Annotated in this window: 63 protein-coding genes (2 of these 63 only partly in view); 48 read left to right on the top strand and 15 right to left on the bottom strand. The window is 70.5% G+C overall.

The genetic code is table 11. The features are described 5' to 3' along the window. The 6 genes from argS to rho all read left to right on the top strand — a co-directional run. Nucleotides 1-890 carry the 3' portion of an arginine--tRNA ligase gene (argS, locus tag OHS58_RS29085; protein ID WP_328644671.1) on the top strand. Its footprint begins 766 nt before the window's first position, so 890 of the gene's 1,656 nt are visible here — the last part of the coding sequence; the start codon falls outside the window, past its left edge; its stop codon occupies nt 888-890. A gap of 3 nt (nt 891-893) precedes the next feature. Beyond that, on the top strand, nt 894-2,324 hold the full coding sequence (gene lysA, locus OHS58_RS29080) for a diaminopimelate decarboxylase (RefSeq protein WP_247057159.1): 1,431 nt from the start codon (nt 894-896) through the stop codon (nt 2,322-2,324). 6 nt (nt 2,325-2,330) lie between these two features. Then, entirely contained in the window at nt 2,331-3,650 is a 1,320-nt protein-coding gene (locus tag OHS58_RS29075) for a homoserine dehydrogenase (protein WP_326944154.1), read from the top strand. After that, the gene (gene thrC / locus OHS58_RS29070; RefSeq protein WP_328644670.1) at nt 3,647-4,708 is read left to right on the top strand and encodes a threonine synthase; all 1,062 of its coding nucleotides are present in this window, start codon (nt 3,647-3,649) and stop codon (nt 4,706-4,708) included. Before OHS58_RS29075 ends, thrC begins: the two co-directional genes overlap by 4 nt. Beyond that, entirely contained in the window at nt 4,705-5,592 is an 888-nt protein-coding gene (gene thrB / locus OHS58_RS29065) for a homoserine kinase (RefSeq protein WP_326944152.1), read from the top strand. Before thrC ends, thrB begins: the two co-directional genes overlap by 4 nt. A 410-nt stretch (nt 5,593-6,002) precedes the next feature. Beyond that, nucleotides 6,003-8,075: a transcription termination factor Rho gene (gene rho, locus OHS58_RS29060; RefSeq protein ID WP_328644669.1), complete on the top strand. Its 2,073-nt coding sequence runs from the start codon at nt 6,003-6,005 to the stop codon at nt 8,073-8,075. Between the two features lie 69 nt (nt 8,076-8,144). On the opposite strand, the gene OHS58_RS29055 is transcribed toward rho, so the two are convergent. Next, nucleotides 8,145-9,707, bottom strand: coding sequence for a toll/interleukin-1 receptor domain-containing protein (locus tag OHS58_RS29055; RefSeq protein ID WP_328644668.1), 1,563 nt, complete (start codon nt 9,705-9,707; stop codon nt 8,145-8,147). Beyond that, nucleotides 9,704-10,570 carry a hypothetical protein gene (locus tag OHS58_RS29050; RefSeq protein ID WP_328644667.1) on the bottom strand — a complete coding sequence of 289 codons (867 nt, stop codon included), beginning with the start codon at nt 10,568-10,570 and terminating at the stop codon, nt 9,704-9,706. Before OHS58_RS29050 ends, OHS58_RS29055 begins: the two co-directional genes overlap by 4 nt. Before the next feature lie 251 nt (nt 10,571-10,821). Here OHS58_RS29050 and rpmE point away from each other — a divergent pair, with 251 nt between their 5' ends. Both rpmE and prfA read left to right on the top strand, forming a co-directional pair. Continuing rightward, nucleotides 10,822-11,052, top strand: coding sequence for a 50S ribosomal protein L31 (gene rpmE / locus OHS58_RS29045; RefSeq protein ID WP_247057148.1), 231 nt, complete (start codon nt 10,822-10,824; stop codon nt 11,050-11,052). A gap of 80 nt (nt 11,053-11,132) precedes the next feature. Next, on the top strand, nt 11,133-12,203 hold the full coding sequence (gene prfA, locus OHS58_RS29040) for a peptide chain release factor 1 (RefSeq protein WP_326944150.1): 1,071 nt from the start codon (nt 11,133-11,135) through the stop codon (nt 12,201-12,203). A gap of 226 nt (nt 12,204-12,429) precedes the next feature. Here the strand turns inward: prfA and OHS58_RS29035 are convergent, their stop codons facing one another. The 6 genes from OHS58_RS29035 to OHS58_RS29010 form a co-directional block, all read right to left on the bottom strand. After that, nucleotides 12,430-12,870, bottom strand: coding sequence for a hypothetical protein (locus OHS58_RS29035; RefSeq protein ID WP_326944149.1), 441 nt, complete (start codon nt 12,868-12,870; stop codon nt 12,430-12,432). A 78-nt stretch (nt 12,871-12,948) separates the two neighbouring features. After that, the gene (gene wsfD, locus OHS58_RS29030) at nt 12,949-14,415 is read right to left on the bottom strand and encodes a glycan biosynthesis hexose transferase WsfD (RefSeq protein WP_328644666.1); all 1,467 of its coding nucleotides are present in this window, start codon (nt 14,413-14,415) and stop codon (nt 12,949-12,951) included. A gap of 18 nt (nt 14,416-14,433) precedes the next feature. Beyond that, nucleotides 14,434-14,865, bottom strand: coding sequence for a GtrA family protein (locus OHS58_RS29025; protein WP_326944147.1), 432 nt, complete (start codon nt 14,863-14,865; stop codon nt 14,434-14,436). Further along, entirely contained in the window at nt 14,862-15,854 is a 993-nt protein-coding gene (locus OHS58_RS29020; protein WP_326944146.1) for a glycosyltransferase family 2 protein, read from the bottom strand. The genes OHS58_RS29025 and OHS58_RS29020 overlap by 4 nt, the downstream gene beginning before the upstream one ends. A 32-nt stretch (nt 15,855-15,886) precedes the next feature. Continuing rightward, entirely contained in the window at nt 15,887-16,675 is a 789-nt protein-coding gene (locus OHS58_RS29015) for a TIGR03619 family F420-dependent LLM class oxidoreductase (protein WP_328644665.1), read from the bottom strand. Beyond that, nucleotides 16,672-17,193 carry an alpha/beta fold hydrolase gene (locus OHS58_RS29010; protein ID WP_328649874.1) on the bottom strand — a complete coding sequence of 174 codons (522 nt, stop codon included), beginning with the start codon at nt 17,191-17,193 and terminating at the stop codon, nt 16,672-16,674. Before OHS58_RS29010 ends, OHS58_RS29015 begins: the two co-directional genes overlap by 4 nt. Nucleotides 17,194-17,348: 155 nt before the next feature. On the opposite strand from OHS58_RS29010, the gene OHS58_RS29005 reads away from it, so the two are divergent. From OHS58_RS29005 to aroA, 17 genes are all read left to right on the top strand, one after another. Further along, nucleotides 17,349-17,699 carry a MerR family transcriptional regulator gene (locus tag OHS58_RS29005; RefSeq protein ID WP_328644664.1) on the top strand — a complete coding sequence of 117 codons (351 nt, stop codon included), beginning with the start codon at nt 17,349-17,351 and terminating at the stop codon, nt 17,697-17,699. A 97-nt stretch (nt 17,700-17,796) separates the two neighbouring features. Further along, a complete protein-coding gene (prmC, locus tag OHS58_RS29000) occupies nt 17,797-18,663 on the top strand; it encodes a peptide chain release factor N(5)-glutamine methyltransferase (protein ID WP_326944143.1) in 867 nt (288 codons plus the stop codon). Nucleotides 18,664-18,899: 236 nt separating this feature from the next. Next, nucleotides 18,900-20,870 carry a M6 family metalloprotease domain-containing protein gene (locus OHS58_RS28995; protein ID WP_328644663.1) on the top strand — a complete coding sequence of 657 codons (1,971 nt, stop codon included), beginning with the start codon at nt 18,900-18,902 and terminating at the stop codon, nt 20,868-20,870. Between the two features lie 76 nt (nt 20,871-20,946). After that, entirely contained in the window at nt 20,947-21,597 is a 651-nt protein-coding gene (locus OHS58_RS28990) for an L-threonylcarbamoyladenylate synthase (protein ID WP_326944141.1), read from the top strand. Between the two features lie 74 nt (nt 21,598-21,671). Beyond that, nucleotides 21,672-22,829: a glycosyltransferase family 4 protein gene (locus tag OHS58_RS28985; protein ID WP_328644662.1), complete on the top strand. Its 1,158-nt coding sequence runs from the start codon at nt 21,672-21,674 to the stop codon at nt 22,827-22,829. Between the two features lie 48 nt (nt 22,830-22,877). Continuing rightward, complete coding sequence (locus tag OHS58_RS28980; RefSeq protein WP_328644661.1) at nt 22,878-23,327, top strand: hypothetical protein; 450 nt, start codon at nt 22,878-22,880, stop codon at nt 23,325-23,327. Nucleotides 23,328-23,858: 531 nt separating this feature from the next. Further along, nucleotides 23,859-24,644: a F0F1 ATP synthase subunit A gene (gene atpB, locus OHS58_RS28975; RefSeq protein ID WP_326958183.1), complete on the top strand. Its 786-nt coding sequence runs from the start codon at nt 23,859-23,861 to the stop codon at nt 24,642-24,644. A 55-nt stretch (nt 24,645-24,699) separates the two neighbouring features. After that, nucleotides 24,700-24,954, top strand: coding sequence for an ATP F0F1 synthase subunit C (locus tag OHS58_RS28970; protein WP_326958185.1), 255 nt, complete (start codon nt 24,700-24,702; stop codon nt 24,952-24,954). Between the two features lie 29 nt (nt 24,955-24,983). Beyond that, nucleotides 24,984-25,538, top strand: a complete 555-nt coding sequence (locus OHS58_RS28965) for a F0F1 ATP synthase subunit B (RefSeq protein WP_326958187.1) — start codon at nt 24,984-24,986, stop codon at nt 25,536-25,538. A gap of 6 nt (nt 25,539-25,544) precedes the next feature. After that, nucleotides 25,545-26,369, top strand: a complete 825-nt coding sequence (locus OHS58_RS28960) for a F0F1 ATP synthase subunit delta (RefSeq protein ID WP_328644660.1) — start codon at nt 25,545-25,547, stop codon at nt 26,367-26,369. Nucleotides 26,370-26,426: 57 nt separating this feature from the next. After that, complete coding sequence (gene atpA / locus OHS58_RS28955) at nt 26,427-28,067, top strand: F0F1 ATP synthase subunit alpha (RefSeq protein WP_326944136.1); 1,641 nt, start codon at nt 26,427-26,429, stop codon at nt 28,065-28,067. A gap of 11 nt (nt 28,068-28,078) precedes the next feature. After that, nucleotides 28,079-29,023: a F0F1 ATP synthase subunit gamma gene (locus tag OHS58_RS28950; RefSeq protein ID WP_326944135.1), complete on the top strand. Its 945-nt coding sequence runs from the start codon at nt 28,079-28,081 to the stop codon at nt 29,021-29,023. Continuing rightward, nucleotides 29,023-30,450: a F0F1 ATP synthase subunit beta gene (gene atpD, locus OHS58_RS28945; protein ID WP_247057108.1), complete on the top strand. Its 1,428-nt coding sequence runs from the start codon at nt 29,023-29,025 to the stop codon at nt 30,448-30,450. Before OHS58_RS28950 ends, atpD begins: the two co-directional genes overlap by 1 nt. 113 nt (nt 30,451-30,563) lie before the next feature. Next, entirely contained in the window at nt 30,564-30,929 is a 366-nt protein-coding gene (locus OHS58_RS28940) for a F0F1 ATP synthase subunit epsilon (protein WP_247057106.1), read from the top strand. A 25-nt stretch (nt 30,930-30,954) separates the two neighbouring features. After that, nucleotides 30,955-31,389, top strand: coding sequence for a DUF2550 domain-containing protein (locus OHS58_RS28935; protein ID WP_247057104.1), 435 nt, complete (start codon nt 30,955-30,957; stop codon nt 31,387-31,389). Between the two features lie 69 nt (nt 31,390-31,458). Further along, a complete protein-coding gene (locus OHS58_RS28930) occupies nt 31,459-31,779 on the top strand; it encodes a putative quinol monooxygenase (protein WP_326944133.1) in 321 nt (106 codons plus the stop codon). 10 nt (nt 31,780-31,789) lie between these two features. Next, on the top strand, nt 31,790-33,028 hold the full coding sequence (gene aroA / locus OHS58_RS28925; protein WP_328644659.1) for a 3-phosphoshikimate 1-carboxyvinyltransferase: 1,239 nt from the start codon (nt 31,790-31,792) through the stop codon (nt 33,026-33,028). On the opposite strand, the gene OHS58_RS28920 is transcribed toward aroA, so the two are convergent. Beyond that, on the bottom strand, nt 33,025-33,600 hold the full coding sequence (locus OHS58_RS28920; protein ID WP_326944131.1) for a cob(I)yrinic acid a,c-diamide adenosyltransferase: 576 nt from the start codon (nt 33,598-33,600) through the stop codon (nt 33,025-33,027). The genes aroA and OHS58_RS28920 overlap by 4 nt on opposite strands. A gap of 61 nt (nt 33,601-33,661) precedes the next feature. Here OHS58_RS28920 and murA point away from each other — a divergent pair, with 61 nt between their 5' ends. After that, entirely contained in the window at nt 33,662-34,936 is a 1,275-nt protein-coding gene (gene murA / locus OHS58_RS28915) for a UDP-N-acetylglucosamine 1-carboxyvinyltransferase (RefSeq protein WP_326944130.1), read from the top strand. 4 nt (nt 34,937-34,940) lie between these two features. Here murA and OHS58_RS28910 read toward each other — a convergent pair whose 3' ends face one another. Next, nucleotides 34,941-35,534 (bottom strand): TetR/AcrR family transcriptional regulator, encoded by a 594-nt coding sequence (locus tag OHS58_RS28910; RefSeq protein WP_328644658.1) that lies wholly within the window; start codon nt 35,532-35,534, stop codon nt 34,941-34,943. 94 nt (nt 35,535-35,628) lie between these two features. Here OHS58_RS28910 and OHS58_RS28905 point away from each other — a divergent pair, with 94 nt between their 5' ends. Genes OHS58_RS28905 through OHS58_RS28895 form a run of 3 tightly spaced genes read left to right on the top strand, consistent with a single transcriptional unit; the run spans nt 35,629 to nt 38,064 of the window. Continuing rightward, a complete protein-coding gene (locus tag OHS58_RS28905; protein WP_328644657.1) occupies nt 35,629-36,066 on the top strand; it encodes a nuclear transport factor 2 family protein in 438 nt (145 codons plus the stop codon). Then, nucleotides 36,059-36,877 (top strand): NmrA family NAD(P)-binding protein, encoded by an 819-nt coding sequence (locus OHS58_RS28900; RefSeq protein WP_328644656.1) that lies wholly within the window; start codon nt 36,059-36,061, stop codon nt 36,875-36,877. The genes OHS58_RS28905 and OHS58_RS28900 overlap by 8 nt, the downstream gene beginning before the upstream one ends. Beyond that, a complete protein-coding gene (locus tag OHS58_RS28895; RefSeq protein ID WP_328644655.1) occupies nt 36,874-38,064 on the top strand; it encodes an alpha/beta hydrolase family protein in 1,191 nt (396 codons plus the stop codon). The genes OHS58_RS28900 and OHS58_RS28895 overlap by 4 nt, the downstream gene beginning before the upstream one ends. On the opposite strand, the gene OHS58_RS28890 is transcribed toward OHS58_RS28895, so the two are convergent. From OHS58_RS28890 to OHS58_RS28880, 3 genes are all read right to left on the bottom strand, one after another. Next, nucleotides 38,061-38,675, bottom strand: coding sequence for a LysE family translocator (locus tag OHS58_RS28890; protein WP_326944125.1), 615 nt, complete (start codon nt 38,673-38,675; stop codon nt 38,061-38,063). The genes OHS58_RS28895 and OHS58_RS28890 overlap by 4 nt on opposite strands. 402 nt (nt 38,676-39,077) lie before the next feature. Beyond that, the gene (locus OHS58_RS28885; RefSeq protein WP_328644654.1) at nt 39,078-39,704 is read right to left on the bottom strand and encodes a LysE family translocator; all 627 of its coding nucleotides are present in this window, start codon (nt 39,702-39,704) and stop codon (nt 39,078-39,080) included. After that, entirely contained in the window at nt 39,704-40,333 is a 630-nt protein-coding gene (locus OHS58_RS28880; protein WP_328644653.1) for a LysE family translocator, read from the bottom strand. Before OHS58_RS28880 ends, OHS58_RS28885 begins: the two co-directional genes overlap by 1 nt. Before the next feature lie 127 nt (nt 40,334-40,460). Between OHS58_RS28880 and OHS58_RS28875 the strand changes: the two genes are divergently transcribed. The 6 genes from OHS58_RS28875 to OHS58_RS28850 all read left to right on the top strand — a co-directional run bounded on the left by OHS58_RS28875 (nt 40,461) and on the right by OHS58_RS28850 (nt 44,704). Beyond that, nucleotides 40,461-40,865, top strand: coding sequence for a hypothetical protein (locus OHS58_RS28875; protein WP_328644652.1), 405 nt, complete (start codon nt 40,461-40,463; stop codon nt 40,863-40,865). 9 nt (nt 40,866-40,874) lie between these two features. Then, entirely contained in the window at nt 40,875-41,396 is a 522-nt protein-coding gene (locus OHS58_RS28870) for a PH domain-containing protein (RefSeq protein WP_328644651.1), read from the top strand. A gap of 61 nt (nt 41,397-41,457) precedes the next feature. Next, the gene (locus OHS58_RS28865) at nt 41,458-41,670 is read left to right on the top strand and encodes a hypothetical protein (protein WP_328644650.1); all 213 of its coding nucleotides are present in this window, start codon (nt 41,458-41,460) and stop codon (nt 41,668-41,670) included. Continuing rightward, on the top strand, nt 41,652-41,990 hold the full coding sequence (locus tag OHS58_RS28860; protein WP_328644649.1) for a hypothetical protein: 339 nt from the start codon (nt 41,652-41,654) through the stop codon (nt 41,988-41,990). Before OHS58_RS28865 ends, OHS58_RS28860 begins: the two co-directional genes overlap by 19 nt. A 68-nt stretch (nt 41,991-42,058) precedes the next feature. Beyond that, nucleotides 42,059-42,595 carry a hypothetical protein gene (locus OHS58_RS28855; RefSeq protein ID WP_328644648.1) on the top strand — a complete coding sequence of 179 codons (537 nt, stop codon included), beginning with the start codon at nt 42,059-42,061 and terminating at the stop codon, nt 42,593-42,595. A gap of 93 nt (nt 42,596-42,688) precedes the next feature. Next, a complete protein-coding gene (locus OHS58_RS28850; protein WP_328644647.1) occupies nt 42,689-44,704 on the top strand; it encodes a protein meaA in 2,016 nt (671 codons plus the stop codon). Here OHS58_RS28850 and OHS58_RS28845 read toward each other — a convergent pair. Beyond that, nucleotides 44,697-45,251, bottom strand: coding sequence for a cysteine hydrolase family protein (locus tag OHS58_RS28845; RefSeq protein ID WP_326944118.1), 555 nt, complete (start codon nt 45,249-45,251; stop codon nt 44,697-44,699). The genes OHS58_RS28850 and OHS58_RS28845 overlap by 8 nt on opposite strands. A 71-nt stretch (nt 45,252-45,322) precedes the next feature. Here OHS58_RS28845 and OHS58_RS28840 point away from each other — a divergent pair, with 71 nt between their 5' ends. Both OHS58_RS28840 and OHS58_RS28835 read left to right on the top strand, forming a co-directional pair. After that, on the top strand, nt 45,323-46,285 hold the full coding sequence (locus tag OHS58_RS28840) for a GlxA family transcriptional regulator (RefSeq protein WP_328644646.1): 963 nt from the start codon (nt 45,323-45,325) through the stop codon (nt 46,283-46,285). Beyond that, a complete protein-coding gene (locus OHS58_RS28835; protein WP_328644645.1) occupies nt 46,282-47,055 on the top strand; it encodes an enoyl-CoA hydratase-related protein in 774 nt (257 codons plus the stop codon). The genes OHS58_RS28840 and OHS58_RS28835 overlap by 4 nt, the downstream gene beginning before the upstream one ends. Nucleotides 47,056-47,075: 20 nt before the next feature. Here the strand turns inward: OHS58_RS28835 and OHS58_RS28830 are convergent, their stop codons facing one another. Next, nucleotides 47,076-47,624, bottom strand: a complete 549-nt coding sequence (locus OHS58_RS28830) for an NUDIX hydrolase (protein ID WP_328644644.1) — start codon at nt 47,622-47,624, stop codon at nt 47,076-47,078. Nucleotides 47,625-47,660: 36 nt separating this feature from the next. Between OHS58_RS28830 and nucS the strand changes: the two genes are divergently transcribed. The 11 genes from nucS to OHS58_RS28775 form a co-directional block, all read left to right on the top strand. After that, nucleotides 47,661-48,320 (top strand): endonuclease NucS, encoded by a 660-nt coding sequence (nucS, locus tag OHS58_RS28825; protein ID WP_247057078.1) that lies wholly within the window; start codon nt 47,661-47,663, stop codon nt 48,318-48,320. Continuing rightward, nucleotides 48,321-48,530 carry a DUF1653 domain-containing protein gene (locus OHS58_RS28820; protein WP_328644643.1) on the top strand — a complete coding sequence of 70 codons (210 nt, stop codon included), beginning with the start codon at nt 48,321-48,323 and terminating at the stop codon, nt 48,528-48,530. It abuts the gene before it with no gap. A 99-nt stretch (nt 48,531-48,629) separates the two neighbouring features. After that, nucleotides 48,630-48,776: a hypothetical protein gene (locus OHS58_RS28815; RefSeq protein WP_328644642.1), complete on the top strand. Its 147-nt coding sequence runs from the start codon at nt 48,630-48,632 to the stop codon at nt 48,774-48,776. 541 nt (nt 48,777-49,317) lie between these two features. Further along, nucleotides 49,318-50,094 carry a hypothetical protein gene (locus OHS58_RS28810; protein WP_326944113.1) on the top strand — a complete coding sequence of 259 codons (777 nt, stop codon included), beginning with the start codon at nt 49,318-49,320 and terminating at the stop codon, nt 50,092-50,094. Nucleotides 50,095-50,290: 196 nt separating this feature from the next. Then, on the top strand, nt 50,291-51,985 hold the full coding sequence (locus OHS58_RS28805) for a sodium:solute symporter family protein (RefSeq protein WP_326944112.1): 1,695 nt from the start codon (nt 50,291-50,293) through the stop codon (nt 51,983-51,985). Between the two features lie 12 nt (nt 51,986-51,997). Beyond that, nucleotides 51,998-52,291, top strand: a complete 294-nt coding sequence (locus tag OHS58_RS28800; protein ID WP_326944111.1) for a hypothetical protein — start codon at nt 51,998-52,000, stop codon at nt 52,289-52,291. A 47-nt stretch (nt 52,292-52,338) separates the two neighbouring features. Beyond that, complete coding sequence (locus OHS58_RS28795) at nt 52,339-53,343, top strand: DUF3558 domain-containing protein (protein WP_328644641.1); 1,005 nt, start codon at nt 52,339-52,341, stop codon at nt 53,341-53,343. A 66-nt stretch (nt 53,344-53,409) separates the two neighbouring features. Continuing rightward, nucleotides 53,410-54,411, top strand: coding sequence for a dihydroxyacetone kinase subunit DhaK (dhaK, locus tag OHS58_RS28790; RefSeq protein ID WP_328644640.1), 1,002 nt, complete (start codon nt 53,410-53,412; stop codon nt 54,409-54,411). After that, nucleotides 54,411-55,040 (top strand): dihydroxyacetone kinase subunit DhaL, encoded by a 630-nt coding sequence (dhaL, locus tag OHS58_RS28785; protein ID WP_328644639.1) that lies wholly within the window; start codon nt 54,411-54,413, stop codon nt 55,038-55,040. Before dhaK ends, dhaL begins: the two co-directional genes overlap by 1 nt. Then, nucleotides 55,037-55,729: a dihydroxyacetone kinase phosphoryl donor subunit DhaM gene (dhaM, locus tag OHS58_RS28780; protein WP_328644638.1), complete on the top strand. Its 693-nt coding sequence runs from the start codon at nt 55,037-55,039 to the stop codon at nt 55,727-55,729. The genes dhaL and dhaM overlap by 4 nt, the downstream gene beginning before the upstream one ends. A gap of 118 nt (nt 55,730-55,847) precedes the next feature. Further along, nucleotides 55,848-56,103, top strand: the 5' end (the start) of a protein-coding gene (locus OHS58_RS28775; RefSeq protein ID WP_328644637.1) for a 3-hydroxyacyl-CoA dehydrogenase family protein. Its footprint extends 1,514 nt past the window's final position; the window shows 256 of its 1,770 coding nt (coding positions 1-256); it begins with the start codon at nt 55,848-55,850; its stop codon lies off the right edge, out of view.

Raw genomic sequence — 56,103 nt, 5'->3', positions numbered from 1 at the left:
ACTCGCTGCACGAGTCGGGCGCGGTCGACGCCGCCGTCCAGCAGCTGAAGGACTCCGGGAACCTCTACTTCGCGGACGGCGCCTGGTGGCTCAAGTCGTCCGAGTACGGCGACGACAAGGACCGCGTCGTCATCAAGCAGGACGGCAACCCGGCCTACATCGCCGGCGACCTGGCCTACTTCAAGGACAAGCGCAACCGCGGCTTCGACCTCTGCATCTACATGCTCGGCGCGGACCACCACGGCTACATCGCCCGGCTCAAGGCGGCCGCGGCGGCGTTCGGCGACGACCCGGCCACGGTCGAGGTGCTGATCGGCCAGATGGTGAACCTGGTCAGCGACGGCAAGCCGGTGCGGATGTCCAAGCGCGCCGGTACCGTGATCACGATGGAGGACCTGGTCGAGGCGGTCGGCGTCGACCCGGCCCGCTACGAGCTGATCCGCTACTCCGTCGACTCCACTTTGGACGTCGACCTGGACCTGCTGCGCAAGCACTCCAACGACAACCCGGTCTACTACGTCCAGTACGCCCACGCGCGGCTGGCGTCCCTGCAGCGCAATGCGGCCGATCTCGGCATCAAATCCTCTTCGGACGTCGACTTCGGACTCCTGACGCTGCCCGCCGAGGGCGACCTGATCCGCACCATCGGCGAGTTCCCGGAAATGGTGCGTCGGGCCGCCGACATGCGGGAGCCGCACCGGATCGCGCGCTACCTCGAAGAACTCGCGGGCGCTTACCACAAGTTCTACACCGTGGGCCGCGTGCTGCCCCAGGGCGACGAAGAGGTGACCCCGCTGACCCACGCGCGGCTCGCGCTGTGCGAAGCGGCCCGCCAGGTCCTGGCCAACGGCCTCGCCCTGCTCGGTGTTTCTGCTCCGGAACGGATGTAATCGATGGCGCACCCCGCGGGCCCACGGCACGCCGACGTCTACCCCCACGCCGACTCCTCCGGGTTCCCGCCCGCGAGCGGCGACGAGCTCGACCGGCTCTACCCGAAGGTCTGGCCCCGCAACACCTTCCGCGGCGCGGACGGCGTCGTGCGGATCGCCGGCGTCGACGTGCGCGAGCTGGCCGAGCAGCACGGCACGCCGCTGTTCGTCGTCGACGAGGCCGACTTCAAGTCCCGCTGCGCGGACTACGCCGAGGCGTTCGACGACCCGGCGCTCGTGCACTACGCGTCCAAGGCGTTCCTCTCCATCGAGATCGCCCGCTGGGTGGCCGAGCAGGGGCTGAGCCTGGACGTCTGCAGCGGTGGCGAGCTCGCCGTGGCGCAGCGCGCGAGCTTCCCGGCCGAGCGGATCACCTTCCACGGCAACAACAAGTCGCCGGCGGAGCTCGAAGCCGCGGTCGTCGCGGGCGTCGGCACGATCGTGCTCGACTCCTACTACGAGATCGCCCGGCTGGCCGACACCGCCGCGCGCCACGACGTCGTGCAGCCGGTGCTGATCCGGGTGACCGTCGGCGTCGAGGCGCACACCCACGAGTTCATCGCGACGGCCCACGAGGACCAGAAGTTCGGCTTCTCGCTGGCCGCCGGGGACGCCGCGGAGGCGGTGCGGCGGGTGCTCAACGCGCCGTCGCTGAAGCTGACCGGCCTGCACAGCCACATCGGCTCGCAGATCTTCGACGCCGACGGCTTCGAGGTCGCCGCCCGCCGTGTCGTCGGGCTGCTCGCCGACCTGGCCAAGGAACACGGCCCCGAGCTGCTCGACCAGCTGAACCTGGTCGACCTCGGTGGCGGCTTCGGCATCGCCTACACCGACAAGGACAACCCGCCGCCGCCGGCGCAGATGATCACGCAGATCCGCGAGATCGTCCGCAAGGAGTGCGCCTACGCCGGGCTCCCGGTGCCGCGCATCGCCGGCGAGCCGGGCCGCGCGATCGCCGGGCCCGGCACGATCACGCTCTACGAGGTCGGCACCATCAAGGACGTCGCGCTCGGCGACAACGCCGTGCGCCGGTACGTGAGCGTCGACGGCGGGATGAGCGACAACATCCGCACCGCGCTCTACGACGCGGTGTACGACGTCCGGCTGGTTTCCCGCTCCGCGAGCGACAACGAAGAGCCGGTGCACGCCGTGTTGTCCCGGGTCGTGGGAAAACACTGTGAGTCCGGCGACATCGTCGTACGAGACTGCTGGCTGCCCGACACGCTGGCTCCGGGCGACCTGGTGGCCGTCGCGGCGACCGGTGCCTACTGCTACTCGATGGCGAGCACGTACAACCGGCAGCCGCGCCCGGCCGTGGTCGCCGTGCGCAACGGCGGCGCCCGGCTGCTGCTGCGGCGTGAGACGACCGACGACATGCTGCGCCTGGAGGTCTGAGAAACCGTGTCCGAACGCAGTGACACTCCAAAACGTGCGATCAGGGTCGCCCTGCTCGGCTGCGGGACCGTGGGCGGCGAGGTCGCCCGGTTGCTCACCGAGCAGGCCGGCGAGCTGGCCGCCCGGGCGGGCGCGCCGGTCGAGCTGGCCGGCATCGCGGTCCGCCGCCCGGACAAGCACCCCGAGCTGCCACCGGAGCTGCTGACCGCCGACGCCGAGAAGCTCGTGACCTCGGACGACGTCGATGTCGTGGTCGAGCTCGTCGGCGGGATCGAGCCGGTGCGCAGCTGGCTGCTGGCCGCGCTGAAGGCCGGGAAGTCCGTGGTCACCGCGAACAAGGCGCTGCTCGCCGAGCACTCCGCCGACCTGTTCGAGGCGGCCGACGCCGCCGGCGTCGACCTCTACTTCGAGGCCGCCGTGGCCGGGGCGATCCCGCTGCTGCGGCCGCTGCGCGAGTCCCTGGCGGGTGACCGGATCACCCGCGTGATGGGCATCGTCAACGGCACCACGAACTACATCCTGTCCGCGATGGACTCGACCGGCGCCGGTTACGCCGAGACGCTCGACGAGGCCAGCCGGCTCGGGTACGCCGAGGCCGACCCGACCGCCGACGTCGACGGCTACGACGCCGCGTCCAAGGCCGCGATCCTCGCCTCGCTCGCCTTCCACACCCGGGTGACGGCCTCGGACGTGCACCGCGAGGGCATCGCCGACGTCACCGCCGCCGACCTCGGCGCGGCGCGCGTGCTCGGCCGCACGGTCAAGCTCCTCGCCATCTGCGAGCGGGTGACCGACGACGACGGCGTCGAGTCGGTGTCCGCCCGCGTGCACCCGGTGATGATCCCGCGCAGCCACCAGCTGGCCGGCGTGAGCGGCGCGTTCAACGCCGTCTACGTCGAGGCCGACGCCGCCGGCGAGCTGATGTTCTACGGCCAGGGCGCGGGCGGCGCGCCGACGGCGAGCGCGGTGCTCGGCGACCTGGTCGCGGTGGCCCGCAACCAGGTGGCCGGCGGCCGCGGCCCGCGCGAGTCGGCGCACGCGGCGCTGCCGGTGCGGCCGATGGGCCAGACCCCGACCCGGTACCACGTAAGCCTTTCCGTGGCCGACCGCGCCGGGGTGCTCGCCCAGGTGGCACAGGCGTTCGCCGCCCACGGCGTGAGCATCGCGGCGGTCCGCCAGCTCCACGTCGACGACCGCGCGAGCCTGGTCGTCGTCACGCACCAGGCCCCCGACGCGGCCCTGCGGTCCACTGTGGACGAGATCGGACGGCTCGATGTCGTCCACCATGTTGTCAGTGTGATGCGGGTGGAAGGCGAAGACGCATGAGTATCAAGGCCTGGCCCGGGATCATCGAGGCGTACCGGGACCGCGTTCCGGTCCCCGACGGCGCGCGCGTGATCACGCTCGGGGAGGGCAACACCCCGCTGCTGCCCGCCCGCTACCTGTCCGAGCTGACCGGCTGCGACGTCCACCTCAAGGTCGAGGGCGTCAACCCGACCGGCTCGTTCAAGGACCGCGGCATGACCGTGGCCATCACGCACGCGCTCGCCAGCGGGCTCAAGGCGGTGATCTGCGCGTCGACCGGCAACACCTCGGCCTCGGCCGCCGCCTACGCCGTGCGCGCCGGGCTCACCTGCGCCGTGCTGGTGCCCCAGGGCAAGATCGCGATGGGCAAGCTCGCCCAGGCCGTGCTGCACGGCGCGCGGATCCTGCAGGTCGACGGCAACTTCGACGACTGCCTCGAGCTCGCCCGCAAGACCGCGGCCGACTACCCGGTCACGCTCGTCAACTCGGTCAACCCGGTGCGCATCGCCGGCCAGAAGACCGCCGCGTTCGAGGTCTGCGACGCGCTCGGCCGGGCGCCGGACGTCCACTGCCTGCCGGTCGGCAACGCGGGCAACATCACCGCCTACTGGGCGGGCTATTCGGAGTACGCGGCCGATGGTGTGGTGAAGAACACCCCGCGGATGTTCGGCTTCCAGGCGGCCGGCGCGGCGCCGCTGGTGCTGGGCGAACCGGTGCGCGACCCGGACACGATCGCCACCGCGATCCGGATCGGCAGCCCGGCGTCGTGGACCGCCGCGGTCAAGGCGAAGAACGAGTCCCACGGGCTCTTCGAAGCCGTCACCGACGAGAAGATCCTCGAGGCGTACCGGCTGCTCGCCGGGCGTGAGGGCGTGTTCGTCGAGCCGGCGTCGGCCACCAGCGTGGCCGGCCTGCTCGCGACGGCCGCCGACGGCCGGCTGCCGAAGGGCGCCACGGTCGTCTGCACCGTCACCGGCCACGGCCTGAAGGACCCGCAGACGGCGCTGGCGGGCAACGTCGAGGTCGAGCCGCTGGCCGTGGACCCCTCGGCGGTCGCGGCGGCCCTGGACCTGCGGTGAGCGGCGCCTTCCGCGTCACGGTCCCGGCGTCGACGGCGAACCTCGGGCCGGGCTTCGACGCGTTCGGGATGGCGCTCGCGCTCTACGACGTCGTCGAGGTGCAGGTCACCGACGAAGGCCTCAAGGTCGAGGTGATCGACGCGGGCGCGGGCGGCGTCGCCGACGTGCCCACCGACGAGTCTCACCTCGTGGTGCGGGCGATCCGGCGGACCTGCGCGCACCTCGGCGTCGACCCGCCCGGCCTGCACCTGCGCTGCTACAACGCGATCCCGCACGCGCGCGGGCTCGGCTCGTCGGCGGCCGCGGTGGTCTCCGGCGTCGCCGCCGGGTACGCGCTGGCGGGCCGGGAAATCGACGAATTCGACGCGCTGCAGCTGGCCGCAGGCTTCGAGGGTCACGCCGACAACGCGGCCGCGAGCCTGTTCGGCGGGCTCGTGCTGGCCTGGTGCGAGGGCACGGTGTTCCACGCCGAGCGGCTGACCCCGCACGCCGGGATCCGGCCGGTCGTCGCGGTCCCGGCCGTCCGCTCGGCCACCGCGACCACGCGCGGCCTGCTGCCGGCGACGGTGCCGCACCGCGACGCCGCGCACAACGCCGGCCGCGCCGCCCTCGCCGTGCACGCGCTCACGGCGAAACCGGAGCTGCTGCTGGCGGCCACCGAAGACCGCCTGCACCAGCTCTACCGCGCGCCCGCTTACCCGGCGAGCACCGCGCTGGTGGACACGCTCCGTGCACAAGGCGTGGCCGCGGCGATCTCCGGCGCGGGCCCCACGGTGCTCGCGCTGACCACGACGGGAATATTGCCGCCAGGGGCCGGTGTTGAGGGTTTCGACGTCTACGAGCTGCCCGCGGATCTCGCGGGTGTGCAGGTTGCGGCTCAGTAAAGGCTGGGTCACGTGCCTGCGGTGGGGGCCGCCACGCGGGGGGTGGTTGTTGCACCCGGCACCGGTGCGGTCTACCCTCGGGGGCGTTCGATCACCGTGCGTTTCCGCACCCGATGCCGGTCCAGGGGAGTTTCCCGGATCGCATCCTTCGTCGATCCGCCAGATCCGCACCGCCTGGCAAGCGGGGTAACGCGGAGGGACGCAGGCGGGTTTCCGGTCTCGGCGGTGTCGGATTCCGCATCCTCCGAATGGAGGACGCAAACCCCTGTGGTGGAGGCGCTCCAGCTGTGTTTCGCACGGCCGAAGAGCTCATCTCCCGTATCGGGGGGCAGTTACGCCGGTTCGCGATCAGAAGCGAGCGGCAGTCCGCTGATCCGCCTGGAGGCGTGGATCGGTCAGGAAGGACATGTGTGAGCAACACCGATCTTTTGAGCGACGTGGGTAACGGCGCCGCAGAGTCGAACGGCACGGCCCCCGCTCCCAAGAAGACGGTCGGCGGGTTGACCGGCAAGACTGTGGCCGAACTGCGTTCGCTGGCTGGGGAGCTCGGCGTCGGCGAGACGACGGGTATGCGCAAGGGCGACCTGATCGCCGCGATCCGTGAGCGTCAGGGCAAGTCTCGCAAGCGTGCGGCGAACGAGACCCTGCCTCTGGAAGGCGTCGGCGAACCGCCCAAGGCGGCCCCGAAGAGCGAGGCCAAGGCCGCGGCCCCGGCGACCAAGCCGGAGCCGAAGAAGGCCGTGGTCCCGGAGGCGTCCGTCGAGGCGCCGGCTGCGCCCGTCGCGGACACCCAGCCGCAGGCCGAGCGCCCGCAGCAGGACAAGCAGGACGGCCAGCAGGGCCAGGACGGTGCGCCCGAGGAGGGCGGCCGCAGCCGACGTCGCCGCGGTTCCAACCGCGCCGCCGGTGCGCCCGAGAGCCAGAACGGCGCCGACCGCCAGAACGACCGCCAGCAGGGTGGTGACCGCCAGAACGGCGGCGACCGCCAGCAGGGTGGCGACCGCCAGCAGGGTGGCGAGCGTCAGGGCAGCGGCGAGCGTCAGCAGGGCGGTGACCGCCAGCAGAGCGGCGACCGTCAGCAGCGCGACCAGCGTCAGGGCAACCGGAACGACAACCGGCAGGGCCAGGACGGCAACCGTCAGCGCAACCAGCAGGACGGTGGCAGCCGCGGGCAGGACAACAACCGCGACCGCGACCGCGACAACCGCGCCCAGCAGCAGCAGGACGACGACGAGGAAGGCGGCCGTCGCGGCCGTCGCTTCCGCGACCGTCGTCGCCGGGGCACCGGCGGTGGCCAGCGCGAGGTCGGCGGTTCGCCGGACACCGAGATCCGCGAGGACGACGTCCTGCTGCCCGTCGCGGGCATCCTGGACGTGCTCGACAACTACGCGTTCGTCCGGACGTCGGGTTACCTCGCCGGCCCGAACGACGTGTACGTCTCGCTTTCGCTGGTCCGCAAGTACGGCCTGCGCCGTGGTGACGCCATCACCGGCGTCGTGCGTCAGCCGCGGGACGGCGAGCAGCAGCGGCAGAAGTTCAACCCGCTGGTGCGCGTCGACTCGATCAACGGGCTGGAGCCGGACGAGGCCAAGCGCCGCCCCGACTTCACCAAGCTGACCCCGCTGTACCCGAACGAGCGGCTGCGCCTCGAGACCGAGTCGCACAAGCTCACGACCCGCGTGATCGACCTGATCATGCCGGTCGGCAAGGGACAGCGCGCCCTGATCGTGTCGCCGCCGAAGGCCGGTAAGACCACGATCATGCAGGACATCGCGAACGCGATCTCGACGAACAACCCCGAGTGCCACCTGATGGTCGTCCTCGTGGACGAGCGTCCGGAAGAGGTCACGGACATGCAGCGCTCGGTGAAGGGCGAGGTCATCTCCTCCACCTTCGACCGGCCGCCGGCGGACCACACTTCGGTCGCGGAGCTGTCCATCGAGCGGGCCAAGCGCCTGGTCGAGATGGGCCACGACGTCGTCGTGCTGCTCGACTCGATCACGCGTCTCGGCCGTGCGTACAACCTGGCGGCCCCGGCGTCCGGCCGGATCCTGTCCGGTGGTGTCGACTCGACCGCGCTCTACCCGCCGAAGCGGTTCCTCGGCGCGGCGCGCAACATCGAGAACGGCGGCTCGCTGACCATCTTCGCCACGGCGATGGTGGAGACCGGGTCGACGATGGACACGGTCATCTTCGAAGAGTTCAAGGGCACCGGTAACGCGGAGCTCAAGCTCGACCGCAAGATCGCCGAGCGCCGCGTGTTCCCGGCCGTCGACGTCAACCCGTCGGGTACCCGCAAGGACGAGCTGCTGCTCAACCCGGACGAGCTGGCCGTGACCGTGAAGCTGAGCCGGGTGCTGCACGCGCTCGACTCGCAGCAGGCCATCGACCTGCTGATCTCCCGGCTGCGCAAGACGAAGACGAACACCGAGTTCCTCATGCAGGTCTCGAAGACCGCCCTCGGCGGCAACGAGGACGACTGAGTTTCGGTCGCAAGTCCGTGAAGGCCCCCTTACCGGCTCTTATGGCCGGGAAGGGGGCCTTCACGGCGTTCAGGCCTCGGCGGACGGCGGGCCCAGCGCGCTGAGCAGCCGTCGGAACCCCTCGTCCCAGTCCGTCGAGAAGTCGGCGTACTGGAGGGTGTCCGCGATCGTCTCGCCAGGACCGATCGGGTGATCCGGCAGGTCGCACGCCTCGAACACCACCGGCAGGAACCACTGGCGGTCGCGGGGCATCAGCCGTAGCTGTTCGGCGGCGATGATCAGCTCCTCGTTCATGTACGTCCGGCTCTTCCAGTACCGCGGCGAGAAGCACGCGACGAAGGAGTCGCCGCGCAGGATCGCGTCGCGGATCGCCGACTTCCACCGCATTCCGGGGGCGAGCCGGTCGCGGTCCATCCAGGTGTCGTATCCCGCTTCGCGCAACGCGACCACCAGGCGGTCGACGTCGGTCTTGTCCTCCTGGACATACGACACGAAAACGCGCTTGCGCGCGGTAGCGCCTGGCTCAGGCACGGCGAAGGCCTCCTCGTGGCCGCCGAGGACGACTCGGTCCAGGCGGTCGGCAGCGGTGAACAGAGGCAGGTGACCGGGGAGTTCGTACGGCAGCCGGAACGCGACCGAAGCTTCGTCCATGTCGACGGTGTCGGTCAGGATCCGGGCCGGATCGGCGAGCTCGCCAGTGGGCGCGCCCTGGCCGTAGGTCTGATCGAGCCAGCCACGGTCCATGGTCGCGAAGTTGCGCGCGGCCTCAGCGGCCTCGGCGGGCGCGACCGGGCAGACGACCCCGCCGGTCGCTGTGGCGACGAGCTCCGCGAACCCAGAGTCGAGCGGGCCCGCGGAGATGACCGAGACGCGCAGCCGGAAACAGCGCCCGGTGTAGCGTCGCGCCGCTTCGGCGTAGCGTCCGGCGGCTTCCTCCGCGAACGGGTCCGGCGGCGACGCGACGTTCCAGATCGGATTGCCCCGCTTCCCCCTCGCGATCCCGGCGTACGCCCCGGCCAGCTGCGTGAGGTACGGGCCCAGCTGCGTGGGCGCGGCCCACGGTTCGAGGTAGACGGCGACCGTGGTGGTCATGGCCTGACCGGCGAGCGCGTGCCAGATCGTTTCCCAGGTGGTCGCGCCCGCGGCCAAGGGCGTCACGGCCGCTTCGACCCGTCGGCCGGTCTCCCTCGGATCGCGCCATGCCCACCGCAACGGCTTCCGGATCTCGTGGACGCCCCGCGGGACCTGCAGGAGCCGGCGTACTTCGACGTCGTCGAGCACTGGCTCCGTGACAACGTGCCCGGGCGCTGCCGCGAGCCGGTTCCGCAGGGCCACGGCCGCCGCGACCACCGCGTCGCGATCGTCGCCGTGGGTCCGGCCGAGCAGCACACAAGAGAGCGCTTCGCCGCCGTTGCTGCTGAACCGCAGTTCCCAACGGGAGTGCCGGCTGTCCGACCAGCGCCCGGCCAGCCACGCGCGCTCCGCGGCCGCCAGCTGAGCCAGCCAGCGCCGCTCGTCCACCTCGGGGTAGGCGAGAGTGCGGGCCAGGGTGGTGGCGGGCCGCAGCCGGACCGCCACCCACGCCCAGTGCGCGTCCGGCTCGGACTCGGTGGCGACGCCGGGCGGGGTCACTGCTGTGGCGCGGTGGGCACGGGGGCCTGGCCGAAGCCGGTCTCCTCCAGTGGCGGGAGGCCTTGCGGGAACCCGAACTCCGTCGATACCCATTGCCCCTCGGCGGCGGCGAGCAGCCCTTCCCGGCAGGCGGCGTGCACGGCTTCGCGCATCGCTCGCACCGGCTCGGTTCGCATCATCTCGCGTTCGATGTCGTGCCGGCCCGCCATGCTCAGGAACAGGTCCTTGACGAACTGGCCGACCAGCTCGCTCCCGCGGCGGGCCCGCCACATCGTCCAGCCGAGGTAGAGGCTGGTTCCGTAGGCGAAAACGGAGACGTAGGCGGTGTACGGGCCGTGGAGGACGACCAGCCGGTTGCTGATCGAGGCCGAACCGATGTGGAACCGCCGGACCTGCCAGCGCACTGGGAACTTCCGCCGCCACAACACACCGAAGATGTGGCTGTAGGCCGAGTCCGCTTTGTCCGCCCGGTCGGCCAGCAGCACCCGCCACTCCGCGATCGGCTCCGTCAACCTGGTCACCAGCAGGACGACCCAGAAGACGAGGAACGAGACGAGCATGCCGACCCAGCACACGGCGAAAGCCGCGCTCATCCCGCCCGTCGTCGAGCTGCTGTAGCCGTAAGACGACGAGTCCGAGGCCGCGGAGGCCAGTCCCACGATCACGGCGATTCCGAGGAAGGCCGTCCAGATGACAGCGGAGCAGATGAACGCCCGCAACCACAGCTGGAACAGGGTGCGCCAGTTCACGGCTTCGGCCATGCCCAGTTCGACGGGCATGTGCAGCAGCGTTTTGTCCAGGTAGGCGCTGTTGCCGTCAGCAGGCGGCCAGGTCACCACCTGCACGCCGGGTTCCGCAGTCATCGCTTGATCCCCTTCCCTCGGCGTAAGGAATTAGCAGATCGCCGGACCTTCGTTGTCGCTATGCGTGACATTCACTCGATCGGGGGTGGGGGCGCCGCGTCGGCGTGAAGTGCCGGAGACGCCGGGAATACCAGGTCAACGGGGTCTGTTCAAGTCATTGTCAGCCTGTCTGGCAGAATCACCCGCTGAAGTCCGGCACCGGTTCACCCCGCTCGAAGACTGGGGACCCGGAGCCAACGAGAGAGGACACCATGAAGAGCGGTATTCACCCCGAGTACGTGGTCACGAACGTCGACTGCGACTGCGGTAACACCTTCACCACGCGTAGCACGAAGACCAGCGGCACCATCCACGTCGAGATCTGCTCCAACTGCCACCCGTTCTACACGGGCAAGCAGAAGATCATGGACACCGGTGGCCGCGTCGCGCGCTTCGAGGCTCGCTACGGCAAGCGTCAGAAGAAGGACGCCGAAGCCAAGTAGCTTGGTCAACGGCGCCCACCCGCACGTTCGGGTGGGCGCCGTTTCTTTGTCTGAAAAACCGGGCCTGAGAGGTGGCAGAGGTGGATTCGAGCTCGCTCAAGGGGCTGCTCGCCGAACACGCGGAGCTGGAGACCCAGCTCGCGGACCCGGCGGTGCACGCCGACCAGGCGCGCGCCCGCAAGCTCGGCCGCCGCTACGCCGAGCTGACGCCCGTGGTGCGCGCCGTCCACCAGCTCGACACCGCCCGTGAAGACCTCGTGGCCGCGCGCGAGCTGGCCGCGGAGGACTCCGGGTTCGCCGCGGAGGCCGACGAGCTGGCCGCGGGGATCCCCGAGCTGGAGTCGAAGCTCACCGAGCTGCTGCTGCCGCGCGACCCGTACGACGGCTCCGACGTCGTGATGGAGATCAAGTCCGGCGAAGGCGGCGAGGAGTCGGCGCTGTTCGCCGGCGACCTGCTGCGGATGTACCTGCGCTACGCCGAGCGGCACGGCTGGAAGGCCGAGGTGCTCGACTCGGTCGACTCCGACCTGGGCGGCTTCAAGGACGTCACGCTCTCGATCAAGACGAAGTCGGCGGTCGTCGACGGCGTCTGGTCGCGGCTGAAGTTCGAGGGCGGCGTGCACCGCGTCCAGCGCGTGCCGGCGACCGAGTCGCAGGGCCGGATCCACACGTCGGCGTCCGGGGTGCTGATCTACCCGGAGCCCGAAGAGGTCGAGGTCGAGATCGACCCGAACGACCTGCGCATCGACGTCTTCCGCTCGTCGGGCCCGGGCGGCCAGAGCGTCAACACGACCGACTCGGCGGTGCGGATCACCCACCTGCCGACCGGCATCGTCGTCTCGTGCCAGAACGAGAAGTCGCAGATCCAGAACCGCGCCCGCGCGCTGCAGGTCCTGCAGGCCCGCCTCCAGGCGGTCGCCGAGGAGGAGGCCGCGGCCAAGGCGTCCGACGCCCGCCGCTCCCAGGTCCGCACGGTCGACCGCTCGGAGCGCATCCGGACGTACAACTTCCCGGAGAACCGCATCTCGGACCACCGGGTGAACTACAAGTCGTACAACCTGGACCAGGTCCTGGACGGCGAACTGGACGGCGTCCTGGACGCCCTGGCGACCGCGGACCGCGAAGAGCGCCTGGCCTCGCAGTCCGGCTGAGGCCGTGTCGTCGCTCCAAGCACGCGTGTCGACCTTCTGATCACGCTAGCTGACCCTTCAACCACGGGCCGGGCGTGCACGGAACGCCGACACGCGTGATTGAGCAGTCGACTCGCGTGATTGCGGGGTCGACACTGCATCGCGTCAGCGGCTCCCGGAACGCCTCGAACACGTCGCAATCCGGCTGAGGCCCGCCGCCCGCTCGGCGGACGGCGGGCTCGTCACGTCAGCCGCAGGCGACCGGTCCGGCCGAGGCGCGGAACTGGTTGACCTGGCCGGTGCCCAGCGAGAGGCTGCCGGAGACGTAGATGCAGTGGCCGTTCGTCCCGGTCACCACCACTCCGCCGGCGAAGGTGGAGAACGTGCCGGAGTCGGTCACCGTGGCGGAGGTGTCCGTCCGGATGCTGACCGACATGGAGTGCGACCCGGACGCGTCGTCGTAGACCTTCGCGCAGTTGGTGCCGCCGTTCGCGCTGGAGTACCACAGGCGCAGGGTGCCGGCCTGCTCGCCGAGCTGGTTCTTCAGCGGCTTAGGCAAGCCCTCCTTGTGGAGTTCGGTGCCCGGACAGGTCGTCACCGGCGCGGCTTCCGCGCCGGGCACCGCGACGAGAGTCGCCGCCACGACGACTCCCGCGACGACGGCGAACTTCCGCACTGCTGACCGCACACTTGCCTCCCACAGGTAAGCGGTGTCCGGGCTGTTCCCGGACCACCGCCTTCCCCACGCCCGGGAGGCCGGAACGGTTTAGCGGACGGCAGGCTTCTCCGGCTCCCGGAAGGCGTCGAAGACCTCGGTCATGGCCTCGGACTCCGGCTCTTCCCCGGCGTCTTCCGGAACGACCCGGGACGGCCGCGGGAAGAAGCTCAGCACCGCGAACACCACGGCCAGGAACGTCGGGAACAGCGTCAGCAGCTGGTGCTTCACGCCTTCGACGCCCTCGCCGAGCGCCGACAGCCCGAACTGGCCGATCGCGAACAGCAGCAGGAAGAACACCACGGTCCCGTACTCGCGCGCCTTCCGGCGGAACGCGCGGATGCCCGCCCAGCCGATCAGCAGCCAGAGCGGGACCAGCGCGAACAGGCCCAGCGGTGCGGCCAGCGCGGACAGGCCCGACAGCACCGGCACCCGGTACTCCTGGGCCATCTGCGGGTAGCCGGCCGACTCGGCGAAACTGCCCAGCCGCGACGGGCGGGCCGTGAGCGTGTCGACCGCGCCCTGCTGGAGGACCTGCAGCGTGCGGGTCGGGTGGGACGCGTAGTACTGCACGACGTTGCGGCGGCTGATCTTGTCGCGGTAGGTGTTGTAGCCCGGGTCCGTCCAGGGGCTCGCTTCCCACCAGCCCTTGCCGATGAACTTCTTCGCGTCCGGCGGAAGCCCCAGCGCGGTCAGGTCGGCGTCGGTGTCGTGCTTGCCGTCCACGATGCTGTCGAACACCACGTGGAACATGTTGGCTTCGCGGTACTCGGCGTTCGCCGGGTCGCCCTTCGACTGCACCATCGCCGTCCCGGCGCCGACGATCACCAGCACGCCCAGCGGCACCAGCCACCGCGCGCGGCCCTTCGCGCCGAGCGGCCGGACCAGCGCCAGCGCGATCACGAACAGCGGGATCAGCAGCAGCGTCTGCGACTTCGCGTTGATGCCGATCAGCGCGCCCACCACGGTCAGCGCCGCGCCCCAGTAGCGCCACGCGCCCGTGCGGTGCATCAGCAGCAGCCCGCCCGCGGTCAGCAGCATCCCGACGAACCCGGCGCCCTCGCTGAGCACCGAGGCGAAGTAGCCGAAGAACGCCGAGTCGGCCATCACGAGCAGCAGCAGGACGGCGGCGATGACGCGGTTGCGGCGGCTCAGGTCCAGGCCCAGCACGGTGGCCGCGACGCCCACGGCGACCAGCACGCACGTGATCGCGCCGAGCACCAGCAGGTTCAGCTCGGCCGACGAGCCGAGCACGTGCCCGAGCTTGCTCGCGAACCAGTCGAGCCACGCCTGGCTCGAGATGTAGTCGCTCTTGCAGGCCGAACCCGGCCCGTAGCTGAAGTGGACGTAGAACTCGGGCTTCAGCTCCGGGTGCCGGCCGCCGAGGTCGCACAGCAGGCGCCAGCCGTCGCCGTTGTCGGCCATCCCGACCGGCCTCGGCACGAGGAACCGGAGCAGCAGGACGCCCAGGGAAAGGACGAAGACGCCCAGGCCGAAGCGCAGTTCACGGGATCGCACGCAGGTCAGCGTACGAGATCACGCTGAGTCGGCGGGTGTCGCACCGGGTACCGGCGTCACCGGCCGGTGGCGGAAGACGACGTAGTGGTAGAGCAGGTAGTTCCAGAACAGCCCGACGACGATCGCGGCGCCCTTGGGCACCAGCAGGTTGATCCCCGGGAACAGGTGGTTCACCAGGGTGATGACGAGGAACTGCACCACCCAGAGCCCGAACGCGGTGACCACGAAGAACAGCACGGCCTGGCGGCGGACGTCGCCGTCCTTCGCCCGGAACGTGAAGTTCCGGTTCAACGTGAACGACAGCAGCATGCCGACCGTCGTGGAGATGAAGTTCGCGACGAACGTCGGCACGCCGAGCGTGGCCAGCAGCGCGTACCCGAGGACGTCGACCAGCGTGTTGCCGATCCCGACGATGCCGAAACGCACCTGCGTGGCGGTGACGAGCCTCATCGGACGGTGCTCCGGCTGTCCTCGGCGGCCTCGTTCGCGCCCGTCCGCACCGACGCGACGCTGTAGAGCGGCCGGTTCTGCACCTGCGAGTACGTCCGGCCGATGTAACTGCCGAGCACGCCGAGCATGATGATCTGGACGCCGCCGAGGAAGAACATCGCGATGGTGATGAAGGCCCAGCCGGGCACCGCGGTCGCGGGCGCGAACAGCTTGACGCCGATGACGTAGAGCACGCCGAGGAAGCTCAGCAGCGAGAACAGGTACCCCATCCGCGTGATCATCCGCAGCGGCGTGGTCGAGAACCCGACGATGCCGTCGGCGGCGAACCGCATCATCTTCGTCAGCGGGTAGCCGGTGGCGCCGGTGTGGCGCTTGTCGCGGTCGAACAGCACCGCCGTCTGCTTGAAGCCGATGTAGCTGACCAGGCCGCGCAGGAACCGGTCGCGCTCGCGGTACTTGCGCAGCTCGTCGACGACCTTGCGGTCCACCAGCCGGAAGTCGCCGGTGTTCTTCGGGATGTCGACGGCGGCCATCTTGCCGAGGAACCAGTAGAACGCGCTCGCGGTGAGCCGCTTGAACGGCGAGTCCTGGCGCGAGCGCCGCTGCGCGTAGACGACGTCGAAGCCCTCTTCCCACTTCTCGATGAGCTCCAGCGCCACCCGCGGCGGGTCCTGCAGGTCGCTGTCCATGATGACCGCGGCGTCCGCGTCGACCAGGTCGAGCCCGGCGGTGACGGCCATCTGGTGGCCGAAGTTGCGGGACAGCTCGATGACCGTGATCCGGCCGTCGCGGGCGCTCAGCCCGGTGAGCGCGGCCAGGGAGCCGTCCTTGCTGCCGTCGTCGACGTAGATGAAGCTGAAGTCGTACTTCCCGGCCAGCGGCGCGGTGACCTCGTCGACCGTGCGCTGCAGCAGCTCGATGTTCCCTTCCTCGTTGTAGATCGGGAAGATGAACGCGACCCGGCGGCGCGTGGTCGGCTCTGTCGGCACTGGCGCTCCCGGGGTTCGGCGTCTCGGGCATCCTAAAGACCGGCGACGGCCTCGGCGAACGCGGTCATCCGCCGGTCGAACGCCTCGGCCGGGCCGAAGTGGACGGCCACCGCGTCCGCCCCGGCCAGGGTATACGCCCGGAACTGGGCGACGGCGGCGTCGAGATCGGTCCCGTCCCACTCCATCCGGGCGGTCGGTCGCACGTCGCGGCCGGCGGCCAGCTCCCCGAGCTTCCCGGCCCGCTCGCCGAACTCGGCGGGGGACAGCCCGGCGCTCTGCCACGCCGAACCGACGCGGGCCGCGCGGCGCAGCGCGATCGTGGAGTTGCCGCCGACGGTGATCGGCACCGGTCCCGCCGGCCGCGGCTCGAAGTGGCCGCCGCTGGGGCCGCGGCCGGTGCGGAACAGCTCCGCGAGCAGGTCGAGGGTGGTGTCGGTCCGCTTCCCGCGACCGGGGAAGTCCGCCCCGACCTCGGCGAACTCGGGCTCGTTCCAGCCGGTGCCGACGCCGAGGTCGAACCGGTGCCCGGACAGCGCATCGAGGGTCGCGACCTGCTTGGCCAGCGCGAACGGCTCCCGCAGCGGCACGATCAGCACCGACGTCCCGAGCCGGATCCGGCTCGTCAGCGCGGCGATGTGGGCGAGCGTGACGAGCGGCTCGTAGACCCCGCCGAAGACGTCGCCGAACGCGCCGGGCGGGATCAGGTGGTCGGGCAGCCACGCCGTGCGGTAGCCGAGGTCCTCGGCGAGCCGGGCCAGCTCGGCGGGCCGCCCGGGCGGCAGGTCCGGCTGTTCGTTCGGCAGTACGACTTCGAGGTTCACGACAGCCTCCCGAGGAACTTTTCGATCGCGGCGAGCCACTCGTCGCGGGCTTCGGCACCGATGTTGTGCCCGGCTTCGACCTCGACGAGTTCGGCGCCGGGAATGCCCTCCGCGAGCTCCCGGGACAACACGGGCGACGCGAGCCCGTCGAGGGTGGTGGCGACGACCAGCGTGGGCACGGCGATCCCGGCCAGCTCGACGCGGGTGTCGACCTTCGCGACGAGGGCGACGTGCTCGGGACTGCCGTCCGGGACGAACGCGGCGAGCTGGTCGACGGCCGCCTCCAGCTGCCCGGGCGTCAGGGTTTCGAGGTGGTCGCGGCCGGTCGCGACCAGCGTGAGGAACTTCGCGAGCAGCTTCGGGTCGTCGTGCAGCAGCGCGGCCCAGACGTCGACGGCGAGCCGGATCCGGTTGTCGAGCCGGGCGAAACCGCTGGTCAGGACCAACCCGGTGACCCGATCGGGGTGCCGGGTGGTGGCGCGGACCGCGACGGCCGTGCCGAGGGAGTAGCCGAGGATCGCGAACCGCTCCAGCCCGGCGCCGACGGCTGCCGCCCCCGCCGTGGGCGAGCAGCAGGCCCGGACCGGTGCCGCGGACGACGTGGTGGAAATGTTCGGTCATGCCGGCGACGTTAGGTCTTCACATCAGTGTGAAGGTCAAGTCCGGGGGACACATGCGGATCGGCGAGCTCGCGGAACGGACGGGCGTCAGCACGCGCCTGCTGCGCTACTACGGGGAACAGGGCCTGCTGGTGGCGTCGCGCGACCGCAACGGCTACCGGTGCTACGGCGAGGACGCCGTCGTCCGGGTGCGGCAGATCCGCCGGCTCCTCGGGGCCGGGCTGACCACCGGGGTCATCGCGTCGGCGCTGCAGTGCGCGAGCGGTGAGGGGGCCCACCTCTACCTCTGCCCGGAGCTCGCGCAGCTGCTGCACCGCGAGCTGACGGCGATGGACGACCGGATCGGGATGCTCCAGCGTCGTCGCAGCACCTTGGCCGGGTACCTGACCGAGGAGGGCGGGTGACCGCTCGCTCGATACGCTGCACGGCGTGGGACCGGCGCGTGTCCTGACGGGGGAGTTCCGCCTGGTGTGCCAGGCTTGACGAGGTGAAGGACGACGAGTGAATCGGCAGCCGCTGCGCCTGGCCATCATGGAGGCCACCCGCATTCTCGAGCGGGCGGGCGTCGCTTCGCCGCGGTTCGACGCCGAAGTGATCGCCGCGCACGTGCTCGGGGTCGAACGCGGGCGGCTGCCGATGGTGCCCCTGGTCGATCCGCCCGTCATCGAGGCCATCGGCCAGCTCGTCCAGCAACGCGCGAAGCGGATCCCGCTGCAGTACCTGACCGGCTGGGCCGCGCTGGGTGACATCACCGTCGCGGTCGGGGCCGGTGTGTTCGTGCCGCGCCCGGAGACCGAGCTGCTGCTCGAGTGGGGCGTCAAGTTCCTGCAGGGCCGGGAGTTCCCGGTCGTCGTCGACCTGTGCACCGGCTCCGGGGCGCTCGCACTCGGCGTCGCGCACGCGCGCCCGGACGCCGTCGTCTACGCGGTGGACGTCGACCCGCAGGCGCTGGCCTGGGCGCGGCACAACGCGGACGTCCACGCCGACGCCGGCAACACCCCGATCCGGCTGTACTCCGGCGACATCAGCGACCCGACGATGTTCGCCGAGCTCGACGGCCTGGTCGACCTGGTGCTGTGCAACCCGCCGTACGTCCCGGACGGCACGCCGGTGCCACCCGAGGTCGCCGAGCACGACCCGCCGCGCGCGGTGTTCGCCGAGGAGAGCGGCCTGGCGGTGATCCGCCACGCGATCGCGGCGGGCGCCCGGCTGCTGCGCCCGGGCGGCGGCCTGGCCATCGAGCACGACGACACCCACGGCTCGGCGGTCCCGGCGCTGGTCCGCGCGCGCCGCGTGCTGACGGCCGTCGAGGGCCACAACGACCTGGCGGGCCGCGCGCGGTTCGTCACGGCGAAGCGGCTGGGCTGAGCAGCCCCCGAATTCCACGCTAGCCGGGGGCACCGACAGTTGCGGCTGCCCGCCGGGCCCGCGGGCGGACTTGTCCACAGTGCCGGGCTCCTGGCGATGCCTGACAAACCGGCCAGACTTTCGTCGTGGGGCAAGCGGGTAAACCCTCGCTTCGGGGCAGAACCGCGACAGCGCGGCTCAATACGGTCGATCACGGGACACCGCGACCCCGCCGGTTCCCAGTGAAGGAGCCGCAGATGCGCGCCAGAACCCCGAAAGCGCTCGCCCTGCTCGCCGCCGTCACGGTCCTGACCGGGCTCGGCGCCGGGACCGCGGCCGCCGAACCGCTCACCCGTGGCTGGCCCGCCCCGATCGACGCCGCGCACTGGGAGAACCAGGACCACATGACGTGGTCCGACTACCGCAAGGTGCCCGGGACGAACTGGGCCGACCCCGCCCTGAAGCCGACGCAGCGCGTCTTCAAGGGCGCGGTCGTCCTCGCCGACTACCCCGACCAGGACTTCGTCGTCACGCAGCCGCCGAAGTCGACCGTCTTCGGCAATCCCGGCCCCGAAGCCGCGAACATCCCGCGGGCGGGCGTCGCGCAGTACTACCAGGACTTCCTCAACAAGCCCGAAGCCCTCAACAACGGGCACACCATCAACGAGTACTGGATGGAGGACTCCGGCGGCCGCTTCGGCGTGCAGCTGACGGCGTTCGGCCCGTACCGGATGCCCGGCCAGTCCTACGAGTACGGCATGGAGTTCCAGCCGAACGCCTGCCCGCCGAGCGCGAACTGCAACCGGGACATCCGCACGGACGCCGGGAACGCCTGGCGCGCCGACGTCGGCGACACGGCGAACCAGTTCGACTTCGTCTTCTACCTCTCCGCCGGCCAGGACGAGAGCTCGACCTGGCAGGAGTTCGGCGAGATGAAGTTCGGCACCAAGGAGAACGTGCCCGACGCGTTCGGCCCGCCGAACCACGACCTGCCCAACTACGCCGCCACCCGGTACGTCCCGTGGACGTCGTGGGCGTCGGCCGCCAGCATCTGGCCCAACGCCGGGAACGGCAGCTCGGTGCAGGCCGAGAGCTCCGGGCAGTCGACCTACGCCCACGAGTTCAGCCACATCCTCGGGATCGGCGACAACTACAACAACCCGTTCGGCGTTCCACCGTCCCGCAGTTACAGCGGGCCGTGGGACATGCTGTCGCGCGGCACGTTCAACGGACCGGGCGGCCCGCACACGCGCTGGCAGATCCCGGCCACGCAGGGCAGTTCGATGGGCGCGCAGCACCAGCTGCGCAACAAGCTGAAGCTCGGCATCGTCGACCCGGCGGACGTGCTGCAGCTCGACCGCAACCAGCTGGCGACGTCCGGCCCGGTGTCGGCTCGGCTGACCGCCCGCGAGACCGAGGCGCAGCCGGGTGCGTTCACCGGGCTGAACATCAAGCTCACCGGCGGCGACAAGAGCCCGAAGTGCGACCGCGCCAAGGGCCCGTTCTGCGACGGCGGCGGCTACGACAACTACACCGTCGAGGTCGTCGACCGGATGGGCGCGGACTCCTTCGCACCGGACTCGGGCGTCATGATCACCAAGACGAAGAACCAGGACAACGCGCCGTTCGACTGGGTGATCGACGCCAACCCGCAGGACATCGGCATCACCGACTACACCAAGCCGGACGGCACGCCGGTGAAGATCACCATCGGTGATTACCGCCAGCTCAACGACGCGTTGTTCAAGGCGGGCACCGAGGCGGCGAGCCCGTACGAGTACACCGACCAGGCGAACCGGCTGAAGTTCCTGATCACCGACCTCGCCCGGGACCGCAAGGGCGTGCTCTCGTACACCGTCACGGTCGCGTCGCTGGACGGCTCGGGCAGCCAGGCGCGCGGCGCCGCGGTGACCCCGGCGCTGCCGGCGTTCGCCCGCGGCGGGCTCGCGACCTGCGAATTCGGCCTGTTCAACACCGGTTCGGCGAAGGGTGCGAAGGTGCCGTACGACACCGACACCTACCGGCTGAGCGCGTCGACCGACGCGAAGGGCTGGCAGGTCCGGCTGCCGAACGAGCTGGCCACGGCGAAGTTCGGCCAGTTCGTGAAGGTGCCCGCCTTCGCGAAGCGCAGTGGCGGTGACCTGGCCGCCCGCGTGAAGCTCACGGCGACGTCGGTGAGCGATCCGTCGAAGACGGCCACCGCGAGCTGCACGGCGTTCGGCTTCTGACGCGCACCTCGTGACCACGACCCGGAGGGGCCTGCCGCGGCGGGCCCCTCCGGCGCGCGGGGCTACCCTTGGCGCCATGAGCGTGGTCTACGACTGCAGCAAGCGGGACTCCCGGGCGGACGGGCTGGCCGCCGCGGCCGGCGCGGTCCGGTCGAGCCGGCTGGTCGTCCTGCCGACCGACACGGTCTACGGGATCGGCGCCGACGCGTTCGACGCCGGCGCCGTCCAGGCGCTGCTGCGCGCGAAGAACCGCGGCCCGGACATGCCGGTCGGCGTGCTCGTCGGCTCGTGGTCCACTGTGGACGGTCTGGTCCTCGGCGTGCCGCCGCAGGCCCGCGCGCTCATCGAAGCCTTCTGGCCCGGCGATCTGTCCATTGTGCTCCCGCACGCGCCGAGCCTGCAGTGGAACCTCGGCGACGCCCGCGGCACCGTGATGCTGCGGATGCCGCTGCACCCGGTGGCGCTGGAGCTGCTGCGCGACGTCGGCCCGATGGCCGTCTCGAGCGCGAACGTCTCCGGCCGGCCGCCGGCGAGCACGGCGCAGGACGCGCAGGAGCAGCTCGGCGACTCGGTCGCGGTGTACCTCGACGGCGGCTCCAGCGGCGAGGCCGTCGCGTCGAGCATCGTGGACCTCACCGGCACCGAACCGGTGGTGCTGCGCGAAGGCGCCGTGAGCAAGGACGCCATCGCGGAGGTGCTCGGTGTCCCCGCGGAATCGTTGGCGTGAAGCCGGATCAAGGCGCCGGGCGCGGCACGATAGCGTGTCGCGGGTGACCCCGACCCCGCGAGCGTGACGCACCCGTGCCGCCCACATCCGGTCTTCTCCCGATCCGGGAATACATCCTCGTCGCGCTGACCGCGACGGCCGTGACCTACCTGCTCACCGGCGTCGTGCGCCGGATCGCGATCCGCGTCGGCGCGATCGCGAACCCCCGCGCGCGCGACGTGCACGTCGCGCCGATCCCGCGCATGGGCGGGATCGGCATCTACCTCGGCGTCGCCGCCGCGATGGGTTTGGCCCACCAGCTGCCCGCGCTGTCGCACGGCTTCGACGCCTCGTTCGACTCGGTCGGCGTGCTGCTCGCCGCCGGCGTCATCTCGCTCATCGGCGCGCTCGACGACCGGTTCGAGCTGGACGCCTGGACGAAGCTGGCCGGCCAGGTCATGTGCGCCGGGATCCTGGTCATCTTCGGCGTGCAGTGGGTGTCGTTCTGGGTGCCGTGGGGCGGCACCGGCGCCTCGTTCGGCTCGGTGCTGGTGCTCGACAAGAACCAGGGCGCGCTGCTCACCGTCGTGATGGTCGTGGTGATGGTCAACGCGATGAACTTCGTCGACGGCCTCGACGGCCTGGCCGGCGGCCTCGGCTTCATCGCGGCGGCGGCCACGTGCGCGTTTTCGCTGGGGCTGCTCGACAGCTCGGGCGGCGACGTCGGCACGTACCCGCCGGCGCTGATCGCGGCCACCCTCGCCGGCGCGTGTCTGGGGTTCCTCCCGTACAACTTCCAGCCCGCCAAGATATTCATGGGCGACTCGGGCTCGATGATGATCGGCCTGATGCTCGCGGGCGCGACGACGTCGGCGTCCGGGCGCGTGCCCTACCCGCAGTTCAGCGGCAAGGACGCGATCGCGCTGCTGTCCCCGCTGGTCGTCGTGGCGGCGGTGCTGTTCGTCCCGATGCTGGACCTGATCATGGCGGTCGTCCGCCGCACCCGCCGCGGCGAAAGCCCGTTCGCCGCGGACAAGATGCACCTGCACCACCGGTTGCTGGAGATCGGCCACTCCCAGCGCCGCGCCGTGCTGCTGATCTACTTGTGGGCCGGCATCCTGGCGTTCGGCGCGGTCTCGGTGACCCTGTTCGACGACGCCGCGGCGCTCTGGATCATCGGCGTCGGCCTGGTGTTCGCGGTGGGGGTCTCGGTCATCCCGCGGCTGCGCTCACGCCACCAGCCGCGTACCTAGTCCGCGGGGTTCTCTACACTCGGTGTCGAACCGAGCAGGGAGCCAGCTGTGAGCGAGACCGAGACTTCGACCGAAGCGCAGGAGAACCCGCACGCCAAGGTGGTGCTGCAGGCGGCCCGCGCCATGACGAAGGCTTCGCTGCTGGTGACCCCGCCGGCGGTGCTCGTCTGCATCGTGCTCTTCAGCATCCTCAACGGCATGCCGGGCTTCTGGGGCTCGCTCGTCGGCGGGGCGCTGGCGATGCTGGCGTCACTCTCGACCCTGGGCATGATGCGCTTCAGCGCCGGCCAGGACCCGATGTTCGTCATGGTGATCGCGCTCGGCGGGTACGTCGTGAAGGTCGTCCTGCTGTTCGGCGCGCTGACGCTGCTGAAGGGCGTCTCCGCGCTGCACCCGATGTCGCTCGGCATCACCATGATCGTGGCCATCCTGCTGGCCGCCGCGGCCGAGTTCGCCGCCTTCCGCAAGACCAAGATCCCGACGATCATCCCCTCCTGACGCCGTCCGGTTCGCCGGGGTGTTCCGTTACCCACGGTGAACCGGCCTGCGGCCGCCCGGGTGTGACCGGCGTCACGGCCGTGCGCTTTCGCGCGGGCCTCGAAAAGGGTCCCGGACGGCCCGCCTGCGACGTTCCCGGGAGGGTCCCGGCCCCCGCCGGACCTGGGTCCCGGGTCGACCCGGGACCTAAGTCCTGGGCTGATCGGTTGGTATGGAGTACGCCTGTACGGCACTGATTGACCTGCTGGTATGGTCCGCGTCAAGGGTGGCGGCCTCGGCCGCGCGCTTCCTGAGACGAACCGCGATCAGCAGTGTGGCGACCGTGTAGTTCCGCCTTCCGCCGCTGGTCCGAAGTAGACCGCAGGGCAGTGTTCACGCGAGACAACCCCGTGTGCAGAACGTGAAGCCGTGTTCATTGCACAGTGGGGCAGCCGCCTCCGACGTCCCGATACGTATCGGGTACGTTAAGTCCAGATCGTGACGATTCCCCCGGCGGAGTGAACGCCGGCCGGGAGAACCGGAAGGAGCCCAGTGGGCGCGCTGGTATTGGCCGAGGGTGCGATTTTCGAGCCCCCAGGTGCCGAGAGCTTCATCTTGCCGCCGATTTTCGGCAGTGTCACCAAGCCGATGGTGCTGGTCGTGCTCTCGGTCGTGATCATCGCGACGTACTTCCTCGTGGCGACCCGCAAGCTGAAGGTCGTGCCCAGCAAGGGGCAGTTCGTCGCTGAGTCCATCTACGACTTCAGCCGCAACAACATCGCGCGCGAGCAGATCGGCTCGAAGGACTTCAAGCCGTACGTGCCGCTCGTCTTCGCCTTGTTCACCTTCATCCTGGTGAACAACCTGTACGGGATCATCCCCCTCTTGCAGTTCCCGACCATGGCGCGCTTCGGTTTCCCCGTCGCGCTGGCGGTCCTCGTGGTCTACCCGGTGTACCACTACGCCGGGTTCAAGCGGCACGGGTTCGCGGGTTACTTCAAGAAGGAGCTCGCGCCGCCGGGCGTGCCCAAGGCGGTGCTGCCGCTCTTCTCGGTGATCGAGTTCGCGGAGAAGTTCTTCCTCAACCCGCTGACGCTCGCCATCCGTGTTTTCGCGGCCATGTTCGCCGGCCACCTGATCCTGGCGGTGTTCACCCTCGGCGGCACGTTCCTGCTGACCGAGACGTCGAGCTGGGCGCTGAAGCCGGTTTCCGTGGTGGCCTGGATCTTCGCCATCGGGATGACCTTCCTCGAGGCCTTCATCCAGGTGCTGCAGGCCTACATCTTCGCCCTGCTCTCGGCGGGGTACATCGGCGCCGCGCTGGCGTCGGAGCACTGAGAACACAAGCCCCCGATCCGCGCGAGCGCGTGGACCGAAGTGAAGGGAAATGCACGTGAGCAACATCGTTCTGGCCCAGCAGGCCGCCGAGGCCGTCAACCTCAACAAGGGTCTTGCTGCGATCGGTTACGGCCTGGGCGCCATCGGCCCCGGCATCGGTGTGGGTCTGATCTTCGCCGCCGTCATCAACGGCACCGCCCGGCAGCCGGAGGCCCAGGGCAAGCTGCAGGGCATCGGCTTCTCGACCTTCGTGCTGACCGAGGTCCTGGCGCTGATCGGCATCGTCATCTACTTCATCGCCTCCGCCTGAGTCCTCTGCTCATCGCTTAAGGAGACGTTGTGGTGACGAACGAACTGGTGTTGGCGTCCGAAACGCCGTTGCCTATCGTGCCGGACATTTCGGAGCTGATCCTCGGCATCGTCGCCTTCCTGATCCTGCTGTTCATCCTCAAGAAGTACGTCGTCCCTCGCTTCGAGGCCGCGTACGAAGAGCGTGCGCAGAAGATCGAGGGTGGCATCGAGAAGGCCGAGAAGGCTCAGGCCCAGGCCGAAGCCGCGCTGGCGGAATACCAGGCGCAGCTGAAGGAAGCTCGTGGCGAGGCCGCGAAGATCCGTGACGACGCCCGGCTCGAAGCCGAGCAGATCAAGGCGGAACTGCGGGCCGAGGCCGAGTCCGAGTCCCAGCGGATCGTCGCCCAGGGCCAGGCTCAGCTGCAGGCCCAGAAGGCGCAGATCATCGCCGAGCTGCGGGCCGACATGGGCCGCAACGCCGTGGAGCTGGCCAGCCGCATCGTCGGCGAGTCGCTCGAAGACGAGGCGCGCCGTCGTGGCACCGTCGACCGGTTCCTCGCGGAGCTGGACACGGCCGGTGCCGCTGGTGGAGCGGGGAAGTAGACCCGAATGACGTTGCATGCTGCGAGCCGTGAAGCGCTCGGCCTCGCCGAGGAACGCCTCGGCGAGGTTCTGGCCGACGCGGGAGCCGACGCGGCCACGGTCGGCGACGAGCTGCTCTCGGTCGTCGACCTGCTGGACCGGGAGATCGGTCTGCGCCGGGCGGTGAGTGACGCCTCGGCGACGCCGGAGTCGCGCACCACGCTGGTGCGCCGGCTGTTCGACGGCAAGCTGTCCGAACCGGCACTGAAGGTGCTCGACGCCGTGGCGGGCAGCCGCTGGTCCAGCCCTCGTCAGCTGGTCGACGGACTCGAGTCGCTCGGGCACTCCGCGCTGCTCACCGCCGCCGAGAAGACCGGCAACATCGACGCCGTCGAGACCCAGCTGTTCCAGGTCTCGCGCGTCGTGGCCAACCACCCGGAGCTCGAGACCGCACTGGCGGACCTGGCCGGTCCCGCCGACGCCAAGCGGTCGCTGGTGCGCGGGCTGTTCGCCGACAAGGTGGACGTGGTCACCGAGACCCTCGTCGAGCAGGTCGTCCGCCGGGCCAAGGGCCGTGGTGTCGGCGCCGGGCTCGACGCGCTGGTCAAGCTGGCCGCGGAACGCCGTCAGCGCTCGGTCGCCTACGTGACCAGCGCGAGTCCCCTGACCGACGAGCAGACCACCCGGCTGGGCGAGAAGCTCGACACCATCTACGGGCGGTCGATCGCGCTGCACGTCGAGGTCGATCCCGGTCTCGGCGGCGGGCTCGTCGTCCGCGTCGGCGACGAGATCATCGACGGGAGCGCGGCGGGTCAGCTCGCTGCCCTGCGCAGGCGGCTGGCCCGGGCCTAGTCCCCGGCCACACAAGACTTTGCATACTGGCAAGAACGAAGCGAGAGCGGGAAAGACATGGCCGAGCTGACGATCTCCTCGGATGAGATCCGTAGCGCGATCGAGAACTACGTCTCGAGTTACGCCCCGGACGTGAGCCGGGAAGAAGTTGGCGTCGTGATCGACGCGGGTGACGGTATCGCCCACGTCGAGGGCCTCCCCTCGGCCATGGCCAACGAGCTGCTCGAGTTCCCCGGCGGCGTCCTGGGCGTCGCACTGAACCTGGACGCGCGCTCCATCGGTGCCGCGATCCTCGGCGACTTCGAAAGCATCGAAGAGGGCCAGCAGGTCAAGCGCACCGGCCAGGTCCTGTCCGTGCCGGTCGGCGACGGCTACCTCGGCCGCGTCGTCAACCCGCTGGGCGCCCCGATCGACGGCCTCGGCGACATCGAGACCACCGACCGCCGCCCGCTGGAGGTCAAGGCCGCTTCGGTGGTCGAGCGCCAGCCGGTGTCGGAGCCGCTGCAGACCGGCATCACCGCCATCGACGCGATGACGCCGATCGGGCGCGGCCAGCGCCAGCTGATCATCGGTGACCGCAAGACGGGCAAGACCGCCGTCGCCGTGGACACGATCATCAACCAGAAGTCCAACTGGGAGACCGGCGACGAGAAGAAGCAGGTCCGCTGCATCTACGTCGCGATCGGCCAGAAGGGCTCCACGATCGCCGCGGTCAAGAAGTCCCTCGAGGACGCGGGCGCGATGGAGTACACCACCATCGTCGCCGCCCCGGCGTCGGACTCCGCCGGCTTCAAGTGGATCGCGCCGTACACCGGCTCGGCCATCGGCCAGCACTGGATGTTCGAGGGCAAGCACGTCCTCATCGTGTTCGACGACCTGACCAAGCAGGCCGACGCGTACCGCGCGATCTCGCTGCTGCTGCGTCGCCCGCCGGGCCGCGAGGCCTTCCCCGGCGACGTCTTCTACTTGCACTCCCGTCTCCTCGAGCGGTGCGCGAAGCTCTCGGACGAGCTGGGCGCCGGCTCGCTGACCGGGCTGCCGATCATCGAGACGAAGGCCAACGACGTGTCGGCCTACATCCCGACGAACGTCATCTCGATCACCGACGGCCAGTGCTTCTTCCAGTCGGACCTGTTCAACGCCGGTCAGCGCCCGGCCATCGACGTGGGCATCTCGGTGTCCCGCGTGGGTGGTGCCGCGCAGGTCAAGGCGATGAAGTCGGTTTCGGGCTCGCTCCGCATCGACCTGTCGCAGTACCGCGAGCTGGAGGCGTTCGCCGCCTTCGCCTCGGACCTCGACGACGCCTCGAAGGCGCAGCTCGAGCGCGGTGCCCGGCTGTACGAGGTGCTCAAGCAGTCGCAGTACTCGCCGATCCCGGTCGAGGAGCAGGTCTGCACGGTGTGGCTGGGCACGAACGGCCACTACGACTCGGTCCCGACCGAAGACGTGCGCCGCTTCAACCACGAGTTCCTCGACTCGGCCCGCCGCAAGCACGACGACGTCCTTGGCGCGATCCGCGACTCCGGGAAGTTCGAGGACGCGACCGCCGAGAAGCTGGTCGCCGCGGTGAACGAGTTCAAGAAGGAGTTCACCACCGCCGACGGCAACTCCCTGGTCGGGGTGGACGCCGACGCGATGGACGCCGACAAGGTCGGGCAGGAGACCGTCAAGGTCAACAAGCCCGCCCCGAAGAAGTGAGCTGATAGCTCATGGCCGCACAACTCCGGGAACTCCGGTCGCGCATCAAGGCGACCAAGTCGATCGGCAAGATCACCAAGGCGATGGAGCTCATCGCCACCGCGCGCATCACGAAGGCGCGGGCGAAGGTCGCCGCTTCCCGGCCGTACGCCGACGAGATCACCAAGGTGCTCTCGGCGCTGGCCGGTGCGGCGGCCAACCTCGACCACCCGCTGCTGGTCGAGCGCCCGAACCCGAAGCGGGCCGCTGTCCTGGTCGTGACCAGTGACAAGGGCCAGTGCGGTGGTTACAACTCCAACGTGCTGCGCGCGACCGGCGAGCTGCTTTCCCTGCTTCGCGACGAGGGCAAGGAAGCTCGGGTCTACGTCACCGGCAACAAGGGCCTGAACTACTACCGGTTCCGCGGCCGCGAGGTGGTGGACGGCTGGACGGGCTTCTCCGACCAGCCGAACTACGCCGCGGCGGTCGAGGCGGCCGAGACCCTGGTCGAGTCGTTCATGGCCGGCGTCGACGACGGGCACGGCAACGCCGACGGCATCGAGGGTGTCGACGAGATCCACATCGTCTACACCGAGTTCGTGTCGATGCTGACGCAGCGGCCGATCGCCAAGCGCGTCGCGCCGCTCGAGGTCGAGTACACGGACGGCGACGAGGAGCAGAAGCCCACCGGCGACCTGCTCCCCAGCTACGAGTTCGAGCCGAGTGCCGACAAGCTGCTGGACTCGCTGCTGCCGAAGTACATCAACACGCGCATCTACTCGGCGCTGTTGGAGTCGGCGGCGTCCGAGCTGGCCGCGCGCCGGACGGCGATGAAGGCCGCGTCGGACAACGCGAACGACCTGGTCGGTAACCTGACGCGGGAGATGAACCAAGCGCGCCAGGCGCAGATCACCCAGGAGATCTCCGAAATCGTCGGTGGCGCGAACGCGCTCACCGCAGCAGGAAGTGATGATTGATGACCAGTACTGAAGCCCCGCGCGCCAAGGGGCGCATCGTGTCGGTGACCGGTCCGGTCGTCGACGTCGAGTTCCCGCGCGGTTCCGTTCCCGACCAGCACAACGCGCTCAAGGTCGAGATCGAGTTCGAGCAGCTGCGCAAGACGGTGACGCTCGAGGTCGCCTCCCACCTGGGTGACAACCTCGTCCGCACCATTTCGCTGCAGCCGCAGGACGGTCTCGTCCGCGGTGCCGAGGTCACCGACACCGGTGGCCCGATCACCGTGCCGGTGGGCGACAAGGTCAAGGGCCACGTCTACAACGCGCTCGGCGAGTGCCTCGACGAGCCCGGCTACGGCGACGACCTCGAGCGCTGGGGCATCCACCGCAACCCGCCGTCCTTCGACCAGCTCGAGGGCAAGACGGAGATGCTGGAGACCGGCCTGAAGGTCGTCGACCTGCTCACCCCGTACGTCCAGGGTGGCAAGATCGGCCTGTTCGGCGGCGCCGGCGTCGGCAAGACGGTGCTCATCAAGGAGATGATCACCCGTGTCGCCCGGAACTTCGGCGGTACGTCGGTGTTCGCCGGGGTCGGCGAGCGCACCCGTGAGGGCAACGACCTCTTCCTGGAGATGAGCGAAGACGGCGTCATCAACGACACCGCCCTCGTGTTCGGCCAGATGGACGAGCCGCCGGGCACGCGCATGCGCGTCGCCCTGTCCGCGCTGACCATGGCGGAGTACTTCCGCGATGTGCAGAACCAGGACGTGCTGCTGTTCATCGACAACATCTTCCGGTTCACCCAGGCCGGCTCGGAGGTGTCGACCCTGCTGGGCCGGATGCCGTCGGCCGTGGGTTACCAGCCGACGCTGGCCGACGAGATGGGCCAGCTGCAGGAGCGGATCACCTCGACCCGGGGCCGGTCGATCACCTCGATGCAGGCGATCTACGTCCCCGCGGACGACTACACCGACCCGGCCCCGGCCGCGACGTTCGCCCACCTGGACGCCACCACCGAGCTTTCGCGTGGTGTCTTCCAGAAGGGCATCTTCCCGGCGGTGGACCCGCTGGCGTCGACGTCGACGATCCTCGACCCGGCCATCGTCGGCGAGGACCACTACCGCGTGGCTTCCGAGGTCATCCGGATCCTGCAGAAGTACAAGGAACTGCAGGACATCATCGCGATCCTCGGTATGGACGAGCTCTCGGAAGAGGACAAGCTCACCGTCCAGCGCGCCCGCCGGATCGAGCGCTTCCTCTCGCAGAACATGCTGGTCGCGGAGGCGTTCACGCAGATCCCGGGCTCGACGGTGCCGCTGTCGGAGACCATCGAGTCGTTCGACCGCATCGCCAAGGGTGACTTCGACCACTACCCGGAGCAGGCGTTCCTGGGTATCGGTGGCCTCGAAGACCTCGAGAAGAAGTACAAGGAAATCACCAAGAAGTGATCTCCTGAGGCGGCGGGGGCAGTGTCCATTGTGGACTCGGGCCCCCGCCGTTCTCATACCGGGATACAGACCTATTACACTCGGTGGCAACACCCCGAGCGAAGGAGTGCTACGTGGCTGAGATGTCCGTGGAGCTGGTGGCCGTCGAGCGCCGTCTCTGGTCGGGTACCGCCACTTTCGTGGTGGCCCAGACCACCGAGGGCGAGATCGGCATCATGGCCGGTCACGAGCCCGTGCTCGGGCAGCTCGTCGAGGGTGGCGTGGTCAAGGTGACGACCACCGACGGCGAAACGGTCTGCGCGGCCGTGCACGGCGGTTTCCTGTCGGTCACCGGCACCGGGGTGAGCATCCTCGCCGAAAGTGCCGAGCTTTCCGACGAAATCGACGTCGACGCGGCGAAGGCGGCCTTGACCGCCGACGACGAGACCGAGCGGACCAGGGCCTCGGCCCAGCTCCGCGCGGCAGGTCAGTCGGTCTGAGCGAGCGACGGGCAGGAGCCGGGCCGTGCAGATCACCGTGGTGGTAGTCGGGCTCCTGATCGTGCTCGTGGTGCTGGTCGGCTGGTACGGCCAGCGATGGATCCGGATGCGCCGCGGTGGGGGCGTGAGCGTCGCGCTGCGGTGGCGTCCGGACAGCGCGCGGGCCAGCTGGCACCTGGGGCTCGGCCGCTACGAGGGTGACGAGTTCGTCTGGTACCGGGTGTGGAGCCTCCGCAGCGGCCCGGACCGCGTCTTCCAGCGCGCGAGCATGCAGATCGCCGACCGCCGTGACCCCTCCGGCAGCGAGGCCTACGCGGTTCCCGAAGGCGCCATCGTGCTGCGCTGCGAGTCCGAGACCCAGGAAGCGATCGAGATCGCCATGGGCCCGGGCGCGCTCACCGGGTTCCTCTCCTGGCTCGAGTCGGCCCCGCCCGGACGACGACTCCCGCGCGCGTCCTGACCTGCTGTCTCACTCTGCTGTCTCAAACCGAGACAGCCAGGGCCGCCGTTTTGGCCTACGGTTGACCGCATGATCTTCATCGTGGTCAAGTTCCCGGTCAAACCGGAGCACGCGGAAGCCTGGCCGGACATCGTCGCGGACTACACGAAGAACACCCGCGCCGAAGCGGGCAACCGGTTCTTCGAGTGGTCCCGCAGCCTCGAAGACAAGAACACGTACGTGCTGGTCGAGGGCTTCGAGGGCCAGGACGCCGCCGTCGCGCACGTCGGCTCCGACCACTTCAAGTGGGCCACCGAGAACCTGGGTGCCTACATCTCGGACAACCCGCAGATCATCAACGTCCAGGACGCCTCCGACTGGGGCCCGATGGCCGAGATCGCCCCCCACTAAACTGGGGTTCGTGACCCTCGTCGACATCCCCGGCTCCAAGTCCGTCACCGCCCGAGGCCTGTTCCTGGCCGCCGCCGCGCGCGGCACCACCGTGCTCGGCCGTCCGCTGCACTCGGACGACACCGAGGGCTTCGCCGAGGGGCTCGTGAAGCTCGGTTACCAGGTCGACCGGCGGCCGGACGCCTGGACGATCGAGGGCCGGCCGTCGGGGCCGGGCGTGGCGTCCGCCGACGTCTTCTGCCGCGACGGCGCCACCACGGCCCGCTTCCTGCCCGCGCTGGCCGCGGCTGGCACCGGCACGTTCCACTTCGACGCGTCCGACCAGATGCGCCGGCGTCCGCTGGGCCCGCTCACCGACGCGCTGCAGGAACTGGGCGTCGACCTGACCTTCGAGGGCGAGCCGGGCCACCACCCGCTGACCGTCCGCGCGAACGGCGTCAAGGGCGGCGACCTGACCCTGGACGCGGGCCTGTCGTCGCAGTTCCTGACGGCGTTGCTGCTGCTCGGGCCGCTGACCGCGGAGGGGCTGCGGATCACGGTGACCGACCTCGTGTCGGTGCCGTACGTCGAGATCACGCTGGAGATGATGCGGCGCTTCGGCGTCGACGTCCGCCGCGAGGGCAAGACGTTCGTCGTCCCGCCGCAGCCTTACCAGGCGTGCGACTACCCGGTGGAGCCCGACGCGTCGACGGCCAGCTACTTCCTGGCCGCGGCGGCGGTCACCGGCCGCACGGTGACCATCCCCGGCCTGGGTTCGACGGCGCTGCAGGGCGACGTGCGGTTCGTGGACGTCCTCGAGCGGATGGGCGCCCACGTGCAGCTCGAAGAGGACTCGGTGACGGTCGCGGGCCCCTCGGACGGCCTGCGCGGCGTCACGGTGAACATGCGCGACATCTCCGACACGGTCCCGACGCTGGCGGCGATCGCGCCGTTCGCGGCCGGCCCGGTGCGCATCGAGGACGTCTACAACACGCGCATCAAGGAGTGCGACCGCCTGGACGCGTGCGAGGAGAACCTGCGCGCCATGGGCGTCTCCGTGGAGACGGGCCGCGACTGGATCGAGATCCAGCCGGGCACGCCCGCCGGCGCCCTGGTCAAGTGCCGCCGCGACCACCGGATCGCGATGGCCTTCAGCATCACCGGCCTGCTGGTCGACGGCATCACGCTGGACGACCCGGAGTGCGTGAAGAAGACGTTCCCCGGCTTCCACCAGGCCCTGGGGTCGCTGCGGGAGAGCTGGGGGATCTAGGAGGGCTGCCCGCCCGGCTGCCACAGCACGTCACCCTCGGGGTTGGCCAGCCGGGCGAGGATGAACAGCAGGTCCGACAGCCGGTTCAGGTACTTCACCGCGATCGGGTTCGTCGTCTCCGGCTCGGCTTCGTACAGCTCCCACGCCGAGCGCTCCGCCCGCCGCGACACCGTGCGCGCCTGGTGCAGGAACGCCGCGCCCGGGGTGCCGCCGGGCAGGATGAACGACGTCAGCTTGGGCAGGCGGTCGTTGAAGTCGTCGCACCAGCCTTCGAGCCGTTCGAGGTACTTCTCGGTGATGCGCAGCGGCGGGTAGGGCGGGTCGTCCTGGATCGGCAGGCAGAGGTCCGCGCCGACGTCGAAGAGGTCGTTCTGCAGCACGCGCAGGACGTCCGTGATCTCGGCCGGCAGCGCGCCCATCGCGACGGCCAGCCCGATGACGGAGTTCGCCTCGTCGGTGTCGGCGTAGGCGCCCAGCCGGGGCGAGGTCTTGGGCACGCGCGACCCGTCGCCGAGCGCCGTCGTGCCGTTGTCGCCGACCTTGGTGTACACGCGGTTGATGCGAACGACCATGAAGCCACCATAGCGGCCCCCGCCCGGGTCGAATCCGGGCGAGAGGGCATGATTGGCGGCCATGAGCGAGCACTTCGACGTGCATGGCGGAGCCCGGCTGGTCGGCGAGGTCGACGTGGTCGGGGCCAAGAACAGCGTGCTGAAGCTGATGGCCGCGGCCCTCCTCGCGGAGGGCACCACGACCATCACGAACTGCCCGCAGATCCTCGACGTCCCGCTGATGGGCGACGTGCTGCGGAGCGTCGGCTGCGAGGTCGTCATCGAGGGCGACACGGCCACCATCACCACGCCGGCCGAGCTGTCCTACCGCGCCGACTCGGCGGCGATGGGCAAGCTGCGCGCGTCCGTCTGCGTGCTGGGACCGCTGGTGGGCCGGCTGAAGCAGGCCGTCGTGGCGCTGCCGGGCGGTGACGCGATCGGCTCGCGGCCGCTGGACATGCACCAGAACGGCCTGCGCAAGCTGGGCGCGACGAGCACCATCGAGCACGGCTGCGTCGTCGCTAAGGCCGAGACGCTGGTCGGCGCGCAGATCTGGCTGGACTTCCCGAGCGTCGGCGCGACCGAGAACATCCTGATGGCCGCCGTCCTCGCCGAGGGCACCACGGTGATCGACAACTGCGCGCGCGAGCCCGAGATCGTCGACATCTGCACGATGCTCGTGGAGATGGGCGCGAAGGTCGAAGGCGCCGGGACGTCGACGCTGACCGTGCACGGCGTGGAGCAGCTGCACCCCACCGAGCACAGCGTGATCGGCGACCGGATCGTGGGCGCCACCTGGGCGTTCGCCGCGTCGATGACCCGCGGCGACCTGACCGTGCGCGGGGTCAACCCGCACCACCTCGACCTGGTGCTGGACAAGCTCCAGCTGGCCGGCGCCGAGGTCACCACGTTCGGCGACAAGGGCTTCCGCATCGTGCAGGCCGAGCGGCCGCAGGCGGTCGACTGGGTGACGCTGCCGTACCCCGGCTTCGCGACCGACCTGCAGCCGTTCGCGGTCGCGCTGTCGGCGGTGTCCGAGGGCACGTCGATGATCACGGAGAACGTCTACGAGGCCCGGTTCCGGTTCATCGAGGAGATGATCCGGCTCTCCGGCGACACCCGCACGGACGGCCACCACGCGGTGGTCCGCGGCGTCGAACGGCTCTCCAGCGCGCCGGTCTGGGCGTCGGACATCCGCGCGGGCGCCGGGCTGGTGCTGGCCGGGCTGTGCGCGGACGGCGTCACCGAGGTCTGGGACGTCTTCCACATCGACCGCGGCTACCCGCACTTCGTCGAGAACCTGAACCGCCTGGGCGCGCGCATCGAGCGCGTCAGCGGCGAGCCCGACCGCACCTGAGCCGTCACACGTCCTGCGCGCCCAGCGCGCGCAGGACGTACTCCACCAGCCGGTCCAGGTAGTCCGGCTCCACCGGGGCCCGGCGGACCACCATGCGCCAGTAGATCGGCGCGCCCAGGACGTCCATCCCCATCTCGACGTCGAGGTCCGCCGGGAGCTCGCCGCGGTCCATCGCGCGGCGCAGCATCACCTCCGCGCGGTCGCGGCGCGGGCCGCCGATGCTGGTGCGCGCGCTTTCGGCCATCTCGGGGTTTCGCGCGCCCTCGGCGATGAGGTCCGGCAGGATCCGCGAGAACACCGGGTGCGTGAGCCAGTCGATCATCGCCTGCAGCGTCACGCGCAGGTCGCCGCGCAGTGAGCCGGTGTCTTCGAGCACCGCGCGCGACACGCTGAACTCCGCGACGACCGCGGTGATCATCTCGTGCTTCGACGTCCACCGCCGGTACAGCGCGCTCTTGCCGACCCCGGCCCGCTTCGCCACCGCTTCCATCGACAGCCGCCCGTAGCCCTGCTCGGCGAGCTCGTGCAGCACCGCGTCCGTGATGGCCTGGGTGACTTCGGGCTGGAGGACCGCGGCGCCGGTCGGGGTGCGTGCCATGACGCGCAGTCTAGCGGGTGGACGGAACGGTACCGTCCCGTCTACAGTGACGTCGGGACGGTACCGTCTCGTCCAAACGCTGAAGGAGGCATCCGTGCGACCGAGCGAACTCGTCGAGCACGCGCTCGACCTGCTGGTGAAGCACGACATGGCCGGGTTCGCCGGGCTGTGGGCCGAGGACGGCGTCCTCGAGTTCCCGTTCGCCGCGGCGGGCTACCCGGCCCGCGTCGAGGGCCGGGACGCCATCGCCGACTACCTGCGCGGCTACCCGGACCTGCTCGACGTCCGGGCGATCACGGCGAAGACCGTGCACGAGACCGGTGACCCGGGCGTGGTCGTCGTGGAGATGACCGCGGCCGGTGTCGTCGTCGCGTCGCGGAAGCCGTACGAGCTGTCCTACATCGCCGTGCTGACGGTCGAAGACGGCGAGATCCGGCGCTACCGCGACTACTGGAGCCCGCTCGCCGCGGCCGAGCTGATGGGCGGCGTCGACGAGCTGACGGCGGCGTTCGCCGGGAGCGACCGTGGCTGACGTCCTGGTCCTCGGCGGCACCGGCACCACCGGCGGCCGGGTCGTCGCGGGCCTGCGCGCCCTCGGCGTCACGGCGCGGGCCGCCACGCGCCAGGTGCGCGAGCCCGGTCAGGTGCGCTTCGACTGGACCGACCGCGGCTCGCAGGTGGCCGCGCTGCACGACGTTTCCGCCGTGTACCTGCTCGCCCCGATCGGCGAGGCCGAGCCCGCGCGGCTCGTCGAACCGTTCCTGGCGGACGCGCTCGACGCCGGCGTCCGGCGGGTCGTGCTGCTCAGCTCGTCGGCCGTCACCGAGGACTCGCCCGGGCTCGGCGAGCTGCAGCGCCTGGTGCGCGCCGCGCCGGAGTGGACCGTGCTGAAGCCGTCGTGGTTCATGCAGAACTTCACCGGCGAGCACCTGGTCGCCCAAGGCGTGCGGGACGGCGAGATCGTCACGGCCACCGGGGACGGCCGGGTGGCGTTCGTCGACGCCGGCGACATCGCGGCGGTCGCCGTCCGCGCGCTGACCGACGCCGAACCGCACAACACCGAACACGTGCTCACCGGCCCTTCGGCGGTGAGCTACGCCGAAGCCGCCGAGATCGTCGCCGCGCACACCGGACGTCCGGTGCGGCACCGCGCGGTGAGCACCGCCGAGTTCGCCGCTTTGGTTACCGCGTCCGGGATTCCCGCCGAGTTCGCCGCCGTTCTCGCCGCGCTCGACGAGGACATCCGCCGCGGCACCGAAGACCGTGTCACCCCGGCCGTCGAAGAGGTCACCGGCCGGCCCGCTCGTTCGTTCCGCACCTTTGTGATGGAGGAAATCCGATGAAGCAGCTCATGTTCACCGAGGACCCGCAGTTCTGGTTCGAGACCCTGCGCCTGTTCGGCCACGCGGCCTACGGCGGTTCGGACTTCGGCGAGGTGCTCGCGGCGGCGTCGACCGTGACGCCGGGGGACTACGACAGCTGGCACGACGCCTACCGCGCCCTGGCCGACCGGCTGTACGCCGAAGCGGCCGACGCGAGCCCGGTCACCGCGCGGGACCTGCTGCTGCGCGCGTCGACGTACTACTTCTCGGCGGACTTCTTCCTGCACGGTGACCCGGCGGACCCGCGGATCGCGGCGGCGTACGACCGCAGCGTCGAGTGCTTCCGGCGCGCGGGCGTCGCCGAGCCGGTCGAAATCCCGTACGAGGGCACGGTGTTGCAGGGCTACTTCTACCGCGCGCCCGGCGCCGGGCCGAAGCCGGTCCTGGTGATGCACAGCGGTTTCGACGGCAGCGCCGAGGAACTCCACTTCTTCGGCGCGGCGTCCGGCGCCGAGCGCGGCTACCACGTCCTGACCTTCGACGGCCCCGGCCAGCCGAGCGCGATGCACCGCGACAAGCTCGTGTTCCGGCCGGACTGGGAGCACGTCGTCACGCCGGTGGTGGACTTCGTGCTGGGCCTCGACGGCGTCGACCCGGCGCGGATCGCGTTGCTGGGCGTCAGTCTGGGCGGCGAGCTCGCGCCGCGCGCGGCGGCGTTCGAGCCGCGGCTGGCGGCGGTGATCGCGGTCGACGGCGTCTACGACGCGGGCTCCGCGGTGACGTCGATGCTGCCGTGGGACCGCGACGAGATCGTCCGCCGCGCGAACGCCGAGCACGACGAGGAGTTCGACGCGCTGCTCGCCGCCGGCCGGCAGGCCAGCTCGACCCTGCGCTGGGCGTGCGACCACGGCCGGTACGTCCTGGGCGCGGCGACCGACCGCGAGTTCGTCGCGAAGTACCTCGAGTACACGCTCGAAGGCGGCATCGCGGAGAAGATCACGTGCCCGACGCTGATCTGCGAAGCGGCGGACGACCTGTTCTTCGCCGGTGAGACGGAAAGCGAGCCACGCCGGCTGTACGAGCACGTGATGGCGCCGAAGACGTTGCTGACGTTCACGGCGGAGGAAGGCGCGGACGCCCACTGCCACGTCGGCGCCCAGCGGCTCGCGACCGGCCGCGTCTACGACTGGCTGGACCGCACGCTCTAGCTTTCGACGGCGAGCGCGGCCCCGAAACCGAGCAGCGCGGCGCCGGTGACACCGTCGAGGGTGCGGCGGACCCGGCGCCGCAGCAGCCACGCGCGAATCCGGTGCACCCCGGCGACGATGACGAGCTGCCACAGCGTCGCGAGCACCCCGACGGTCCCGGCGAGCACCAGCGCTTCGGCGACGGTCGAGTCCGGCGTGAGGAACTGCGGCAGCATCGAGAGGTAGAAGACGAGGACCTTCGGGTTGGTGAGGTTGCAGAGAAAGCCCTCACGCCACCGCCGCCCACCGCGGGGCGCATCGGCGGCGAGGGCCCGGTAGTCCCCCCGCCACGCGGCGACGAGCGCTTTGACGCCGAGATAACCGAGGTAGCCGGCACCGGCCCAGCGCAGAGCTTCGAAAACGGGTTCGGACCGGACGATCACGGCACTCAGCCCGAGCGCGGCGGCCAGACCTTGCGCGAGGTTCCCGGACCCGATGCCGAGAGCGGTCAGCACCCCGCCCCGGCGTCCACCGGCGAGCGAGTTCTTGAGCACCAGCGCGGTATCCGGCCCGGGCACGACGAGCACGAGAAGGACGAAGAGCAGATAGGTGCCGTAGGTTCCCCAGGTCATGCCACCGAGGCTAGGACGCACGGCGGCGGTTGTCGCCGGATCCCGGAATGCGGTCCCGCCGGCCGCGGCCGAGGCTGCCACGACGCCCCTTCGAGCCGCGGCCACCCAGGCCCGCCCCCACCCTCCTCCAGGGGGGCGTGCCCAAGTCCAGTCTATCGGCGGGGACCGACCGGACCGGCCGTGAAGCGGTTTTCGCGCGGAGTTGTCCACATCGGGCGAGGCCTGTGGACAACGCTTGGACCCGGCTCGCGCGGTGGCCGGAACGGGGTCTCGGAAGCGTCGCCCCGGGGCAGGCGACGAAAGCGTCGCCCCGAGAGCGGCCGACGAAAGCCTCACCCCGGGGGCAGGCAACGTCGCGTCAACCCCGGAGGCAGGCAGCGTCGCCCCCGGGAGCGGGCGACGTCAGCCTTCGAGGGCCAGCGCCGCGCCGAAGCCGAGCAGCGCCGTTCCGGTGACGCCGTCCATGGCGCGGCGCACCTTCCGCTGCTGCAACCAGCCGCGCACCCGGTGCACGAACAAGAGCAGCAGCACCTGCCACACCACGCCCAGCGCGGCGACCGTGTACGCCAGCAGCAGCGCGTCGCCCTGGTCCGTCACGCCCGGGGTCAGGAACTGCGGCAGCACCGACAGGTACAGCACGATCACCTTGGGGTTGGTGATGTTGGAGAGGAACCCTTCGCGGAACCGCCGGGCGCGGGACGCGCGCGCCCGGCGGCCGTCGTCGAGCGCTTCGTAGTCGCCGCGCCAAGCGCCGCGCAGGGCCTGGACGCCCAAGTACACCAGGTAGGCCGCGCCGAGCCACTTCACCGTCACGAACACCGGCTGGTAGCGGGTGATCACCGCGCCCAGCCCGAGCGCGGCCGCCGTGCCCTGCAGGAAGTTCGCGACGCTGATGCCGCCGCACGCCCAGCCGCCGCCGCGCGCGCCGCCGGTGAGCGCGTTCTTCAGCACCACCATGGTGTCCGGGCCCGGCATCATCGCCAGCAACGCCATCATCGCCGCGAACCCGGCGTAGGTGCTCCACGTCATCAGGACTCCAGGGCGAGGGCGGCGCCGAACCCGACCAGCGCGGTGCCGGTGACGCCGTCGAGCGTCCGGCGGACCCGGCGACGGCCCAGCCACGCGCGCACGCGGTGCACGAACAGCAGCAGCACCAGCAACCACAGCCCGCCGATCACGGCGGTGGTGTAGGCCAGCGCGAGCGCGTCCCACGTCGTCGTGTGCCCGGGGTCGAGGAACTGCGGCAGCACCGAGAGGTACAGCACCAGCACCTTCGGGTTGGTGACGTTGGAGAGCAGCCCCTCGCGGAACCGCCGGAAACCCCCGCCGCGACGGCGTTGCTGCGTCTGCTCGACGACGTCGTAGTGCCCGCGGAACGCACCGCGCAACGCCTGGAAGCCGAGGAAGACGAGGTAGGCCGCGCCGACCCACTTGAGGGCGAGGAACACCGGCTGCGACTTCGCGATGAGCACGCCGAGCCCGAGCGCGGCGGCGCTGCCCTGCACGACGTTCCCGGTGAGGATCCCGAGCGACGCGAGCAGCCCGCCCCGGAAGCCGCCGGACAGCGCGTTCTTCAGCATCACCATCGTGTCCGGCCCCGGCGCGAGCACGATCAGGACCACGATGAGCAGGTAACTCCCGTACACACTCCACGTCACGGCTACCCACGCTAACCGACGGATCTCGGTCCGGTCTCGCGGATTTCCGTCACAGCGTCCGGCGCGTAGTTTGTCCGTATGTACCGGGGGAACTGAGGCTTCAAGCCGGCGAAAACCTGCTGTGGCAGTGTTCGCCGCGACCCGAACCGCCCGAAGAGCGGAACAAGGCGGTGCTGGCTGGGTCGCCGCGGTCGTCGTGTTCGTGAGCCTCGGCCAGACGACGTTCGCCGCCGTGCTGGCCGTGTTCGGCCTCGTGTCGGGTGGCTGGTCCGAATACTCGCGGCGGCGGCACGCCGATCTGGTCGAGTACTTCGTGACCGATCAACGGATCGTCGTCCACAGCGACGAAGAGGGCGAGTTCGCCGGCACGATCACCTTCGCCGGCGCCGAAGGTCGGCGCCGGCACCGGGTCGTCCACATCGACCGCTACGCCGAACCCGATCTCAGGCTCCGCGAGATCGACCACGCACAGAGGGTGTTCGCGCACGTACAGCGCGCTCGGCATGCGGCGCCGGACACCCCGGCAGAGTAGTGTTCGGCCATGTCAGCAGGGGAAATCGATCTTCTACCCGGTGAGCGCGTGCTCTGGGCGGGCGAGCCGGTCCAGCGCCCGTTCTACGTCGCCGCGGACGGGGTGATCGCCCCCGCCGGGCTCGTCGTCACCGCGGCCGCGCTGTGGTTCCTCCTCACGCAGCGACCCGAAGGCGCGGGCATGCTCGCCGGGCTGGTCGTGCTGGTGGCCGGCTTGTACGGCGCGGTCGGCCGGTCCGCCGTCCGCTACCTCGCGCTCGGCCGGACGACCTACGCCGTGACGGACAGCCGGATCATCGCGCGCTCGGGCCTGTTCCGGCAGAAGGAACGCTCCAGCGAACTGGCCGGCCTGTCGGCGCCGGTCCTCAAGCCCGGTCGGTCGAGCACGGGCACCTTCGCTTTCCCCGAGCCCGGCTCGGTGACGCTGATGGGCGTCGGCGAACCCAAGCGCGTCCGCGACCTGCTGACCAAGGCCATCGACGAGGCGAAGAGCCGCCAGGCCCCGCCGGAACCGGACAGTTCGGCCGCCTGACGGGCAACCCGGACACCCGCCGGAGCGTGCCTCAGGTGTGCAGGCCTACACGGGTGAACAGGTGCTGTGGACGGGAAAGCCGGTCCACCGGCCGCTCTTGAACCGCCTCGACCACCACGCCGTGCTGATCGGGGCCGTGGTGCTCGCGGTCGTGGGGTACTTCGCGGCGGACAAGGCCGCTGCCGAAAGACCGCACGCGCTGCTGGCGATGATCGGGTGCGGTGGTCTGCTGCTCTTCCACTTCGGCTTGCGGCCGTGCAGCTCAGGCGCCTGACCTACGTGCTCACCGACCGACGGCTGGTCGTCGACGCCGGTGCCGTGTGGCGGCGCACGCGGACCCAGCCCCTCACCGGGCTGGACGTGCCGGTCGTCGTGCCGGAGCGCGGCGGCGCGGGGACGATCACCTTCGGCCCGGTCGACCCGCGTCTCGTGGCCGCGGCGCGCTACGGCGCCCACCGGATCAAGGCCGTGCCCCTCCCGATCGTGCTGACGGGCATCGCCGAACCGGAGCGAGTACGCGCCCTGTTCGCCGAGGCGATCGGCGAGGCCCGGCGCAAGCAGGCGGCCGGCGAACCGGGTGACTCGCTCTTCTGACCCCGAACAGGCAACCACCCGGTCCACGCGTGCGTGTTCCCACTGCTTACTGGGGAGTGGAGGCCACGGTGGACCTGCCGACGAACGTGCTGATGCCGGGAGAACGCCTGCTGTGGTCGGACCGGCCGCGGCGCGTCGCGTTCGACGGCCAAGACTGGTACCGGCTGGTCTTCGGTCTGGTCTGGGGGTTTCTGACACTGGGGATCCCGCTGTTCGGGCACGCGCGGTTCTTGATCGTCTCGCCGATCTTCGCCGCGTTCGGGCTCGCGGTCGCCTGGGGCCCGATCGTCATCCGGCAACGGGCTCTGCGCCGCGCGGTGTACGCCGTGACCGACCGGCGGGTCGTGGTGGCCGATCGCGTCTCGGGCAGGATCCGCGCCTCGGCGTACCTGGGCGCGCTGCCGCCGCCGGTGGTGCGGGCCGGGCGCGCCGGCGCCGGCGCCGTCACCTTCGGGAGCACCGACGGCCTGCTGGGGTCGTTGACCGGGGCCGCGAACCCGGGGGCGTTCCTGGCTCGGTCCGTACGGCTGGTCGGCTTGTCCGACGCCGAGTACGTCCGCGACCTGATCGCGCAGGTCCAGGCCCGGCCGTGGGCCGCCGGCTGAGCGCGGCCGTCACCCGGACGTGTCCGATTCCACTCCGCCGCATAAGTTACCGGCCGGTACACTCTGTGGGTCGACCAGCGCCGGAGGTGCACAGTGCCGTACCCATCCGACCACGAGCGGGATCGCCCGTGGGTGATGCGCACGTACGCGGGGCACTCCTCCGCGGCCGCGTCGAACGAGCTCTACCGGCGCAACCTCGCCAAGGGGCAGACCGGGCTCTCCGTCGCCTTCGACCTGCCGACCCAGACCGGCTACGACCCGGACCACCAGCTCAGCCGCGGTGAGGTCGGCAAGGTCGGCGTGCCCGTGTCGCACATCGGCGACATGCGGCGGCTCTTCGACGGCATCCCGCTCGCCGAGGCCAACACGTCGATGACCATCAACGCGCCGGCCATGTGGCTGCTCGCGCTGTACGTCTCCGTGGCGCGCGAGCAGGCCGAAGCCGAGGGCCGGGACGTCGACGAGGTGCTCGCGAAGCTCACCGGCACCACGCAGAACGACATCATCAAGGAGTACCTGTCCCGCGGGACCTACATCTTCCCGCCGGGCCCGAGCCTGCGGCTGATCACCGACATGATCGCGTGGACCGTGCACCACGTGCCGAAGTGGAACCCGATCAACATCTGCAGCTACCACCTGCAGGAAGCCGGCGCGACGCCGACGCAGGAGGTCGCGTACGCGCTGTGCACCGCGATCGCCGTCCTCGACGCCGTCCGCGACTCCGGGCAGGTCGACCCGGCCGACATGGGCAAGGTCGTCGCGCGGATCTCGTTCTTCGTCAACGCCGGCGTCCGGTTCGTCGAGGAGATGTCCAAGATGCGCGCGTTCACCGCGCTCTGGGACGAGATCACGCGGGATCGTTACGGCGTAACGGATCCGAAGGCACGCCGGCTGCGTTACGGCGTCCAGGTCAACTCGCTCGGGCTCACTGAGGCCCAGCCTGAGAACAACGTCCAGCGGATCGTGCTGGAGATGCTCGCGGTGTCGCTCTCCCGCGGCGCGCGGGCCCGCGCGATCCAGCTGCCGGCGTGGAACGAGGCGCTCGGCCTGCCCCGGCCGTGGGACCAGCAGTGGGCGCTGCGGATGCAGCAGGTGCTCGCCTTCGAGACGGACTTGCTGGAGTACGAGGACATCTTCGACGGCTCGCACGTCATCCAGGCCAAGGTCGACGAGATCATGGCCGGCGCGCGCGAGGAGATCGCTCGCGTCCAGGACGTCGGCGGCGCGGTCGCCGCGGTCGAGAGCGGCTACATGAAGTCGCAGCTGGTCGGGTCGCTGGCCGAGTACCGCCGCGGGATGGAGAACGGCGAGCGGGTGCTGGTTGGGGTCAACAAGTTCGCGACGACCGAGCCGTCGCCGCTGCAGGCCGAGGGCGCGAAGGCGATCGAGACGATCGATCCGGCCGTCGAGAAGGACGCCGTCGCGGCGCTCGAGGAGTGGCGCGGCCGGCGGGACAGCGACGCCGTCGAACGGTCACTGGCCACGTTGAAGGAGATCGCGCGGACGTCCGCGAACCTCTTCGAGGCCACTGTGGACTGTGCGCGGGCCGGCGTGACCACCGGCGAGTGGTCCGGCGCGCTGCGCGAGGTGTTCGGCGAATACCGGGCGCCCACCGGGGTTTCCGCGACCGCCGCGGGCGGTGGCGACCCGGGGATCGAACGGGTGCGCGCCCGCGTCCGCGCCACCGAGGCGGAACTGGGCGAGCGGCTGCGGATCCTGGTCGGCAAGCCGGGCCTCGACGGCCACTCCAACGGCGCCGAGCAGGTCGCCGTCCGCGCCCGCGACGTCGGCTTCGAAGTCGTCTACCAGGGCATCCGGCTGACGCCCGAGCAGATCACCGCGGCCGCCGTCCAGGAAGGCGTGCACGTCGTCGGGCTGTCGGTGCTGTCCGGCTCGCACCTCGAGGTCGTGCCGCACGTCGTCGACGGCCTGCGGGCCGCGGGCGCGGGTGACGTGCCGGTGATCGTCGGCGGGATCATCCCGCCCGACGATGCCGCGTTGCTCACCGAACGCGGCATCGCGCGGGTGTTCACGCCCAAGGACTACGAGCTGACCGACATCATGGACGGCATCGTCTCGCTCATCCGGGAGCGCCACGGCCTCAGCTGAGGCCCGCCAGGATGTCCTTCGTGGACTTGACGGTGGCGAACTGGTTGTGCAGGTTCGCCGCCGTGACGCGGTACAGCTCGTCGGCAGTGACGACGTCGCCGTCCACACCCGGCAGGTCGAACGTGAACGTCGCGTCGAGCGCGAAAGTCACGTCGTAGCCGAGGTTTCCGCCCATCCGCGCGGTGGTCTCGCAGCAGAAGTTCGTCTGGATGCCGGCGAGCACGAAGCTCGTGATGCCGCGCTTGCGCAGCCACGCGTCGAGGTCGACGTCGCCGATGAACGCCGAGTTGACCCGCTTGCCGAACACCAGGTCGGGGCGCGCGCCGTCGAGTTCGGGCTTGAAGTCGTTGCCCGGCTGGCCGGGCCGCAGCGACGACTTCGGCCCCGTCGAGTCGTGGTGCACCAACACGACCGGCAGCCGCCGCTCCTGCCACGCGTCGAGCAGGGCCTTGATGTTCGCTTCGGCGCCGGGGTTGTTGCGCGGTCCCCAGACGGGCTCGTCGAACCCGCGCTGGACGTCGATCAGGATGAGTGCCGTTTCGGTCATGACGTCGAGTTTCGCGGTTCCGTGACGCCCAGGGGAGTGGCAGAAGACGCGCGATGCGGTACTTTTCTGCCATGCGCACGATCGGCGTCCTGCTCCTGCCCGGCACCCGGATGTTCGACCTCGCGGTGATCGGCGAGGTCTGGGGCCAGGACCGCACCGACAGCGGGATCGGCCCGTTCACCCTGCGGCTGTGCAGCCCGGGCCGGGTCCGCACGGCCGTCTCGCCGTTCGGCGACGTCGCGGCCACGCACGGCCTGGCCGGGCTCGACGGCTGCGACCTCGTGCTGGCGCCGGGCCGCGACGACCCGCTCGCTCCGGTGCCTTCTGCCGCCGGCGCGGCCCTGCGGCGGGCGCACCGCGCGGGGACGACGGTGGCCGCGTTGTGCTCGGGTGCGTTCACGCTGGCCGCCGCCGGCCTGCTTGATGGCCGCGCGGCGACCACGCACTGGCGCGACTTCGACGCCCTGACCGTCGCCGCGCCGCGCGCCGACCTGCGGCGCGACGTGCTCTACACCGACGACGGCGGCGTCCTGACCTCGGCGGGCGTCGTCGGCGGCCTCGACCTCTGCCTGTACCTGGTCCGCCGGGACCACGGCGCGGACGTCGCCGCCGCGCTCGCGCGCCGGCTGGTGATGCCGCCGGCGCGCGAAGGCGGGCAGCGCCAGTACGTCGACAACCCGCTGCCGCCGGCGAATGCCCAGCCGGGCATGGCGTCCACAATGGACTGGGCGCTGGCCCGGATCGGCGACGACATCGGTGTCGATGACCTGGTCGGGCACGCGCGGATGAGCGAGCGGACGTTCCACCGGGAGTTCGCCGCGGCCACCGGCGTGACGCCGGGACGCTGGCTGCGCGTCCAGCGCGTCCGGTACGCGCAGCGCTTGCTGGAGACGACCGAGCTGCCGGTCGAACGGGTCGCGCAGCGCTCCGGCCTGGGCACCGCGGCGAACCTGCGGCGCCGGATGCGCGCCGAGGTCGGCGTCGGCCCGGACAGTTACCGGCGCACGTTCCGAAGGGTTACCGTCGGGGCATGACCGAGTACGAGCACATCCTGGTCAAGCGCGACGGCGACACCGTCACGATCACCATGAACCGCGCGGCACGGCGCAACTCGCTGTCCGCGGACCACCTCGCCGAGCTGCTGGCCGCGTTCCGCGAGGCCGGGACGTCCGATGCGACGGGCATCGTGCTGGCCGGCGCCGGCCCGGTGTTCTCCGCCGGCCACGACTTCGGCGACGTCGCCGCGCGCGACCTGATGGGCGTGCGCGAACTGCTGGCGTTGTGCACGGACCTGATGCGCACGATGCAGTCGGTGCCGCAGGTGGTCATCGCGCGGGTGCACGGCCTGGCCACCGCCGCGGGCTGCCAGCTGGTGGCCTCGTGCGACCTCGCCATCGCCGCCGAATCGGCGGGTTTCGCGCTCCCGGGCGGCAAGGGCGGCTGGTTCTGCCACACCCCGGCGGTCCCGGTGGCGCGCTCGATCGGCCGCAAGCGCCTGATGGAGCTGGCGCTGACCGGCGACGTCGTCGACGCGCCGACCGCGCTCGACTGGGGCCTGGTCAACCGCGTCGTGCCGGACGAGCAGCTCGACGACGCCGTCGCGGAGCTGCTCGCGCGGGCGACGCGGGGCAGCCGGGCGAGCAAGGCGATGGGCAAGGTGACGCTGTACGCCCAGCTGGACCGGCCCGAGGCCGACGCGTACGCGATCGCGCTGGAGGTGATGGCCTCGGCGTCGCAGCTGCCCGGCGCCCGCGAAGGCATGGCCGCGTTCCTGGAGAAGCGCAAGCCCTCCTGGCCCGACTGATCAAGGCATCTCGGCGAGAGTCACCTGATCGGGTACCGCTCGGCCAGCATGAGCTGGGCCCACGCGGCGAGCGACTGCGCGTCGGTCATCTCGCCGGTGAGGATCATCTTCTCGACGTCGGCGCGGGTGAACCAGGCGCTGCGCATGTCCTGCTCCTCGATCTCGCGCTCCGGCTCGCCCTCGGTGAGCTCGGTGGCGAGGAACACCCAGCCGCGCTGGCTGCTCATCCCGGCCGCGACGTCGAGCCGGCCGAGCGTCACCATCGTGCCGGCGCGCAGGCCGGTCTCCTCGCGCAGCTCGCGGGCCGCGAGCTCGCCGGGCGGCACGTCGGCCAGGTCGGGCGCGGTGCCCTGCGGGAACTCCCAGCGGCGTTCGCCGAGCGGGTAGCGGAACTGCTCGACCAGCCGGAACCGGTCGCCGTCCTGGGCGATGACGAGCGCGTACGCCGGTTTGTCGATCACGCCGTAGATGCCGGCGGAGCCGTCGAGACGGCGGATTTCGTCCTCCCGGACGGTCATCCAATTGTTCCGGTACACCTCGCGGGACGCGACACGCTGAATGGGGTCCACCGGACCAGTATCCCGGACCTGTCCTACCCTCCTCGGGTGCGTCTCGTGATCGCGCGGTGCCAGGTCGACTACGCCGGCCGGCTGACCGCCCACCTGCCGATGGCTACCCGGCTGCTGCTCGTGAAGTCCGACGGCTCGGTGTCGGTCCACTCCGACGACCGCGCGTACAAGCCGTTGAACTGGATGAGCCCGCCCTGCTGGCTGATCGAGGACGGCAAGATCTGGATCGTCGAGAACAAGCAGGGCGAGAAGCTGGTGATCTCGATCGAGGAGATCTTCCACGACTACTCCCAGGCGCTGGGCGCGGAGCCGGGCCTGCAGAAGGACGGCGTCGAGGCGCACCTGCAGGCCCTGCTGGCCGAGCACATCAAGACCCTCGGCGACGGCTACACCCTGGTCCGCCGCGAATTCCCCACGCCGATCGGCCCGGTCGACATCATGGCCCGCGACGCCGACGGCAAGTCGGTGGCGGTGGAGATCAAGCGCCGCGGCGAGATCGACGGCGTCGAGCAGCTGACGCGCTACCTGGAGCTGCTGAACCGCGACCCGCTGCTGGCCCCGGTGCAGGGCGTGTTCGCGGCCCAGATCATCAAGCCGCAGGCGCGCACGCTGGCGGAGGACCGCGGGATCCGCTGCCTGACCCTGGACTACGACGAGCTGCGCGGCATCGAGTCCGACGAGTTCCGGCTGTTCTGAGTGGTGCAGCCCGGCCGCTACGTCCACTACAAGGGCCACGAGTACGAGGTGCTCGGCGTCGCGTCGCACAGTGAGACCGAGGAACAACTGGTCGTGTACCGCGCGCTCTACGGCGAGCGGGGCCTCTGGGTGCGCCCGGAAGCGATGTTCACCGAGACGGTCGAGACTTCGGACGGTCCGGTGCCGCGCTTCCGCCGGGTGACTTCCTGAGCCACCTTCACCACAGTTCGACGGTCGCCCCGGCGCTCTCGAGTGCCCGCCGCGCCACTTCGGCTTGTTCCGCCGGCACCTGCTGAAGCAGGATCGACGGTGACCAATTCCTTGGCGTCCACGACGCCGAGCCCACGAACCAGCCGCCGCACCGCCCGGACGACCCTCCACCTGCCGGCCGCCGGCGTCGACCAGCGCCACGTCGAGCCGTTCGAGTGCCGGTTGTTCTTCGCCCTTGCAGGCTGAGGGCCGGTGGCGACTTGTTCGTTCAGCAGATCGGCGAACTCGCGGCCGGCGCGAGCACACCGAGGAACAGCACACGCGGGACGGTCACCCGGTCGTTGCGCCCGTACCGGGTTTCCACGTGAGCGGACAGGCCGTGAAGGGATGTTTCCTCCGGGCGGTCCGGTGGCGGGAAGACGCACCTGAGTCGCTTCACCCGTCGCCGCTGTCACGGTGATGCCGAATCGATGCCGTATTCGTGTATCTGATTCGGCTGCCATTACTCCGGCCGGGGAATTGTTGACCGGATAGCGCGCGTTGCGGTGGGCCGATCATTTCATCCGTCTTATCTTAATGCGCTGTTCGGGTGAGGTGCGGATCCATTGAGTCCGGCTCGTGGGATACTCGATTCGAGGGGTTCCGCCGGTACGTCCGGTGTGGCCGGAGGGTGGTGCGCTCGGCCGTCTTTTTCGTCGTGCCAACGTTTGTTTCCGCCTTTGAGCTCGGTGTGCGCATGTCCTCCGGTCGATGTGCGCGCGTTTTCGCCTGCACGGAGGAGGAAGTCATGCGTTATCGCCCGCTCGGTTCCGATCCGCTCGACCCGCGGCTGGGCCGGTTCATTCCGGACGACTGGGAGCACGTCGAACGGTATCCGTTGTCGGCGCTCGCCGACGACGACCGGCCGACGCGGTCGCCCGTCGTCATCGGGGTCAACTGGTACTCCGCTTTCGACACGCCGGAGCAGGACGAGAAGTCCGGCGAGTTCTTCATCGCGAAGGCGGGCGCCGACGCGCTCGGCCGGATCCGCGGCGGGCACTGCGTCTGCCTCGAACCGGGCGGCACCCCGGACACCGACGCCAACTACGCCTTCTACGACCAGGGCGCGGAAGGCGCCTGCGTCGGCTTCGGCTGGTCGCGGTGCATGTCGCTGTTCAACGGCGGCGAGTACACCGCCCGCTGGCTCTGGGACGCGGCCAAGAAGGGCGACGAATGGCCCGAGACCAACCCCGGTGACGACAACGGCACCTCCGTCCGCGCCGGCGCCGAGGTGCTCAAGGACGCCGGGCACGTCCTTTGGGACGACTCGTACAAGAACGACGACTGGGAGGCGCGGGAGAAGTACGTCCCCGACGCCAAGCAGGGCATCGCGGCCTTCCGCTGGGCCAAGTCGGTCGACGACGTGCACGCCGTCCTCGGCAACCCGCGGGCCGACGAGCTCGGCGCGGTGCCGCTGCTCAACTCGTGGGGTCCGGAGTACCCGCACCGCACCTACCTGCCCGACGACGTGCTCGCCCGGCTGATCGACGAGGAGGGCGAGATCGCCGTCCCGACCGATCGATGATCCCCAACTGAGTCGCTCCCGCGGCGTCGAGGGCGCGTTTCCACTGGTCAGAGACCGGGAAACGCGCCCTCTGTGCACAATGGACAGCTCAGCGTGCCGACCCGGAAACCATGCAGTACTGTCCGGATCCGACAGGACAGTGGTGATTCCTGTCGGTTCTTGTCCAGTTTGAAAGTACAGCCGGGAGGTGGGTCGGGTGCTTCTCGCCGATGCGAACCTGCGACTCGACGCCAACGCGATCGACTACATCGAGCTGGCGTTCTACTTCGTCCTGGTGCTCGGCATCGGGTACCTGGCCCGAAGGCAGGTGTCGAGCAGTCTCGACTTCTTCCTGTCGGGCCGTTCGCTACCCGCCTGGGTGACCGGCCTCGCGTTCATCTCCGCGAACCTCGGTGCGGTCGAGGTCATGGGCATGTCGGCCAACGGCGCCCAGTACGGCCTGCCGACCGTGCACTACTTCTGGATCGGCGCGATCCCGGCGATGCTGTTCCTCGGCATCGTGATGATGCCGTTCTACTACGGCTCGAAGGTCCGCAGCGTCCCGGAGTTCATGCGCCGCCGCTTCGGCAAGCCGGCCCACCTGCTCAACGGCATCAGCTTCGCCGCCGCTCAGATCCTGATCGCGGGCGCGAACCTGTTCCTGCTGGCCAGCGTCGTGAACCTGCTGCTGGGCTGGCCGATCTGGGTGTCGATCATCATCGCCGCCGTGATCGTGCTCTCCTACACCGCGCTCGGCGGCCTGTCCGCCGCGATCTACAACGAGGTCCTGCAGTTCTTCGTGATCGTGATCGCGCTGGTGCCGCTGACGATCATCGGCCTGGTGAAGGTCGGCGGCTGGCAGGGCCTGGTCGACAAGGTCACCGGCAGCCCGGGCGGCACCGCGCAGCTGCACTCGTGGCCCGGTGACAACCTGACGGGCTTCGGCAACAACATCCTCTCGATCCTCGGCATCGTGTTCGGTCTGGGCTTCGTGCTCTCGTTCGGCTACTGGACGACGAACTTCGTCGAGGTGCAGCGCGCGATGGCGTCGAAGAGCATGTCCGCCGCGCGGCGCACGCCGATCATCGGCGCGTTCCCGAAGATGCTGGTCCCGTTCATCGTGATCATCCCCGGCATGATCGCCGCGGTCACCGTGTCCGAGTACGTCAAGGACAAGCAGGTCCTGCTCGACGGCGGCACCGCGGAAAGCGGCGTCACCTTCAACAACGCGCTCCTGCTGCTGATGCGCGACCTGCTGCCCAACGGCATGCTCGGCATCGCGATCGCCGGCCTGCTGGCCTCGTTCATGGCCGGCATGGCCGCGAACCTCAGCTCGTTCAACACGGTCTTCACGTACGACATCTGGCAGACGTACGTCAAGAAGGACAAGCCGGACGGCTACTACCTGCGTCTCGGGCGCATCGTCACGTCGGTCGGCACGGTCCTCGCGATCGGCACCGCGTTCATCGCCTCGAACTCCGGCAACATCCTGGACTACCTGCAGGACCTGTTCTCGTTCTTCAACGCGCCGCTGTTCGCGACGTTCATCCTGGGCATGTTCTGGAAGCGGATGACGCCGCACGCCGGCTGGAGCGGCCTGCTGCTCGGCACCGCGTCCGCGATCACCGTCTGGGGCCTGTCGCAGGCCGGGGTGATCGGCTTGAGCGGCCAGGGCACCAGCTTCGTGGCCGCCGGGACCGCGTTCGTCGTCGACATCGTGGTGAGCGTCGTGGTCTCGCTGGCGACCAAGCCGAAGCCGGACGAAGAACTGGTGGGTCTCGTCTACTCGCTGACGCCGAAGGCGACGCGGCAGCACGACAACACCGGCGAGAACGCGGGCTGGTACCGCAAGCCGGGCCTGCTCGCGGGCATCGTGCTCATCCTGACCATCGCCCTCAACGTCATCTTCTAGGAGGTCCCCGTTATGGCTACCGAGTCCGGCGCGCGGCCGAAGAAGGCGGGCGCTTTCGACATCCGGCTGATCATCGCCCTGCTGATCGGCGTCTACGGCGTCATCCTCACGGTGCTGGGCATCGGTTTCACGTCCGACGCCGAGCTGCAGAAGGCGGCCGGGGTGAACATCAACCTGTGGGCCGGGATCGGCATGCTGGTGGTCGCCGCGCTGTTCTTCACCTGGGCGCAGGTCCGGCCGCTGGTCGTGCCGGCCGAGACCGAGACCGAAGAGACCACCGACACGACCCCGGCGGCGGGCGAATAGCCGGGTTGTCCGGACAGCGGCGCGCTGCTGCCGCTACCGTGCATCGCGTGCTCCCTGACGTTCGACACCGCCGTCTCCCGAAGCTGTTCCTGCTGGTCACCGCCCTCACGCTGACTTTGACCGCGTGCGGGCAGGACCTCGGCCGGTCCAACTTCGCGCGGACGACGGTGCCCGCGGGGGCCGGTTCGGGCCCGGCCACCGACGGCCCGATCACCGACGCCGCGGTGGCCACCGGCGCCCTCCGCACGATCAAGCCGTGCCAGTTCCTGACCAAGGACGCCCTCGGCGCGCTCGGCCTCGGCACGGTCGAGGAGGACCCGACGCCGTCGTCGATCGCCTACGACCGCTGCACCAACAAGGTGAAGGACCCCGGCGGCAAGGAGATCCGGCTCGACTTCGAGATCGGCAACACCCTGCTGCCGCACGCGGACAAGACGACCGGCCTGGTCGGCGGGCTGCCGCTGCGCGTCGACAAGACCGACGACTCGGACTGCACGGTCGCGGCGATGACGGCGCTGAACCCGGACACGGCCATCACCCTGACGGTCGCCTACCCGGGTGATCCCTGCCGTCCCGGGCAGACGCTGATGGACGCGGTCGTGCAGAAGCTGCACAGCTCGCCGGAGAAGTACTCCACGCCGCCGGGCACGCTGCTGACCGCCGACCCGTGCACGATGGCGGAGTCCTCTGTGGTCGCCTCGGCCGCGCCGTCCGCGAAGCCGGCGCCGTCGGGCCTGCACGCCTGCGACTGGAAGGCCAAGGCCGCCTCCGCGACGGTGACGGTCGGGTTCCTGCCGGGCCTGCCCCCGATCGTGGGCGACGGTTACTCCAAGGTGGACCTCGGTGGCGGGATCACCGGTTTCCAGAAGAAGGGCACGTCGGGCTCGTCGCAGTGCGACGTGGAGTGGCAGCACCGGCCGTGGCAGGGCGACGACGTCGAACTGGCCCAGGTGCGCTACCAGAACTACGACGCCCAGGCGGACAAGGACGACCCGTGCGGCAAGGCGGTCACCGTCGCGAAGAACGTCGTCACGTTGCTCCCGAAACCCTGACCTGGCGTACGGCCGCGCGGAGATGTAGGAAGAGGGCACCCACCCGCTGATGTGCCGGAGGTTGCCGTGAAGAAGATCATCAACGATCCGGCGAACGTGGTCGTGGAGTCGCTGCGGGGCCTCGCCGCCGCGCACGCCGACATCCTCCGCGTCCAGGAGGACCCGGACGTCGTGGTCCGGGCCGACGCCCCGGTCGCGGGCAAGGTCGCCGTCATCTCCGGCGGCGGGGCCGGGCACGAACCGCTGCACGGCGGCTTCGTCGGCCTGGGCATGCTCGCGGCCGCCGTCCCGGGCGCGGTGTTCACCTCGCCCACCCCGGACGCCGTGCAGGCCGCCGTCACCGCGACCACGGGTGACGCCGGGGCGCTGCTGATCGTGAAGAACTACACCGGTGACGTGCTCAACTTCGAGACCGCCGCCGAGCTGGCCGCCGCCGAGGGCCTCGAGGTGCGCAGCGTCGTGATCGACGACGACGTCGCGGTCAAGGACTCGACGTTCACCGCCGGCCGCCGCGGGGTCGGCGGCACGGTGCTGCTGGAGAAGATCACCGGCGCGGCCGCCGAGCGCGGCGACTCGCTCGACGCGGTGACCGCGCTGGCGGAGAAGGTGATCGGCCAGGTGCGCTCGATCGGCGTCGCGCTGACCGCGCCGACCGTGCCGCACGCCGGCACCCCCAGCTTCGAGCTCGCCGACGACGAGATCGAGTTCGGCATTGGCATCCACGGTGAGCCCGGCCGCGAGCGGATCCCGCTCGAACCGGCCGACGCGCTGGTCGCGCGCATGGTCGAGGCGATCGTCTCGGACCTGCCGTTCGCCTCTGGGGACCGTGTGCTGCTGTTCACCAACTCGATGGGCGGCACCCCGCTGGTCGAGCTCTACCTGGCCCACGGCATCGCCGAGCGGCTGCTGGCCGAGCGTGGGATCGTGGTCGAACGCCGGCTGGTCGGGCCGTACATCACCAGCCTCGAGATGCAGGGGATGAGTCTGACGTTGCTCAAACTGGACGACGAGCTGACGGAGCTGTGGGACGCGCCGGTCAACACCGCGGCCCTGCGGTGGGGGCTCTGATGACCTGCAAGTCCGCGGGGGTCGCGGCGGCCGTGCGCGCCGCCGCGGCGGTCGTCGCCGAGCACCGCGCCGAGCTGATCGAGCTCGACCGCGCGATCGGCGACGGCGACCACGGCGAGAACCTGAACCGCGGTTTCACGGCCGTCGTCGCGGCCCTCGACGCCGCCGAGCCGGACACCCCGGGCGGGGTGCTGAAGCTCGTCGCGACGACGCTGATCTCCAAGGTCGGCGGCGCGGCCGGCCCGTTGTACGGCACGGCTTTCCTGCGTGCCTCGGCCAAGCTGGGCACGACCGCCGAGCTCGACGTCCCGGCGCTGCTCGACGCGCTGCGCGCCGGGCTCGAAGGCGTCCAGGCCCGCGGGAAGGCCGTGGCCGGCGACGCGACGATGGTCGACGCCCTGATCCCCGCCCTTTCGGCCGCGGAGAAGGCGGCCGAGGACGGCGGGGACGTCGCCGCGGTGCTGACCGCGGCCGCCGACGCCGCCGACCGCGGCGCCGAGTCCACAGTGGACCTGGTGCCGCGCAAGGGCCGGGCGTCCTACCTCGGCGAACGGGCGGTGGGCCACCTGGACCCGGGCGCGCGCTCGTCGGCCCTGCTGCTGCGGGCGTTCGCGGGAGCCGCCCGGTGAGCGTCGGCATCGTGCTCGTGTCGCACAGCGGGAAGCTCGCGGAAGGCCTCGCCGAACTGGCCGCCCAGATGGCCCCGGACGTCACGATCCTGCCGGCCGGCGGCCTGCCCGACGGCGGGATCGGCACGGACTACGACGAGGTCGTCGCGGCCACCCAGCGCGCCGACTCCGGGGCCGGGGTGGTGCTGCTCTACGACCTCGGCAGCGCCCAGATGACCGCCGAGCTGGCCGTCGAGTCGCTGGCCGACCCGTCGGCCGCCCTCGTCGCGGACGGCCCGCTGGTCGAGGGCGCGATCGCGGCGGCCGTCGCCGCGCAGGCCGGCGGGGACCGCAAGGCGGTGGCGGAGGCCGCCGCGGCGGCCGGGATGCCCGAGGACCTGATGCCCGCTCCGCCGGTCACCGGCGGGGGTGGTGGTGGTGGTGGTGGTGACGAGATCGAGCTGGAGCTGCACAACGAGGTCGGCCTGCACGCGCGGCCGGCCGCGGTGCTGGTGCGCACGCTGAGCGCGTTCGACGCCGAGGTGAAGGTGGGCCTCGGCGAGCAGGAGGCCGACGGGCACAGCGTGCTGGCTCTGATGTCGCTCGGCGCCCGGCAAGGTGATCGGATCCGTGTCCGGGCGAGCGGCCCGCAGGCGTCCGAGGCGCTGGCCAAGGCGAAAGAGCTGGTGGAGGGCAATTTCGGCGAGTGAGCCCGCGTTGCCGACCGGGTGACAAACGCCGTTCTGACTCGATTCCGTCTGGGCTTCAGAAGGCGGCGCGTGGCAGTATCGGGGCAATTACCGGCGAGTAACATCACTGGAGGCCTCGATGGCGCGGGACATCTCGACAGTCGGAGTGGTCGGCCTCGGCACGATGGGGGCCGGTATCGCCGAAGTGCTCGCGCGCAGCGGCCTCGACGTCATCACGGTCGAGCTGGACGAGACGGGCGTCGCGCGCGGCCGGGGGCACCTGGAGCACTCGACCGAGCGCGCCCTGTCCGGCGGAAAGCTCGACGAAGCCGGCCGCGAGGCCTTGCTGGGCCGGATCCGGTACAGCACCACGCTCTCGGATCTGTCCGAAGTGG

Source organism: Amycolatopsis sp. NBC_00348 (assembly GCF_036114655.1).
GTDB lineage: Bacteria > Actinomycetota > Actinomycetes > Mycobacteriales > Pseudonocardiaceae > Amycolatopsis.
Note: the sequence above shows the minus strand (reverse complement) of the source record. Positions and strands in the feature narration are given on the sequence as shown.

What these genes read in the sequence shown, in the direction of transcription:
- OHS58_RS28995 (WP_328644663.1), top strand. Translation starts at nt 18,900, where the DNA reads ATGCGCGCCAGAACCCCGAAAGCGCTCGCCCTGCTCGCCGCCGTCACG.
- OHS58_RS28910 (WP_328644658.1), bottom strand. Translation starts at nt 35,534, where the DNA reads ATGGCACGCACCCCGACCGGCGCCGCGGTCCTCCAGCCCGAAGTCACC.
- OHS58_RS28920 (WP_326944131.1), bottom strand. Translation starts at nt 33,600, where the DNA reads ATGGTCGTTCGCATCAACCGCGTGTACACCAAGGTCGGCGACAACGGC.
- OHS58_RS28810 (WP_326944113.1), top strand. Translation starts at nt 49,318, where the DNA reads ATGCGTTATCGCCCGCTCGGTTCCGATCCGCTCGACCCGCGGCTGGGC.
- OHS58_RS28845 (WP_326944118.1), bottom strand. Translation starts at nt 45,251, where the DNA reads ATGACCGAAACGGCACTCATCCTGATCGACGTCCAGCGCGGGTTCGAC.
- OHS58_RS28870 (WP_328644651.1), top strand. Translation starts at nt 40,875, where the DNA reads ATGTCAGCAGGGGAAATCGATCTTCTACCCGGTGAGCGCGTGCTCTGG.
- lysA (WP_247057159.1), top strand. Translation starts at nt 894, where the DNA reads ATGGCGCACCCCGCGGGCCCACGGCACGCCGACGTCTACCCCCACGCC.
- OHS58_RS28960 (WP_328644660.1), top strand. Translation starts at nt 25,545, where the DNA reads ATGACGTTGCATGCTGCGAGCCGTGAAGCGCTCGGCCTCGCCGAGGAA.
- OHS58_RS28890 (WP_326944125.1), bottom strand. Translation starts at nt 38,675, where the DNA reads ATGACCTGGGGAACCTACGGCACCTATCTGCTCTTCGTCCTTCTCGTG.
- OHS58_RS28930 (WP_326944133.1), top strand. Translation starts at nt 31,459, where the DNA reads ATGATCTTCATCGTGGTCAAGTTCCCGGTCAAACCGGAGCACGCGGAA.
- OHS58_RS28835 (WP_328644645.1), top strand. Translation starts at nt 46,282, where the DNA reads ATGACCGAGTACGAGCACATCCTGGTCAAGCGCGACGGCGACACCGTC.
- thrC (WP_328644670.1), top strand. Translation starts at nt 3,647, where the DNA reads ATGAGTATCAAGGCCTGGCCCGGGATCATCGAGGCGTACCGGGACCGC.
- rpmE (WP_247057148.1), top strand. Translation starts at nt 10,822, where the DNA reads ATGAAGAGCGGTATTCACCCCGAGTACGTGGTCACGAACGTCGACTGC.
- OHS58_RS28800 (WP_326944111.1), top strand. Translation starts at nt 51,998, where the DNA reads ATGGCTACCGAGTCCGGCGCGCGGCCGAAGAAGGCGGGCGCTTTCGAC.
- atpA (WP_326944136.1), top strand. Translation starts at nt 26,427, where the DNA reads ATGGCCGAGCTGACGATCTCCTCGGATGAGATCCGTAGCGCGATCGAG.
- OHS58_RS28990 (WP_326944141.1), top strand. Translation starts at nt 20,947, where the DNA reads ATGAGCGTGGTCTACGACTGCAGCAAGCGGGACTCCCGGGCGGACGGG.
- atpD (WP_247057108.1), top strand. Translation starts at nt 29,023, where the DNA reads ATGACCAGTACTGAAGCCCCGCGCGCCAAGGGGCGCATCGTGTCGGTG.
- murA (WP_326944130.1), top strand. Translation starts at nt 33,662, where the DNA reads ATGAGCGAGCACTTCGACGTGCATGGCGGAGCCCGGCTGGTCGGCGAG.
- dhaL (WP_328644639.1), top strand. Translation starts at nt 54,411, where the DNA reads ATGACCTGCAAGTCCGCGGGGGTCGCGGCGGCCGTGCGCGCCGCCGCG.
- OHS58_RS29050 (WP_328644667.1), bottom strand. Translation starts at nt 10,570, where the DNA reads ATGACTGCGGAACCCGGCGTGCAGGTGGTGACCTGGCCGCCTGCTGAC.
- OHS58_RS29005 (WP_328644664.1), top strand. Translation starts at nt 17,349, where the DNA reads ATGCGGATCGGCGAGCTCGCGGAACGGACGGGCGTCAGCACGCGCCTG.
- OHS58_RS28950 (WP_326944135.1), top strand. Translation starts at nt 28,079, where the DNA reads ATGGCCGCACAACTCCGGGAACTCCGGTCGCGCATCAAGGCGACCAAG.
- OHS58_RS28885 (WP_328644654.1), bottom strand. Translation starts at nt 39,704, where the DNA reads ATGACGTGGAGCACCTACGCCGGGTTCGCGGCGATGATGGCGTTGCTG.
- OHS58_RS29025 (WP_326944147.1), bottom strand. Translation starts at nt 14,865, where the DNA reads ATGAGGCTCGTCACCGCCACGCAGGTGCGTTTCGGCATCGTCGGGATC.
- OHS58_RS28895 (WP_328644655.1), top strand. Translation starts at nt 36,874, where the DNA reads ATGAAGCAGCTCATGTTCACCGAGGACCCGCAGTTCTGGTTCGAGACC.
- OHS58_RS28840 (WP_328644646.1), top strand. Translation starts at nt 45,323, where the DNA reads ATGCGCACGATCGGCGTCCTGCTCCTGCCCGGCACCCGGATGTTCGAC.